At 69.1% G+C, this 55,860-nt stretch carries 53 protein-coding genes and 1 riboswitch (1 of these 54 only partly in view); of the genes, 23 read left to right on the top strand and 30 right to left on the bottom strand.

Annotation, left to right across the window (positions count from 1 at the left end; all coding sequences use genetic code 11):
* Both J1M36_RS08155 and J1M36_RS08150 read right to left on the bottom strand, forming a co-directional pair.
* Positions 1–372, bottom strand: partial view of a TetR/AcrR family transcriptional regulator gene (locus J1M36_RS08155; RefSeq protein WP_241246969.1) — the 5' portion only. The gene continues 606 nt to the left of window position 1, outside the view; only the first 372 of its 978 coding nucleotides appear in the window; its start codon is at positions 370–372; its stop codon lies beyond the left edge, outside the window.
* 51 nt (positions 373–423) lie between these two features.
* Entirely contained in the window at positions 424–2,412 is a 1,989-nt protein-coding gene (locus J1M36_RS08150; protein WP_206479029.1) for a BCCT family transporter, read from the bottom strand.
* A 341-nt stretch (positions 2,413–2,753) separates the two neighbouring features.
* On the opposite strand from J1M36_RS08150, the gene dnaK reads away from it, so the two are divergent.
* From dnaK to J1M36_RS12790, 4 genes are all read left to right on the top strand, one after another.
* Entirely contained in the window at positions 2,754–4,631 is a 1,878-nt protein-coding gene (gene dnaK, locus J1M36_RS08145) for a molecular chaperone DnaK (RefSeq protein WP_085106162.1), read from the top strand.
* A complete protein-coding gene (locus J1M36_RS08140; RefSeq protein ID WP_064846334.1) occupies positions 4,628–5,278 on the top strand; it encodes a nucleotide exchange factor GrpE in 651 nt (216 codons plus the stop codon). The genes dnaK and J1M36_RS08140 overlap by 4 nt, the downstream gene beginning before the upstream one ends.
* Before the next feature lie 82 nt (positions 5,279–5,360).
* On the top strand, positions 5,361–6,401 hold the full coding sequence (locus tag J1M36_RS08135) for a DnaJ C-terminal domain-containing protein (RefSeq protein ID WP_206479028.1): 1,041 nt from the start codon (positions 5,361–5,363) through the stop codon (positions 6,399–6,401).
* Position 6,402: 1 nt separating this feature from the next.
* Complete coding sequence (locus J1M36_RS12790; protein WP_241180606.1) at positions 6,403–6,957, top strand: heat shock protein transcriptional repressor HspR; 555 nt, start codon at positions 6,403–6,405, stop codon at positions 6,955–6,957.
* An 81-nt stretch (positions 6,958–7,038) separates the two neighbouring features.
* Here J1M36_RS12790 and catC read toward each other — a convergent pair whose 3' ends face one another.
* The 3 genes from catC to trmB form a co-directional block, all read right to left on the bottom strand.
* On the bottom strand, positions 7,039–7,350 hold the full coding sequence (gene catC, locus J1M36_RS08125; RefSeq protein ID WP_035964097.1) for a muconolactone Delta-isomerase: 312 nt from the start codon (positions 7,348–7,350) through the stop codon (positions 7,039–7,041).
* A gap of 6 nt (positions 7,351–7,356) precedes the next feature.
* Complete coding sequence (locus J1M36_RS08120; protein ID WP_342358319.1) at positions 7,357–9,249, bottom strand: BCCT family transporter; 1,893 nt, start codon at positions 9,247–9,249, stop codon at positions 7,357–7,359.
* Between the two features lie 190 nt (positions 9,250–9,439).
* On the bottom strand, positions 9,440–10,402 hold the full coding sequence (gene trmB, locus J1M36_RS08115; protein ID WP_241246968.1) for a tRNA (guanosine(46)-N7)-methyltransferase TrmB: 963 nt from the start codon (positions 10,400–10,402) through the stop codon (positions 9,440–9,442).
* Between the two features lie 116 nt (positions 10,403–10,518).
* On the opposite strand from trmB, the gene J1M36_RS08110 reads away from it, so the two are divergent.
* The 4 genes from J1M36_RS08110 to J1M36_RS08095 all read left to right on the top strand — a co-directional run bounded on the left by J1M36_RS08110 (position 10,519) and on the right by J1M36_RS08095 (position 16,071).
* The gene (locus J1M36_RS08110) at positions 10,519–11,766 is read left to right on the top strand and encodes a multidrug effflux MFS transporter (RefSeq protein ID WP_206479026.1); all 1,248 of its coding nucleotides are present in this window, start codon (positions 10,519–10,521) and stop codon (positions 11,764–11,766) included.
* A 261-nt stretch (positions 11,767–12,027) separates the two neighbouring features.
* Entirely contained in the window at positions 12,028–13,503 is a 1,476-nt protein-coding gene (locus tag J1M36_RS08105) for a sodium:alanine symporter family protein (RefSeq protein ID WP_206479025.1), read from the top strand.
* A gap of 181 nt (positions 13,504–13,684) precedes the next feature.
* Positions 13,685–15,145: an amino acid permease gene (locus tag J1M36_RS08100; RefSeq protein ID WP_206479024.1), complete on the top strand. Its 1,461-nt coding sequence runs from the start codon at positions 13,685–13,687 to the stop codon at positions 15,143–15,145.
* Positions 15,146–15,195: 50 nt separating this feature from the next.
* Positions 15,196–16,071 carry a D-hexose-6-phosphate mutarotase gene (locus J1M36_RS08095; RefSeq protein ID WP_206479023.1) on the top strand — a complete coding sequence of 292 codons (876 nt, stop codon included), beginning with the start codon at positions 15,196–15,198 and terminating at the stop codon, positions 16,069–16,071.
* 165 nt (positions 16,072–16,236) lie between these two features.
* On the opposite strand, the gene J1M36_RS08090 is transcribed toward J1M36_RS08095, so the two are convergent.
* A complete protein-coding gene (locus tag J1M36_RS08090; protein WP_206479022.1) occupies positions 16,237–17,811 on the bottom strand; it encodes a sodium:alanine symporter family protein in 1,575 nt (524 codons plus the stop codon).
* A 151-nt stretch (positions 17,812–17,962) separates the two neighbouring features.
* Positions 17,963–18,358 carry a hypothetical protein gene (locus tag J1M36_RS08085; RefSeq protein WP_206479021.1) on the bottom strand — a complete coding sequence of 132 codons (396 nt, stop codon included), beginning with the start codon at positions 18,356–18,358 and terminating at the stop codon, positions 17,963–17,965.
* Between the two features lie 207 nt (positions 18,359–18,565).
* Between J1M36_RS08085 and J1M36_RS08080 the strand changes: the two genes are divergently transcribed.
* The 3 genes from J1M36_RS08080 (at position 18,566) to J1M36_RS08070 (ending at position 21,935) form a co-directional block, all read left to right on the top strand.
* Complete coding sequence (locus J1M36_RS08080; RefSeq protein WP_206479020.1) at positions 18,566–19,330, top strand: type 1 glutamine amidotransferase domain-containing protein; 765 nt, start codon at positions 18,566–18,568, stop codon at positions 19,328–19,330.
* Between the two features lie 94 nt (positions 19,331–19,424).
* Positions 19,425–20,177, top strand: a complete 753-nt coding sequence (locus tag J1M36_RS08075; protein ID WP_064846341.1) for an SDR family NAD(P)-dependent oxidoreductase — start codon at positions 19,425–19,427, stop codon at positions 20,175–20,177.
* 171 nt (positions 20,178–20,348) lie between these two features.
* A complete protein-coding gene (locus J1M36_RS08070; RefSeq protein ID WP_064846342.1) occupies positions 20,349–21,935 on the top strand; it encodes a DEAD/DEAH box helicase in 1,587 nt (528 codons plus the stop codon).
* Positions 21,936–22,104: 169 nt separating this feature from the next.
* Here the strand turns inward: J1M36_RS08070 and J1M36_RS08065 are convergent, their stop codons facing one another.
* Together J1M36_RS08065 and J1M36_RS08060 are read right to left on the bottom strand one after the other, a co-directional pair.
* Positions 22,105–22,755 carry an HAD family phosphatase gene (locus tag J1M36_RS08065; protein ID WP_206479019.1) on the bottom strand — a complete coding sequence of 217 codons (651 nt, stop codon included), beginning with the start codon at positions 22,753–22,755 and terminating at the stop codon, positions 22,105–22,107.
* A gap of 94 nt (positions 22,756–22,849) precedes the next feature.
* The gene (locus J1M36_RS08060; RefSeq protein ID WP_193519004.1) at positions 22,850–23,521 is read right to left on the bottom strand and encodes an HAD family phosphatase; all 672 of its coding nucleotides are present in this window, start codon (positions 23,519–23,521) and stop codon (positions 22,850–22,852) included.
* A 52-nt stretch (positions 23,522–23,573) separates the two neighbouring features.
* Between J1M36_RS08060 and J1M36_RS08055 the strand changes: the two genes are divergently transcribed.
* Genes J1M36_RS08055 through J1M36_RS08045 form a run of 3 tightly spaced genes read left to right on the top strand, consistent with a single transcriptional unit; the run spans position 23,574 to position 25,341 of the window.
* Entirely contained in the window at positions 23,574–24,200 is a 627-nt protein-coding gene (locus J1M36_RS08055; RefSeq protein WP_241246967.1) for a hypothetical protein, read from the top strand.
* Positions 24,197–24,748 (top strand): GNAT family N-acetyltransferase, encoded by a 552-nt coding sequence (locus J1M36_RS08050; protein ID WP_342358311.1) that lies wholly within the window; start codon positions 24,197–24,199, stop codon positions 24,746–24,748. Before J1M36_RS08055 ends, J1M36_RS08050 begins: the two co-directional genes overlap by 4 nt.
* Positions 24,745–25,341, top strand: a complete 597-nt coding sequence (locus tag J1M36_RS08045; protein ID WP_131332327.1) for a DNA-3-methyladenine glycosylase I — start codon at positions 24,745–24,747, stop codon at positions 25,339–25,341. Before J1M36_RS08050 ends, J1M36_RS08045 begins: the two co-directional genes overlap by 4 nt.
* 18 nt (positions 25,342–25,359) lie before the next feature.
* Here the strand turns inward: J1M36_RS08045 and J1M36_RS08040 are convergent, their stop codons facing one another.
* The 4 genes from J1M36_RS08040 to J1M36_RS08025 form a co-directional block, all read right to left on the bottom strand.
* Positions 25,360–25,593: a hypothetical protein gene (locus J1M36_RS08040; RefSeq protein WP_064846347.1), complete on the bottom strand. Its 234-nt coding sequence runs from the start codon at positions 25,591–25,593 to the stop codon at positions 25,360–25,362.
* 150 nt (positions 25,594–25,743) lie between these two features.
* A complete protein-coding gene (locus J1M36_RS08035; protein WP_064846348.1) occupies positions 25,744–26,367 on the bottom strand; it encodes a DUF3618 domain-containing protein in 624 nt (207 codons plus the stop codon).
* On the bottom strand, positions 26,364–26,834 hold the full coding sequence (locus J1M36_RS08030) for a phage holin family protein (RefSeq protein ID WP_064846349.1): 471 nt from the start codon (positions 26,832–26,834) through the stop codon (positions 26,364–26,366). Before J1M36_RS08030 ends, J1M36_RS08035 begins: the two co-directional genes overlap by 4 nt.
* A complete protein-coding gene (locus J1M36_RS08025; RefSeq protein ID WP_206479018.1) occupies positions 26,831–27,625 on the bottom strand; it encodes a hypothetical protein in 795 nt (264 codons plus the stop codon). The genes J1M36_RS08030 and J1M36_RS08025 overlap by 4 nt, the downstream gene beginning before the upstream one ends.
* Before the next feature lie 236 nt (positions 27,626–27,861).
* Between J1M36_RS08025 and clpB the strand changes: the two genes are divergently transcribed.
* Positions 27,862–30,552: an ATP-dependent chaperone ClpB gene (gene clpB, locus J1M36_RS08020; protein WP_193519001.1), complete on the top strand. Its 2,691-nt coding sequence runs from the start codon at positions 27,862–27,864 to the stop codon at positions 30,550–30,552.
* Between the two features lie 51 nt (positions 30,553–30,603).
* Here the strand turns inward: clpB and J1M36_RS08015 are convergent, their stop codons facing one another.
* A complete protein-coding gene (locus J1M36_RS08015; RefSeq protein WP_064846352.1) occupies positions 30,604–32,508 on the bottom strand; it encodes a BCCT family transporter in 1,905 nt (634 codons plus the stop codon).
* 278 nt (positions 32,509–32,786) lie between these two features.
* Between J1M36_RS08015 and J1M36_RS08010 the strand changes: the two genes are divergently transcribed.
* Positions 32,787–32,987 carry a DUF3073 domain-containing protein gene (locus tag J1M36_RS08010; protein WP_064846353.1) on the top strand — a complete coding sequence of 67 codons (201 nt, stop codon included), beginning with the start codon at positions 32,787–32,789 and terminating at the stop codon, positions 32,985–32,987.
* A 120-nt stretch (positions 32,988–33,107) separates the two neighbouring features.
* Here J1M36_RS08010 and purM read toward each other — a convergent pair whose 3' ends face one another.
* The 5 genes from purM to J1M36_RS07985 all read right to left on the bottom strand — a co-directional run bounded on the left by purM (position 33,108) and on the right by J1M36_RS07985 (position 37,647).
* Positions 33,108–34,268, bottom strand: coding sequence for a phosphoribosylformylglycinamidine cyclo-ligase (purM, locus tag J1M36_RS08005; protein WP_206479017.1), 1,161 nt, complete (start codon positions 34,266–34,268; stop codon positions 33,108–33,110).
* Positions 34,265–35,806, bottom strand: coding sequence for an amidophosphoribosyltransferase (gene purF / locus J1M36_RS08000; protein ID WP_206479016.1), 1,542 nt, complete (start codon positions 35,804–35,806; stop codon positions 34,265–34,267). Before purF ends, purM begins: the two co-directional genes overlap by 4 nt.
* 12 nt (positions 35,807–35,818) lie before the next feature.
* A complete protein-coding gene (locus J1M36_RS07995; RefSeq protein WP_098053801.1) occupies positions 35,819–36,160 on the bottom strand; it encodes a hypothetical protein in 342 nt (113 codons plus the stop codon).
* Between the two features lie 71 nt (positions 36,161–36,231).
* Positions 36,232–36,597: a sterol carrier family protein gene (locus J1M36_RS07990; RefSeq protein ID WP_064846357.1), complete on the bottom strand. Its 366-nt coding sequence runs from the start codon at positions 36,595–36,597 to the stop codon at positions 36,232–36,234.
* Positions 36,598–36,645: 48 nt separating this feature from the next.
* A complete protein-coding gene (locus J1M36_RS07985; protein WP_098053735.1) occupies positions 36,646–37,647 on the bottom strand; it encodes an asparaginase in 1,002 nt (333 codons plus the stop codon).
* A gap of 71 nt (positions 37,648–37,718) precedes the next feature.
* On the opposite strand from J1M36_RS07985, the gene purD reads away from it, so the two are divergent.
* Both purD and J1M36_RS07975 read left to right on the top strand, forming a co-directional pair.
* Positions 37,719–39,086, top strand: a complete 1,368-nt coding sequence (purD, locus tag J1M36_RS07980) for a phosphoribosylamine--glycine ligase (protein WP_064846359.1) — start codon at positions 37,719–37,721, stop codon at positions 39,084–39,086.
* Entirely contained in the window at positions 39,083–40,054 is a 972-nt protein-coding gene (locus tag J1M36_RS07975; RefSeq protein WP_064846360.1) for a phosphoribosylaminoimidazolesuccinocarboxamide synthase, read from the top strand. The genes purD and J1M36_RS07975 overlap by 4 nt, the downstream gene beginning before the upstream one ends.
* 96 nt (positions 40,055–40,150) lie before the next feature.
* Here the strand turns inward: J1M36_RS07975 and J1M36_RS12785 are convergent, their stop codons facing one another.
* Genes J1M36_RS12785 through J1M36_RS07960 form a run of 3 tightly spaced genes read right to left on the bottom strand, consistent with a single transcriptional unit; the run spans position 40,151 to position 41,861 of the window.
* Positions 40,151–40,489, bottom strand: a complete 339-nt coding sequence (locus tag J1M36_RS12785) for an MGMT family protein (protein ID WP_342358310.1) — start codon at positions 40,487–40,489, stop codon at positions 40,151–40,153.
* On the bottom strand, positions 40,486–41,616 hold the full coding sequence (locus tag J1M36_RS07965) for a sensor histidine kinase (protein WP_064846362.1): 1,131 nt from the start codon (positions 41,614–41,616) through the stop codon (positions 40,486–40,488). The genes J1M36_RS12785 and J1M36_RS07965 overlap by 4 nt, the downstream gene beginning before the upstream one ends.
* 50 nt (positions 41,617–41,666) lie before the next feature.
* Positions 41,667–41,861 (bottom strand): hypothetical protein, encoded by a 195-nt coding sequence (locus J1M36_RS07960; RefSeq protein WP_064846363.1) that lies wholly within the window; start codon positions 41,859–41,861, stop codon positions 41,667–41,669.
* On the opposite strand from J1M36_RS07960, the gene J1M36_RS07955 reads away from it, so the two are divergent.
* Complete coding sequence (locus J1M36_RS07955) at positions 41,860–42,630, top strand: response regulator transcription factor (RefSeq protein ID WP_312918301.1); 771 nt, start codon at positions 41,860–41,862, stop codon at positions 42,628–42,630. The genes J1M36_RS07960 and J1M36_RS07955 overlap by 2 nt on opposite strands.
* A 483-nt stretch (positions 42,631–43,113) precedes the next feature.
* Here the strand turns inward: J1M36_RS07955 and J1M36_RS07950 are convergent, their stop codons facing one another.
* Together J1M36_RS07950 and J1M36_RS07945 are read right to left on the bottom strand one after the other, a co-directional pair.
* Positions 43,114–43,887, bottom strand: coding sequence for a FadR/GntR family transcriptional regulator (locus J1M36_RS07950; protein ID WP_082943303.1), 774 nt, complete (start codon positions 43,885–43,887; stop codon positions 43,114–43,116).
* Between the two features lie 174 nt (positions 43,888–44,061).
* On the bottom strand, positions 44,062–45,732 hold the full coding sequence (locus tag J1M36_RS07945) for an L-lactate permease (protein ID WP_206479014.1): 1,671 nt from the start codon (positions 45,730–45,732) through the stop codon (positions 44,062–44,064).
* A gap of 308 nt (positions 45,733–46,040) precedes the next feature.
* Here J1M36_RS07945 and J1M36_RS07940 point away from each other — a divergent pair, with 308 nt between their 5' ends.
* The 3 genes from J1M36_RS07940 to J1M36_RS07930 are packed head-to-tail and all read left to right on the top strand — an operon-like array spanning position 46,041 to position 49,509.
* Positions 46,041–46,883, top strand: a complete 843-nt coding sequence (locus J1M36_RS07940; RefSeq protein WP_064846365.1) for a (Fe-S)-binding protein — start codon at positions 46,041–46,043, stop codon at positions 46,881–46,883.
* Positions 46,880–48,868 (top strand): LutB/LldF family L-lactate oxidation iron-sulfur protein, encoded by a 1,989-nt coding sequence (locus J1M36_RS07935; RefSeq protein ID WP_206479013.1) that lies wholly within the window; start codon positions 46,880–46,882, stop codon positions 48,866–48,868. Before J1M36_RS07940 ends, J1M36_RS07935 begins: the two co-directional genes overlap by 4 nt.
* Positions 48,865–49,509, top strand: coding sequence for an LUD domain-containing protein (locus J1M36_RS07930; protein ID WP_206479012.1), 645 nt, complete (start codon positions 48,865–48,867; stop codon positions 49,507–49,509). The genes J1M36_RS07935 and J1M36_RS07930 overlap by 4 nt, the downstream gene beginning before the upstream one ends.
* A 232-nt stretch (positions 49,510–49,741) precedes the next feature.
* Here J1M36_RS07930 and moeB read toward each other — a convergent pair whose 3' ends face one another.
* The 4 genes from moeB to thiO all read right to left on the bottom strand — a co-directional run bounded on the left by moeB (position 49,742) and on the right by thiO (position 53,422).
* Positions 49,742–50,932, bottom strand: a complete 1,191-nt coding sequence (gene moeB, locus J1M36_RS07925) for a molybdopterin-synthase adenylyltransferase MoeB (protein ID WP_206479011.1) — start codon at positions 50,930–50,932, stop codon at positions 49,742–49,744.
* Positions 50,929–51,870, bottom strand: coding sequence for a thiazole synthase (locus J1M36_RS07920; RefSeq protein ID WP_206479010.1), 942 nt, complete (start codon positions 51,868–51,870; stop codon positions 50,929–50,931). The genes moeB and J1M36_RS07920 overlap by 4 nt, the downstream gene beginning before the upstream one ends.
* 2 nt (positions 51,871–51,872) lie before the next feature.
* A complete protein-coding gene (gene thiS / locus J1M36_RS07915; protein WP_206479009.1) occupies positions 51,873–52,139 on the bottom strand; it encodes a sulfur carrier protein ThiS in 267 nt (88 codons plus the stop codon).
* Positions 52,136–53,422: a glycine oxidase ThiO gene (thiO, locus tag J1M36_RS07910; RefSeq protein ID WP_206479008.1), complete on the bottom strand. Its 1,287-nt coding sequence runs from the start codon at positions 53,420–53,422 to the stop codon at positions 52,136–52,138. Before thiO ends, thiS begins: the two co-directional genes overlap by 4 nt.
* Positions 53,412–53,536, bottom strand: a riboswitch (TPP riboswitch). (Overlaps the previous gene by 11 nt.)
* A gap of 120 nt (positions 53,537–53,656) precedes the next feature.
* Between thiO and thiE the strand changes: the two genes are divergently transcribed.
* Positions 53,657–54,319: a thiamine phosphate synthase gene (gene thiE, locus J1M36_RS07905; protein WP_193518992.1), complete on the top strand. Its 663-nt coding sequence runs from the start codon at positions 53,657–53,659 to the stop codon at positions 54,317–54,319.
* 165 nt (positions 54,320–54,484) lie between these two features.
* On the opposite strand, the gene J1M36_RS07900 is transcribed toward thiE, so the two are convergent.
* Together J1M36_RS07900 and J1M36_RS07895 are read right to left on the bottom strand one after the other, a co-directional pair.
* Positions 54,485–54,925 carry a thiol-disulfide oxidoreductase DCC family protein gene (locus J1M36_RS07900; protein ID WP_231885551.1) on the bottom strand — a complete coding sequence of 147 codons (441 nt, stop codon included), beginning with the start codon at positions 54,923–54,925 and terminating at the stop codon, positions 54,485–54,487.
* Complete coding sequence (locus J1M36_RS07895) at positions 54,898–55,749, bottom strand: PhzF family phenazine biosynthesis protein (RefSeq protein WP_206479007.1); 852 nt, start codon at positions 55,747–55,749, stop codon at positions 54,898–54,900. Before J1M36_RS07895 ends, J1M36_RS07900 begins: the two co-directional genes overlap by 28 nt.
* Positions 55,750–55,860: the final 111 nt, after the last annotated feature.

The following is a 55,860-nucleotide window of genomic DNA, read 5'->3' as shown; positions in this document are numbered from 1 at the left end:
GCCGGTGGTGTACCAGTAGAGACTCGCCACGCCGCTGTTGAGCTCGGTCGCGAGCCCGCGCAGGGTCAGGCGCCGCGACCCCTCGCGGTCCAGTACCGCGATCGAGGTGTCCACGATCGTCTCCAGGGACAGAGACGCACGACGCCGCTGGGCCCCCTTCCCGCTCGCCCCGCCCGTGTCGGGGGCGCCGGGCACGTGCTCGCGCGCGGCGCCCCCGGGCCCATCTCCCGATGGGCTCATGGGCCGGGGCCGGGAATCGGGATCCGGATCGGGGGATCGTGGTGGGCCGTCGTTCATGCGCACCAACGTACGCAGCGTGGCCGTGCGGGACCAAACGGTGTCCCGGTACGCGAACGCGGGGTGCGCGTCCAATGACGTGCACCCCGCGTTCGGGAGGGGGCCCGGTTCGGCGGGCCATCGGTGTCACTGGTCGTTGCGGTGCTTCGGCGTGGTCTGTTCCCACGGGGCCTCGCCCTCGGGGGTGCCGTCCGCGATGTCGTCGGCGGCCGAGGAGACCCACGCCGACTTGTACGTGAAGTCGGTCTCGTCCCCGTTCTCGTCCGTCTGGCGGTACCACTCGGTGATCGCCGGATCGTGGGAGTCGAATGTGTTGCCCGCGGCGCGATGACCCTCGGCGTGCTCCACCTGCAGGGCGAAGTTGTCGCCGTGCTCGGCGAGACCCGCGGACACGGCCTTCTCCACGGCGGACACCGCGAAGCGGGTGCGCAGGGTGGCCGGGTCGTTGCGCAGGTCCCGGTAGAGGGCGACCATCATCACGGCCACGATGACCGCGAACGGCAGCGCGGAGACGATCACGAGGTTCTGCATGCCGGCCAGGGCGTCGTCGCCACCCACGAGGAGCATCACGATCGCGATGCCCGCGAGGCACGCACCCCAGAAGATCACGATCCACTTGCTGGGGCTGGGCCGCCCGCGCTGGGTCATGGTGCCCATGACCACGGACGCGGAGTCCGCGCTGGTCACGAAGAAGATGCCGATGACGACCATGGCCAGCACCGAGGTGACGGCCGTGAGCGGGAGCTGGTCGAAGAGTCCGAAGAGCATAGACTCGGCGCCGTTTTCCACGGAGAGTTCCGCCCCGTTCTTCGCGAAGAACATGGCGGAGCCGCCGAAGACAATGAACCACAGGATGCACACTGAGGCCGGGACCACGAGGACCACGGTCACGAACTGGCGGATGGAACGCCCGCGCGAGATCTTGGCGATGAACATGCCCACGAACGGGGACCAGGACAGCCACCACGCCCAGTAGTACACGGTCCAGGTGTTGGAGAACTCGGCGCTGTCAGGACCCCACGCGGCCGACTGTCCGGTCATGAAGAGGTACTCGAAGATATAGGTGGAGAACGTGGAGGGGATCAGCGTGAGCAGGAAGACGGTGGGGCCCACGAAGAACACGAACAGCGCGAGCACGAAGGCCAGCGTCAGGTTGATGTTCGAGAGGTAACGGATACCCCGGGAGACGCCGGACACGGCCGAGATGACGAAGCACACGGACAGCGCGGCGATGATCCCGATCAGGGCGTTGTTGCCCAGCGGGCCGATCCCGCCCAAGATCGTGATGCCCGAACCGATCTGCATGGCGCCCACGCCGAGCGAGGCGGCGGTGCCGAAGAGGGTTGCGAAGATCGCGAAGACGTCGATGAGCTTGCCCAGGGGCCCGTCCACGCGCTTGTGGCCGAGCAACGAAGTGAACACCCGCGAGATCAGGGGTGCGCGCCCGCGGCGGTAGGCGCCGTAGGCCACGGAGACACCGACGACGGCGTAGATCGCCCACGGGTTCAGGGCCCAGTGGAACGCGGACTGCACCAGGGAGTAGACCACCATGGAGTCCTGGCCTGGCTCGGCGACGTGCGAGAAGCCGGGGATGCCGCCCTCGAAGTAGGACATGGGCTCGAACGCCCCGTAGAACATCAGGCCGATGCCCATGCCCGCGGCGAAGAGCATCGCGAGCCACGAGAAGAACGAGTACTCGGGTTCCTCGTCGTCACGGCCGAGCTTGATCCGCCCGGTGCGCGTGAAACCGATGAACAGCATGAACAGCACCGCCGCGGTGGACAACAGGATGAAGAACCACCCCGTGTTGGCCGTGACCCACGCGAGCGCGGTGCTCGACACGCTCGTGAGGCTGTCGGTGCCCAGGATGCCCCACAGGATGAAGCCCACGATCAGCAGGGCGGTGACGATGAAGACGGCCTTGTCGGTGCCGAAGCGCACCTTGCGGTCCTCCACGCCCACACCGGGGACGAGCGCGGGGTGGATGCCGTGCGGGTAGGTGAGCTCGTCGATGATCTGACGGGACCTGCTGCGCGCGGTCGATCCCTGGGTGGCGTGGTCGTGGGGCGGGGTGGTCGATGGTTCTCGGTCCGTGGAATGCGGTGGCGTGCTCAAGACAGTTCTCCTGACTGCGGCGGTGGGTGATCGATGAGCTCGTGTGGTGCGGTGGCGCTCCTGGAGGGGTCGGGGTCAGTGCGGGCCCGGCACGTTTCACTCTGGGCGTACAAACTCATCAGTGTAACGCGGCTAAGTGTCCACCCCCGAATTGCTGTGGAATTCCCGGCAGCTCGGGCGAGACGCGGTGTGCAGATACTTGAGCCGTTGCGACTCAACTTAGGTTGACAGGGGTAGCTCAAGGTGTAAGCTTGAGTCTCGAAAGCTCAAGTCTTAAAGGTTCACGGACCGGCCGCGTCGGCGCCCCTCCGGACCGCATCGGAACAACGAAGGGATAGAACATGTCTCGTGCAGTAGGAATCGACCTCGGTACCACTAACTCCGTGGTATCCGTACTGGAAGGCGGCGAGCCTGTCGTCATTGCGAACGCCGAGGGCAACCGCACCACCCCGTCCGTTGTCGCCTTCTCCAAGGACGGCGAGACCCTCGTGGGCGACGTGGCCAAGCGCCAGGCCGTGACCAACGTGGACCGCACCGTGGCCTCCGTGAAGCGCCACATGGGCACGGACTGGACCACCGAGATCGACGGCAAGAAGTACACCCCGCAGGAGATCTCCGCCCGTACGCTCATGAAGCTCAAGGCGGACGCCGAGTCCTACCTGGGCGACACGGTCACGGACGCCGTGATCACTGTTCCCGCGTACTTCAACGACGCCGAGCGCCAGGCCACCAAGGAGGCCGGTGAGATCGCCGGCATGAACGTGCTGCGCATCGTCAACGAGCCCACCGCCGCGGCCCTGGCATACGGTCTGGAGAAGGGCAAGGAGGACGAGCTCATCCTGGTCTTCGACCTCGGTGGCGGCACGTTCGACGTCTCCCTGCTGGAGGTCGGCAAGGACGAGGACGACTTCTCCACCATCCAGGTCCGCGCCACCGCCGGTGACAACCGCCTCGGTGGCGACGACTGGGACCAGCGCATCGTGGACTGGCTGCTGGAGCAGGTGAAGTCCAAGACCGGTGCGGACCTGTCCAAGGACAAGATCGCCCTGCAGCGCTTGAAGGAGGCGGCCGAGCAGGCCAAGAAGGAACTGTCCTCCGCGACGTCCACGACCATCTCCCTGCAGTACCTGTCCGTGACCCCCGAGGGCCCCGTGCACCTGGACGAGAAGCTCTCCCGTGCCAAGTTCGAGGACCTCACCAAGGACCTGTTGGCCCGCACCGAGAAGCCGTTCAAGGACGTCATCTCCGAGGCCGGGATCAATGTCTCCGACATCGACCACGTGGTGCTCGTGGGTGGTTCCACCCGTATGCCCGCCGTGGTCGAGAAGGTCACCGAGCTCGCGGGTAAGGCCCCCAACAAGGGCGTGAACCCGGACGAGGTCGTGGCCATCGGCGCCGCGATCCAGGCCGGTGTGCTCAAGGGCGACCGCAAGGACGTGCTGCTGATCGACGTGACCCCGCTGTCGCTGGGCATCGAGACCAAGGGCGGCGTGATGACCAAGCTCATCGAGCGCAACACGGCCATCCCCACCAAGCGGTCCGAGACCTTCACCACCGCGGAGGACAACCAGCCGTCCGTGTCCATCCAGGTCTTCCAGGGCGAGCGCGAGTTCACCCGGGACAACAAGAACCTGGGCACGTTCGAGCTCACGGGCATCGCCCCGGCCCCGCGCGGCATGCCGCAGATCGAGGTCACGTTCGACATCGACGCGAACGGCATCGTGCACGTGTCCGCGAAGGACAAGGGCACGGGCAAGGAACAGTCCATGACCATCACGGGCGGTACCTCGCTGTCCAAGGAGGACATCGACCGCATGGTCAAGGACGCCGAGGCGAACGCCGACGCGGACAAGCAGCGCCGTGAAGCCGCCGACCGTCGCAACAACGCGGAACAGCAGGCGTACTCCGTGGAAAAGCTGCTCAATGACGACGAGGGCAAGATCCCCGAGGACGTCAAGACCGAGGTCCAGGCCGACGTCGATGCCGTGAAGTCCGCCCTCGAGGGCGACGACGACGACGCCGTGAAGACCGCGTTCGAGAAGTTGCAGGCCTCCCAGACCAAGATCGGTGAGGCGCTGTACGCCCAGGCCCAGAGCGAGGGTGCCGCCGGTGCCCAGCCGGGTGCCGAGGGCGCTCAGGGTGCGCAGGCCAAGGACGACGACGACATCGTCGACGCCGAGGTCGTGGACGACGAAGACGGTAAGAACGGGAGGAAGTGAGCATGAGCGATTCCGAGAACACCAAGGGTCACGGCGAGTCCGTGCCGGAGGACCCGGATCATTCAGCTCAGGACTCCACCGGCACCGAGCGTTCCGAGGGTGGTGAGGGGCTGACCGTGGACGACATCCTGGACACCCCTCAGTCCCAGGACGCCCAGGCCGGGGACACGCAGGCCGCGGACGCGGCGTCGTCGCAGGACGACGCCGCCCCGGCGGGCGAGTCCGCCGCGCAGAAGCTCGCGGACGAGCGCCTCGAGGACCTGCGTCGGCTGCAGGCGGAGTTCGTGAACTTCAAGAACCGCACCGCGCGGGAGAAGGATCAGCTGCGGGACTTCGTCTCCGGCGAGATGATCACCGCGCTGCTGCCGGTCCTGGACGACGTCGACGCCGCTCGCAAGGCCGGGGACCTCGAGGACGGCCCGTTCGCCGCGATCGCGACCAAGCTCGAGGACGCCCTGGGCAAGAAGGGTCTCACCCGGATCGGGGAGGTGGGGGAGGTCTTCGACCCCACCGTCCACGAGGCCGTGCTGCAGCAACCCACCGACGAGGTGGAACCGGACCACGTGTCCATGGTGCTGCGCTCGGGCTTCCGTGTGGGCGCTCGAGTGGTCCGGGCGGCTCAGGTGGCCGTGGCCACGAAGCCGTAACGCAAGAAATTCCTCGGGGCGGGTCCGCATGACGGGACCCGCCCCGAGTCACACAGGGAAGTACCAGGAGGAAGGAGGCGTCATGGCCAGTCAGGACTGGATCGACAAAGATTTCTACACTGTCCTGGGCGTCTCCAAGGACGCATCCCAGGCGGACATCAAGAAGGCTTACCGCAAGCTGGCCCGCAAGTACCACCCGGACCAGAACCCGGGGGATGCGGCCGCGGAGAAGAAGTTCAAGGACATCACCGAGGCCAATTCGGTGCTGTCGGACCCCGAGGAACGCAAACAGTACGACGCGATCCGGGCCATGGGTTCCGGGGCGCGGTTCACCGCCGGTGGCCCCGGTGGCGCGAGCAACGCTGGCGGCGCCGGGTTCGAGGACCTCTTCGGGGGTCTGTTCAACGGCGGCGGTGGCCGCAGGAGCTACTCCACCTCCGGGGGTGGCGGGTTCGAGGACCTGTTCGCGCAGTTCGGCGGCCAGGGCGGCAATTCGCGGTTCGGCGGGGGCTTCAGTGGCGGCCAGGGCGGATTCGGCGGGGGTCAGGGCGGATTCGGTGGCTACCAGGCACCGCCCGCCAAGGGTGAGGACATCCACACCACGACCACGATCCCGCTGCGTTCCGCGTACAACGGCACCACGGTGAAACTGCGCCGGGGCAACGGCCAGTCCACCACGGTGCGCGTGCCCAAGGGCGTCAAGGATGGGCAGCGATTGAAGATCGCGGGCAAGGGACACTCGGGGCCCGGTGGCCACGGGGACCTGTTCGTGGCCGTCAAGGTCAAGGAGCACCCGTTCTTCACCCGCGAGGGCCAGGACGTGCACGTAGACATCCCGGTGACCGCTGCGGAGGCCGGACTCGGGACCACCGTGCAGGTGCCCACGCTGGACGAGGGCCACGTGACCGTGCGGGTCCCCGCGGGGACGTCGTCCGGGCACCGGATGCGTGTCAAGGGCAAGGGCTTCACGTCCGGGTCCACCACGGGCAACATGATCGTGACGGTGCAGATCCAGTTCCCGGCAGACCTGGACGATGCCGCACGGGAAGCACTGCAGGAATTCGCGCGGGCCACCGAGGACTTCGACCCCCGCGCGAACCTGAGCGAGGAGGCGGCGCTCTGACATGGCCATCGACTTCACCCAGCCAGTGTTCGTGATCTCGGTGGCCGCGGAGCTCGCGGACATGCACCCCCAGACTCTGCGCCAGTACGACCGCATGGGTCTCGTGACCCCGTCCCGGGCCTCCGGGCGGGCCCGCCGGTACTCCCAGCTGGACGTGCAGAAATTGCGTCAGATCCAGGAGCTCTCCCAGGAGGGCGTGTCCCTCGAAGGGATCAAGCGCATCATCCAGCTCGAGAACCAGGTGCAGGCGCTGCAGACCCGGGTCACGGAACTGTCCGAGGAACTCGAACGGGAGCGCCGGGCGCGGCAGGAGCGGGACATGATCTTTACCGCCGGTTCCGCCGGGGATGTGGTGCGCATGGCCCGTGGCACCCGGCGCTCACCCCGCAAGGTGTCCCAGGCGCTCATGCTCTACCGCCCGGCCAAGCCCGAGGCTGCGGCCACCGGCCGGGACGCCATACTGGGCCGGGATGCGGCCCCGGGCCGGGACGCGGCGTCCGTGCGGCGGGATGCGACGTCGTCGTCGACCACGAAGCTGCGCGGCTCGCAGAAGTAGACGACCCGCGAACGGCGAGATCCCCGCGGCTCCTCTCGGGAAGGGCCGCAGGGATCTCGTCATCCGGGGTACCGGGAAGGACTACTCCTGGATCGTGTTGCCGTCGAAGAAGTCGTCCGTGGTGGCGTTGGGGTGCTTGGCCAGCGGGGTCACCTTGACGTTCATGTACGCGAACATGGGGAACCCGGACAGGACGGTCTGCAGCTCGTCGTTGTCCTCGACGTCGTAGATCGAGTAGTTGGCGTATTCGCCCACCACGCGCCAGATGCCCTTCAAGACACCCGTGCGCTGGAGTTCACCGGAGTAGGCCTTCTCGCGGTGCTGGTAATCAGCCTTGGTCTCGTCGGTCATCGATTCCGGGAAGACCACGTCCATGCGGGCCAGGAACAACATGCGGGGCTACTTTCTCTGGGGGTCCGTGGAGGGTGCGTCGGGTTCCACCCTAGGCGCTGCCGCGCGCTCGCCGGGGTGTACGACGTCGTGCGAATCGGTGAACTCGCCCGTCTCGTAGTCGTAGGCCACGGGGTTGCCGTCCTCGTCCGTGCGCCGGTACCACTCGGTGACCTCCGGGGCGCTCGAGTCGAAGTCCGCGCCCGCCGCCCACTTGCTGTCCGGGGCGCGTTCCACCGAGAACGTGAAGTCGTCCCCGTACTCGTCGATGCCGTGGCGTACGGACTTGTCCACGGCCCAGCGCGAGTACTGCTCGCGGATGACCATGGGGTCCCGGCGCAGGTCCTTGTGGAAGGCCACGGCCATGAAGAACATGATCAGCGTGAACGGCAGGGCCGTGACGGTGATCAGGTTCTGCAGACCCGTGAGCGCGTTCTGTCCGCCGATCAACAACATCACCACGGCGATCCCGGCCATGCACAGTCCCCAGAACACGGTGATCCGCCGCTTGGGGGTCGGGTTGCCCCGCTGGGACATCTGGGACGTCACCACGGAGGCGGAGTCCGCGGTGGTGATGAAGAAGATGGCCAGCATGAGCACCACGATTCCCGCCATGATGCCGGCCGCGGGCATGCCGTCCAGGACGGTGAAGAAGATCTCTTCCGGGGCCGGCAGGGTCTGCGCGGTGCCGTCCGGGGCGATCGCGTGGTCCTGCATCTGCTGGTGGATGGCGGTCCCGCCGAGCACCGTGAAGGCCATCACCACGATGGACGAGGGGATGAACAGCACCCCCAGGATGAACTGGCGGATGGTGCGGCCCCGGGAGATCTTGGCCACGAAGACCCCCACGAAGGGTGCCCAGGAGACCCACCAGGCCCAGTAGAACGTGGTCCACGAGGACAGGAACGCCTGCATCTCGGGGCCATCCGACATGGACGCGGACAGCATGGTGGGCAGCTCGGCGAAGTACGTGACGATCACGGAGGGCACGAAGTTGAGCAGGAACGCGGTGGGTCCCAGGACGAAGAAGAACAGTGCCAGGCCCACGGCGAGGACCATGTTGATGTTGGACAACCATCGGATCCCGCGGGCTACGCCCGAGACCGCCGAGGCGATGAACCCCGCGGTGAGCACCGCGATGATGACGACCGCCGCGGCGTTGCCCGAGGGGCCCAGACCCGTGAAGATCTCCACACCGCGCCCGATCTGCAGGGCACCGATGCCCAGGGACGCCGCGGTGCCGAACAGGGTGGCCAGGATCGCCAGGATGTCGATGATCCGGCCGGCCAGGTTGTCGGTGTTGCCGTTGTGGAAGAACGGTGCGAACACGGAACTCATGAGTGGAACGCGTCCGCGCCGGTAGGACGTGTAGGCCACCGCCACGCCCACGAGACCGTAGATGGCCCACGCGTTGAGCCCCCAGTGCAGCGCGGCCTGCGCGGAGGCCTTCTTCATGGCGTCCACCGTGCCGGGGTCCGCGGATCCCGGGCGCGGGGACAGGAAGTAGGTCATGGGCTCGAAAGGGCCGAAGAAGATGATCCCGATCCCGATCCCCGCCGCGAACAGCATGGCCGCCCACGACGCCGTGGAGTACTCGGGCCGGTCCCCGTCCAGGCCCAGCGGGATCCGCCCGTAGCGGGACACCGCGATGTACAGCAGGTAGAGCAACAGCCCGATCGCCAGGACGTTGAATGCCCACCCCATGTTGAGCATCGTCCAGTTCAGCGCCGCACCGGACACGGCCGTGAGTGACGCGGTGTCCACGACACCCCACCCGATGAACGCGACGATCAACCCGCCGGCCACGCCCACCACGATCTTGTCGATCCCGTAGCGCACCTTCTGGTCCTCCACGGACACGCCCGGCACCACGGCCGGGTGGATGTTGTGGGGGTAGTTGATCTCGTCGAGGAACGAGCGCGTGGCGTCCTTGCGGTTCGCCGGTTTGCGGGCACCCCCGCGCGGCGAGGGCTCGGGCTCCGCGTCCGACGGGTGGGGCGGTCGTGTACTGGAGGACACCGGGACTCCTGCGGGTCGGTCGGTCAGGGACCTTCCCACAGTAGGCCCCCGGACCGGTTCGCCCCGGGTCCGGCTAACGACGGCGGTAGGTCAGGTCCCGCGGTATCCGCCCGGCTTCCGTGGCTTTGCGTTCGAAACTCGTGAGGATCCGGCCCTCCCAGCGCGGGGCCCACCCGGCGTCCGGGTGCTCGTCGTCCGCGAGCGGACCCGGATGCACGTTCTCGAAGTCCGCGTCCGCGCCGTCCAGGACCTCGCGCATCACCACCGCGTACTCCTGCCAGTCCGTGGCCAACCGCCACAGTCCACCCGGTTCCAGGACGCGGGCGGCCAGTTCGGCGAAACCGGGGGAGACCAGGCGCCGCTTGTGGTGGCGGGTCTTGTGCCACGGGTCCGGGAAGAAGACCCACAGTTCGTGCACGGAACCGGGTTCCAGCATGTGCTCGAGCACCTCGGGGGCGTTGGCCTGCGCCACGCGCACGTTGGTCACACCGGCCTGGGCGGCCTTCATGAGTAGATCCGCCACACCGGGCTTGTAGACCTCCACGGCCAGGTGGTCCAGCTCCGGGTGGGCCGCCGCATGGGCCACGATGGCCTCGCCCAGGCCCGAGCCCACCTCCACGACGAGCGGCGCCACGCGGCCGAACACGGCCTCCCGGTCCAGGCGGTAGCCGGGATCCACGGACGTGTCGGTCATGACGCGGGGGATGTCCAGGACCCACTCGCCCGCATGCTCGTCCCACGCCTTCTGGCGCTTGGGGGACAACCGGTCACCGCGGCGCACAAACGAGTACGGCTGCCGCGGGAACGCCACGCCCGCGGGGGCACCGCCGGTCGCCGCGGCGGGACCCGTCGGAGCGCCGTCGTTCGTCGGGGTGGCATCGGCATCGGTGTGCTCGGATGACGACGGCGCGGCACCGGCCGCACGGGCCTCGGCGGGCTGTTCGGGGGCTGGGGACGCCTCCGGGGCGCTGCCCGGGGAGTCCGGGAGGGCCGCGTCGTGCGCGGACGTGTCAGGGGTGCGATCGCTGGATTCCATCGTGGATCATCCTAGGCGCGGGGGCGTCGCAGGAAGGGATCGGGTGACCCGCGGCACCTACTATTTGAACAGCCCACCCACCCCTCAGCGCCCAGGCGCGTGCCAGGAGAGCCCGCATGACCCAGAACCCCGCGTCCCCCGAGCCCGGTCGCAGCAGGCTGGGATTGAGCCCGCGCCTGGACTGGATCGTGCTCGTGGGCGCCCTGGGCATCCTCTCCGCCGTGAGCCCGCTGGCCACGGACATGTACCTCGCGTCCATGCCGGAGATGGGCGAGTGGTTCGGCTCCCCGGCCAGCATGATCCAGTTGACCCTCACCGCGTACATGGTGGGCATGGCGCTGGGTCAATTCCTGCTGGGCCCGCTCTCGGACGTGCTGGGGCGGCACAAACTCATGGTCACGGGGAACCTGATCTTCCTGCTCGCGTCCGTGGGGATCATCGTGGCCCCGGACATCCACTGGGTGCTCGCCCTGCGGTGCGTGCAGGGCCTCGCCGGGGCGGCGGGCGTGGTGATCGCCCGGGCCGTGGTCTCGGACATCGCCCACGGCCACCGCGCGGCCCAGCTGTACTCGGTGCTCGCGCTCATCACGTCCCTGGCACCCGTGGTCGCACCGCTCGCGGGCGGTGTGATCGCGACCGTGGCCGACTGGCGCGTGGTGTTCTGGGTGCTCGCGATCTTCGGGGCCGTGATGCTCGCGTGCTCCGTGTTCATCGTGCCGGAGACCCTCCCACCGGGGCAGCGCTCGCGGGGCGGGCTGGGGCGCATCCTGCGCAACGCCGGGCAGATGATCAGTGATCGGCACTTCACGCTCTACGCCCTGAGCTTCGCCTTCGCGTTCGGTGCGCTGTTCTCCTACATCTCCGCGTCCTCGTTCGTGATCCAGAACGTGCTGGGCTTCAGCGCCCTGGTCTACTCCGTGATCTTCGCGATCAACGCGTGCGGTTCGATCACCATGGGAGTGGTCAACACCAAGCTCGTGGGCAGTCGGGACCCCTCCTCCCTGTTGCTCGTGGGGGTCACGGGACTCGCAACCTTCTCCGTGCTCAACATGGTCCTGGTGGTGCTGGGCGTGGTCGGAGCGATCACCCTGGTGCTGTTGTTCCTGGCCCAGTCCTGCATGGGACTCGTCCTGGGCAACGCCGTGGCTATGGCCCAGCGCCAGGCCCAACGGCTGCACCTCTCCGGCACAGGTTCCGCCGTGGTGGGCATGGCCCAGTTCATCCTGGCCGGGCTCGTCACGCCCCTCACGGGCCTCGGCGGGGAGTACACCGCGGTGCCCATGGTGCTGAGCATGGCGGCGTGCGCCGTAATCTCCGTGGGGCTGGTCCTCACGGCGCGCCGGCAGGGGACGCCCGTCGGGTGAACCGCCCGGCGCTGCGACGTCGTCCGTCGGGCGGACGTCCCGGCCGCGTCGTCCGGCGGGTGAATGTCCCGACCCGGCGGTGTCGCCCGTCGGGTGAATGCCCGGACCCGGCGGCGTCGTCCCGCGAGCCGTGCGACATGGCCCCCGCTCCGCGCGCCGACGGGCCCGGAACCGCGCGGGATGTGGTTCACTGTCCGGGACAGTGACATTGTTCACACACCGTCCGTGGCATCCTGCCCCAGTTGAACGAGGGACACCTTCATGCTCGATTCGCTCCAATCCATTCTCGACACGATCGGCGGGTTCGTGTGGGGGCCGTTCCTCCTGATCCCGCTGCTGCTCGGAACGGGCGTCTACCTGACCATCCGGCTGTCCGGACTGCAGATCACCAAGTTGATCCCCGCACTGCGCCTCGCGTTGTTCGAACGCAAGGACAAGGACGCCCCCGGCGGTGACGTCTCCCAGTTCCAGGCATTGACCACGGCGCTCGCCGCGACCGTGGGTACCGGCAACATCGTGGGCGTGGCCACGGCCATCTCGATCGGCGGCCCCGGCGCCCTGTTCTGGATGTGGGTCACGGGCGTGCTGGGCATGGCGTCCAAGTACTCGGAGGCCTTCCTGGGCGTGCGGTTCCGCACCCGAGACGCCAAGGGCGAGATCTCCGGCGGTCCGCAGTACTACCTGTTCCGCGGGATCCCCAACGGTTTCGGCAAGTTCCTCTCCCTGTTCTTCGCGATCGCCGCGGTGCTCGCGTCCTTCGGGATCGGCAACATGACCCAGGGCAACTCCATCTCCGCGAACGTGGAGTCCTCCTTCGGTGTGCCCGTGTGGGTCACGGGCCTCGTGCTCGCGGCGCTGACGCTGCTCGTGCTCGTGGGCGGGATCAAGTCCATCGGTAAGGTCACCGCCGCGCTCGTACCCATCATGATTGTCTTCTACGTCCTGGGCGCGCTCTACATCCTGGCGGTCAACATCGAGTCCGTTCCCGCGGCGTTCGGGAGCATCTTCAGCACGGCCTTCACGGGGCACTCCGCGGTGGGCGGCTTCGCGGGATCCGCGATCATCCTGGCGGTGCAGATGGGTGTGGCCCGCGGCATCTTCTCCAACGAGTCCGGCATGGGGTCCGCGGCCATCGCCGCAGCGGCCGCGCAGACCACCCACCCCGTCCGTCAGGGTCTGGTGTCCATGACCCAGACGTTCATCGACACCATCATCGTGGTGACCTGCACGGGCCTCGTGATCGTGACCACCGGCGTGTGGGACCAGGGCAAGGACTTCGCGGCCACCATGACCGGGGACGCCTTCAGCCATGGGCTGCCCGGCGGGTGGGGCCACCTGATCGTGACCCTGGGCCTGATCCTCTTCGCGTACTCCACGATCCTGGGCTGGGCCTACTACGGCGAGCGCTGCATGGAGCGCCTGTTCGGCCGCAGGTCCGTGATGCCGTACCGCGTGTTCTTCTCGCTGATCGTGTTCGTGGGCTGCAGCGTGCCGTTGGCCATCGTGTGGTCCTTCGCGGACCTCATGAACGGGCTCATGGCGCTGCCCAACCTGCTGGGTCTGCTCATCCTCTCCGGGCTGATCGCCCGCGAGACCAAGCACTACCTGCGCAACGACCCGCAGTTGCGCGCGGACAAGCTGCAGATCGACGGGTTCATGGAGGGCCGCCCCGGGGCCATCGACAGCTACGTCTCCACCGACTCCGGACGCCCGGACCGGGTGCAGCGCGTGCGTTGACCGCCGCTCCGCCCGCTCGCCGAGCTTGTCGGGGCCCTCGGTCCCGACGGCGCTGAACAGCCAGGGCCCGAAACGGCATGTGATCCGCGGATCACCTGTCGTTTCGGGCCTCAGCTGTTCCCGACACCCGGGCGCAGGCCCGCTACACTTGGGCGCCCGCCCGGGAGTACCCTCTGACTCCATGACGAACAGCTCCACCGCGGTGTCGCCACCGCACACGCACTCCGAGCCCAGCAGGGGCCTAAGCAATCGACACATCCAACTGATCGCGATCGGCGGTGCGATCGGCACCGGGTTGTTCATGGGATCGGGGCGCACCATCTCCCTGGCGGGCCCGGCCGTGGTGTTCATCTACGTGGTGATCGGTTTCTTCCTCTTCTTCATGATGCGCGCCATGGGCGAGCTGCTGCTGTCCAATCTGCGCTACAAGACCTTCGCGGACTTCGCCGCCGATCTGATCGGCCCGTGGGCGGGGTTCTTCGTGGGTTGGTCCTACTGGTTCTGCTGGATCGTCACGGCGATCGCCGAGCTCGTGGCCATCACGGGCTACGTCCAGTTCTGGTGGGCGGCCGTCCCGCTGTGGCTGCCCACCGTCCTCGTGGTCCTCATCGTGTTCCTGCTCAACGCCGTGAGCGTGAAGAACTTCGGGGAGATGGAGTTCTGGTTCGCGCTCATCAAGATCGTGGCCATCCTGGCCCTGATCGTGGTGGGTGCGATCATGGCGCTGACCCACTTCGCATCCCCGGACGGGCACACCGCCCAGCTCGCGAACCTGTGGAACGACGGCGGGTGGTTCCCGAACGGCGCCATGGGCGTGGTTGCGGGGTTCCAGATCGCGGTCTTCGCGTTCGTGGGCATCGAGCTCGTGGGCACCACCGCGGCCGAGGCCCGTGATCCCCGCACGACCCTTCCCCGGGCGATCAACTCCGTCCCGGTGCGCATCCTCATCTTCTACGTGGGATCCCTCCTGGCTATCCTGGTGGTCACCCCGTGGCGCTCGATCAACCCCGAGCAGTCCCCGTTCGTGGCCATGTTCGCGCTGGCCGGGCTCGCGGGCGCCGCGTCCGTGGTGAACTTCGTGGTGCTGACCTCCGCGATGTCCTCGTCCAACTCCGGGGTGTTCTCCACGTCCCGGATGATGTTCGGTCTCTCCGCGGAGGGCAGCGCACCCGGGATCTTCAAGGGGCTCAACCGCGTGGGCGTACCCGTGCGGGCCCTGTACCTCACGGCGGGCATCCTGCTGCTGACCATCCCCGTGCTCTACGCGGGGGACTCGATCATCGAGGCGTTCACGCTGATCACGTCCGTGGCGTCCCTCTTGTTCGTGTTCGTGTGGTCCATGATCCTGATCTCCTACATCCGCTACCGCATGAAGTTCCCCGAGCGCCACGCCACCTCCGAGTACAAGATGCCCGGCGGCGTGGTGATGTGCGCTGTGGTGCTCGCGTTCTTCGTGTTCGTGGCGTGGGCGCTGAGCACGGATCCCCAGACCGCCACGGGGCTGGTCGCGGTGGCCGCGTGGCTCGTGGTGCTGGGAATCTCGTGGGCCTTCGTACGCCGCACGGAGTCCCACCGGCAGACCTTCGAGTGGTTCAAGCAGGAGATGGCCCGCCCCGTGGAGCCTGAACACCCGTCCCGATAGAACACACCTGGCCCCCTGTTCAGCACGCACCCCATGCTTAAGCTGGGGACATGACTCGACTGCCGGAACCCCTGTCCCTGTCCTGCGCCGACGGCTCGGGATCCGTCCTAAGCTACGGCGCGCACGTGGTGTCGTGGGCACCGGAGGATCACGAGCCCGTGCTGTGGGTCTCTTCCCGTTCCTACAACGAGACGGGCAGAGCGGTCCGCGGCGGTGTCCCCATCTGCTTCCCGTGGTTCGGGCCCGGGCGCACGGGGGACATGGACCCCGCGCACGGGTTCGCGCGGATCACCGAGTGGCAGCTCGCCGAGCAGGGGGAGGACACCGAGGGTCACGCCTACGCCGAGTTCACCCTCACGCCCGCGGACGTGGCCGAGCACCTGCGCGAGACGTTCCCCCACGAGTTCGAGGCCCGGTTCCGGGTCACCGTGGGCGCCCGCTTGCGTATGGCGCTCACCGTGACGAACACCGGCACCGGGACCTTCGACTTCGAGGAGGCGTTGCACAGCTACCTCCACGTGGGCGATTCCCGGCGCGTGAGCGTGACCGGCCTCGACGGTGTCTCCTACTACGACAAGGTGGCCAAGGAGCAGCGGCGCCAGAGCGGGGAACTCACGATCACGGGCGAGACCGACGCCGTGTTCGCCCATCGCGGCGAGGTGCGGGTTTCCGACCCCGAGCTCGGTCGCACCCTCGTGATCACCAAGGAGGGCTCGGACAGCACCGTGGTGTGGAACCCCTGGGCGGACAAGTCCGTGGCCATGGCGGACTTCGCGGACGACGAGTGGCAGCAGATGCTGTGCGTGGAAGCGGGCAACGTGATGGGCTCCCCGGTCCGGCTCGCCGCCGGCGAGTCACACACCCTCGTGCAGAGCATCGAGGTGCAGGAGCTCACGGCGCAGGATCCCGCCGCCCACGACGCCTGAGCAGGCACCCGTCGCCCACGACACCCTGAGCGCGCTCTCGCCACGCGACGTCGCTGGCGCCCGGCGAGAGCGCCGGGGAGACCGCCGCTCGGCCCGTCCCGCACCCCGCGGGGAACGCCCCGGTGTGGGAATGCCCCGGGGCGAAAGCCCCGGGGTGCGGGACCGTCAGTCGCGCTCGGCGGACGACGCCGCGGCGTCGCCCCCCGGTGCCGCACCGGTAGCGGCCCCGGCGCGCGGGGACTCGGCGGGCGGGACCACGGGCAGCGTACCTGTCTCCGACAGCGCCGGGTTGGCCGAAGAGAGGTCCACCGTGTGGTGGATCTGGGCGTCCAGGGCACCGGGGTGGGTGCCCATGAACGCGTCGATCTGATCGGTCGTGGCGTTGAACTTGGGATCGTTCTTCAGATACAGGTTGGTCTCCCGGACCACCAGGCCGGAGAGGATGATCAGCCCGATCAGGTTGGGGATGGCCATGAGCCCGTTCATGATGTCCGAGAAGGACCACACGAGCGTGAGCGGGGCGAGGGCGCCCAGACCGGCCGCGAGGGAGAAGACCACGCGGTACACGATGGCCGCTCGGGCACCCGCGAGGCGTTCCACGTTGCGCTCGCCGTAATACGCCCACCCCAGGACGGTGGAGTAACCCAGCAGCACCAGGCAGATGGTGACCACGATCCCGCCCCACGAACCGGGCAGGCCCGTGGAGAACGCCACGGAGGTCATGGTCGCGGTGTCCGCGCCGTTCCACACTCCGGTCGTGAGGATCACGAAACCGGTGATGGAGATGACCACCAGGGTGTCCACGAAGGTCTGGGTCATGGACACGAGACCCTGACGCACGGGGTGGCTCGTCTGCGCCACGGACGCGGCGATCGAGGCGGTGCCCATGCCGGACTCGTTGGAGAACAGGGAGCGGGCGGCACCCATCTGGATGGCCATGAGCACCGTGGAGCCCACGAAACCGCCGGCGGCACCCATGGGGGTGAACGCGCCGGTGAAGATGAGGCGCAGCGCCTCGGGGATTCCCTGGTAGTTCACGCCGATGATGTACAGCCCCGAACCGATGTAGAGCACGATCATGAGCGGGACCATGTATGTGGTGACCTTGGCGATCGACTGGATCCCGCCCAGCAGAGCGAGCCCGGTGCCCACGGCCAGGACCACGGCGGTGATCACGGGGGAGACGTTGAAGGTGTGTTCCAGGTTGGACGCGATCGCGTTGCCCTGGGTCATGTTGCCGATCCCGAACGTGGCCACTACGCAGCACACCGCGAACATCACGGACAGGAAGCGGCCGAACTTGTTGGGGATGCCGCGGGCCAGGTACACCTGCGGTCCGCCGGTGAGCTGACCGGCGGTGTCCCGGGTGCGGAAGCGCACGCCCAGGAAGCACTCCGCGTACTTGGACGCCATGCCGAACAGCGCGGTGATCCACATCCAGAACAGGGCGCCGGGGCCGCCAATGGACATGGCCGCTGCCACACCCACGATGTTGCCCGTCCCCACCGTGGCGGCCAGCGCCGTGGACATCGCTGCGAAGGAGGAGATGTCGCCCTTCTCCCCGGTGGCCCGGGAACGGCGCCCGAATCCCAGGCTCATGGCCTTGGTGAAGAGTCGGAACTGGATGCCGCGCAAGCGGAACGTCAGGAAGATCCCCGTTCCCAGCAGCAGGGGGATCAGGAGCCACGGTCCCCAGATCAGGTCACGAACGAAGTCCAGATTGTGTTGGAGGGTTTCCATGGGGGTACGGAGCTTTCCGTGAGCAACGGTGCGAATTGCTGACTAACGTAGCAGCTCGGCGCGCGTCCCGGGGGCGCGGTCCCGGCAGGGAAGACGACGACGCCGCAGTGGCGGACCACTGCGGCGTCGTCGGGAAAGCGTGGTGCTTGCGTTACTTCTGCAGCACGAGGGCCGTGCCGATGGCGGCCAGGAACGCGTCCTTGGACAGCGTCAGGCCCTGCTCGGACGGGCGGATTCCATCCTCCTGGGTCATGTCCGAGTTGCGGAAGTACATGCTCAGCAGCCCGGCGCTGAAGGCGAGCAGACCCGCGCCGGCCAGGCGCTTGGACACGAACGGGGTCAGCAGGGCGGTGCCCAGGGCCAGTTCGGTGCCGGCGATGAACTTGGTGAAGGTCTGGGAGTCCCAGTCCGCGAACTGGGGGACACCGGTGGAGGCGAACTGCTTGAGGCCCTCGGCGGACTCGGCGTCCATGCCGAGCTTGCCGTAGCCGGACTGGAGCAGGAACGCGCCGGGGACACCGCGCAGGATGGCGTTGGAAATGCGCATGACTGGGCCTTTCGTCGGGAGGTGCGGTGGGGGCGGAGCAGGGCCCTGGGTACCCACCGGGGATCGCTGTTCATCCTAACAGCGGGCCTTTTCACGGCGGCGGGGTGGGTGCAACATGCCGACAGTGAACGCACGGACGCCGCCCACGGTGCGATGTCTACTGTGGTGCCACGTCGCGCGCACCGCGCGCCCTCGGAAAGGAGAACCATGGACATCGAGACCATGAAGAAGATCCTCCTGGTGCTGACCAGCCAGGACACCCTGGGAGACACGGGGGAGGCCACCGGTTACAACGTAGCCGAGGCGTCCCACCCGTGGAAGGTCTTCCGGGACGCCGGCTATTTCGTGGACTTCGCCTCGATCGCCGGGGGTCAGCCCCCGCGTGACGAGGTCCAGGAGGACGACCCCGTCCAAGTGGAGTTCACGCAGGATGAGACCGTCAAGGCGTCCCTCTACAACACGCCGCGGGTCTCCGTGGTGGACCCCTCCCAGTACGACGCCGTCTACCTCGTGGGCGGGCACGGCACCATGTGGGACTTCACCGGGGACGCGGACCTGCAGAAGCTCATCGCGTCCGTCTACGACTCCGGTGGCGTGGTGGGCGCGGTGTGCCACGGCCCCGCCGGCCTCGTGGACGTGGAGCTCGGCACGGGCGTGGCGTTGCTGTCCGGGCGCAAGGTGGCCGCATTCACCAATGCGGAGGAGAAAGTCGTGGGCAAGCAGGACGTGGTGCCGTACCTGCTCCAGGACAAGCTCGAGGAACAGGGCGCCACGGTCAAGCTCGCCGACAACTGGGAGGAGAACGTCCAGGTGGACGAGCGCCTCGTCACGGGGCAGAACCCCCAGTCCGCCGCGGGTGTGGCCAAGGAGATGACCAAGCTGCTCACCGAGGTCGTGCGCGAACAGAAGGCGGAGGAGGAAGAGGCCGCCCAGAAGCTGCGTGCGGAGCGGGACGCGGAGGACGACGAGTGACGGCGTCCTGACTCATTGCCGCACGCCCTGGTGGTCGGCGGCGACACGGGTGAGACTGGAAGCGGTCCCCATGGATTCGACGCCAGGAGTTGTCATGCCAGAGTTCACGTCCCGTGTCGCGCTGGTCACCGGCGCCGCCTCCGGTATCGGTGAGGCCATTGCCAAACACCTGGCCCGGCAGGGCGCCAAGGTGGTGGTCACGGACATCGATGCCACCGGGATCGACGACGTGGTCCAGGCCATCATGGCGGACGGCGGGGACGCCGCCGGGATCCACCAGGACGTCTCCAAGCGCGAGGACGCCGTGGCCGCCGTCGACTTCGCGGTGCAGACCTACGGCGGACTGCACTACGCCGTGAACAATGCTGGCGTGGGCGGGCAGATGGAGGCCCTCGGGGAGACCGATATCGAGGCGTGGGAGCGCACGCTCGCGATCGATCTCACCGGCGTGGCCTACGGGATGCACGCCCAGCTGCCCGTGATCGAACAGCACGGGGGAGGGGCCATCGTGAACATCGGCTCCATCCATTCCACCGTGGCCACTGCCGTGGGCAACAGCGCGTACACCGCGGCCAAGCACGGTCTGGTGGGTCTCACCAAGCAGACGGGCGTGGACTACGCCCGACGCGGCGTACGCGTGAACGCGGTGGGTCCCGCCTACATCGACACCCCGCTGCTCAAGAACCTGCCCCCGCAGACGCTGTCGGAACTGATCGACAAGCACCCCATGGGGCGGCTGGGCACCTCGCAGGAAGTGGCTCAGCTGACCACGTTCCTGCTCTCGGACGGCGCGTCCTTCATCACCGGGGGCTACTTCCTGGTGGATGGCGGGTACACGGCGGTCTGAGTAGCGGCGACACCCGCGGGTCACGGGTGTTCCGGCACGCGTGTAGAATGGTCAGGTTCCCCCGTACACATTGCGGGGTAGAGGCGCGCCGGTCCGAGGCGCGCAGTTCGCGCCCCAACATGGCGCGTGCGCGCGGAATCGTTTCGCGCGGACCAACCTGAAAGACGTTCTTTGTCTCATTCCTTTGAAGACCTCGGTGTATCCGAGGCGCTTTCCGCTGACCTCGCCCGCGTGGGCATCACGGAAGCTTTCCCCATCCAAGAGAAAACCCTCCCCGATTCACTGTCCGGGCGTGACGTGCTCGGCCGCGGCCGCACCGGCTCGGGCAAGACGGTCGCGTTCGCGCTGCCGCTCGTGTCCCGGCTCGCGGGACTCGCCCCCGGTTCGTCCCGCGTGGCCCGCCGGGCGAACCGCCCCACCGGCCTGGTGCTGGCTCCCACGCGTGAGCTCGCGACCCAGATCGATCGCACGGTGGCGCCCCTGGCCAAGGCCGCGGGGCTGAACACCACCGTGATCTTCGGCGGTGTCTCCCAGAAGCACCAGGAGAAGGCGCTCGCGGGCGGTGTGGACATCGTCGTGGCCTGCCCGGGCCGGCTCGAGGACCTCATCAAGCAAGGTCTGCTCACGCTCGACGACGTCCGCGTGACCGTCCTGGACGAGGCCGACCACATGGCCGACATGGGCTTCCTGCCCGTGGTCACCCGGATCCTGTCCCGCACCCCCAAGGGCTCCCAGCGGTTGCTGTTCTCCGCAACCCTGGACAACGGCGTGGACATCCTGGTCAAGAAGTTCCTCAAGGACCCGGTGCTGCACTCGGCGGACAACGCCCAGGCCGCGGTGACCACCATGGACCACCACGTCCTGGTCACCGACAGCGATCACAAGCAAGCGCTGATCGAGACCCTCGCGTCGGGCACCGGTCGGCGGATGATGTTCACCCGCACCAAGTATCGCGCCAAGAAGATGGCCAAGAAGCTCAGCCAGGCCGGGATCCCCGCGGTGGACCTGCAGGGTAACCTGTCCCAGGGCGCGCGGGACCGCAATCTCGCCGCGTTCTCCGCGGGTGACGTGCGGGTCCTCGTGGCCACGGACGTGGCCGCGCGCGGTGTCCACGTGGACGACGTCGAACTCGTCGTACACATCGACCCGCCCGCCGAGCACAAGTCCTACCTGCACCGTTCCGGCCGCACGGCGCGGGCCGGCGCCTCCGGGTCCGTGATCACGATCGCGACCACCGAGGAGCGCTCGGACGTCAACAAGCTCATGAAGAAGGCCGGTGTCACGCCCCGGGTGGACCAGGTCGCACCCGGTTCCGAGGTCGTGAAGGACCTCGTGGGCGAGCGCGCCGAGCGCGTTGCGCCGGGTGCCACCCCGGCCGGCGCGACCGGTGGCTCGCCTTCCGCTTCCCGTTCCGGCGGGGGTGCCTCCGGGTCCCGCCGCGGTGGCCGTGGCGGTTCGGGCCGGGGCCGCGGTCGCGGTTCCGCTCAGGCCGCCGGACGCGGCAACGGTGCTCGTTCCGGCGACGCCGGTGCCGGGCGCGGTCCCTCGAACGGGCGTTCGCAGGCTCGCTCCAGTGAACGACGCCGCGGTGGCAGCGTCGATGGCGCGGCCTCCGGTAGCGCACGCCCCGGCGCGTCCCGCTCCGCCCGCGGCGGTTCCGCCCAGCGCGGCCACGGGGCGGACCGGGTTCCGGACCGCGCCACGGCGGCGGCGCAGCGGCGTCGTGAGAACAACCGGGCGGGTCAGCCCACTCGCTGATCGCTCGGCGAGGGTCGCCGCGAGCGCTGTCCCACCTCGACCCCGGGGTGGAACGGTGCTCGCGGAACTGCGCTTCCCAGTGGAGAACTCCCGGTCTGATGAGTCATCGGACCGGGAGTTCTCTATTGCTGGTTCGGGCCGGGGCGGTTCCGGCATCATGCCCGCGGGCCTACTCCGGAGGAGTGAGCGAGCGCAGGAAGTCCAGGGTGATGTCCTCGTGCGCGTTGACGAACACCCGGTGCGGGCCGTCGGGGACGGGCTTGTCACCCGGGACGACCACCACGGTCATGCCCGCGGCAACCGCACTGCGCACCCCCGGTTCCGAGTCCTCGATGGCCACGCAATTCCGCGGGGCGACTCCGAGCAGTTCGGCACCCGTGAGGTACGGTTCGGGATCCGGCTTGGGACGGGTCACATCGTCCTGGGAGACGATCCGGGTGAGCACGTCCGGGGCGCCAGCAGCGGTGGTCCCCGCGACCGAGCTCAGCGCGTTCGTGACGATCGCCGCCGGGATACCGGCCTCGCTCAGTTCGCTCAACAGCGAGCGCATGCCGGGCAGGAAGGGTACGCGGTCGTCCATGCTGTCGATCACGTGCTCGGCGAGTTGCTGCGTGATGTCCTCGACGGAATCGGTGGCCCCGCGTTCCACGAACTTGCGGGCCGCATCCGGCACGGTCCCCCCGAGGGTCGCGTGATCGTCCTCCACGGTCCAGCTCTGGTCGTACCGCTGCGCGACCTTGCGCTTGGCGGCCGCCCATTGGGGCTCCGTGTCCACGAGGGTGCCGTCGTGGTCGAAAAGCACAGCCAGGGGGTAGGTCATGGCCACCTTTCGGAAGCATCGGGGGTGGGATATGGGACCCCAGTTTACCGGCGAACCCCGGGGCCGGAGGCGGCGTCGTCGGGATGCCGCCGCGCTATGCAGGAGCCAGACCGCGCAGGAAGTCCAGGGTGAGCGCCGCGTGATCGGCCACGTGCACGATGCCGGGTCCGGGCAGGACCTGCTGCACCCCCGGGACCACGACCGTGGTGATCCCCGCGGCCACGCCGGACGCCGCGCCGGAGGGCGAATCCTCCACGACTACGCAGGCCCCGGGCGCCACGCCCAGACGCCTGGCGGCCTCAAGGTACGCGTCCGGATCCGGTTTGGGCCTGACACCCTGGGCCACCTCCTGGTCCCCGATGATCACCCGGAACAGGTTGTCCGGGGCCAGGGACGCGCTGTAGCGGGCCACCTCGGAGGTAGCGTTCGTGACGATCGCCGCGGGGATCCCGGCACGGTCCAGGTCCTCCAGGAGAGGTACGACCCCGGGAATGAACGTGGGCGGGTTCTCCTCCAACACCGCCTGCAGCACCCCGTAGAACTCGCGGTAGACCTCGTCCAGCGACCCCGGTACGCCCAGCGCGCTCAACCGCTCCACGGTGGTCGCGAGCGGCCTGCCCAGGGTGTCCTGGGTGTCCCGCTCGGTCCACTCACCCCCGTGCGCGACCACGATCCGCTGCTTGCCCAGTTCCCACAGCGGTTCGGTGTCCACCAGGGTGCCGTCATGGTCGAAGAGGACGGCCTGCGGGAAGTCGTGGGTACTCATGACCCCACGGTACCTGCCCGCCCCGACACGGACCGCGCCCTACGATGGACGTATGAGTGCTTCCGATCCCGCGTCCGCCCATCACAGACCGGGATCCGCGCTGTCCGGCGCCTTCCCGGTAATCATGATCGCGGTGGCCGCGGCCTTGGCCCTGTGGGTCGGCTTCGGCCGGGGCGTCGCGGGTCTGCTCGGCTCCCTCACCCCGGTCTACGCGGCGGCGATCGGGCTGCCCATCCTGCTGTTACACGTCATCGCGGCGGCGCTGTTCCGTCGGGACGCACTCAGCTACCCGTCCCACGCCATGAGCCGGCGGGGCATGCTCACCGCGGTGGCCTCATGGGTGATCACGCTGTGCTTCGGGTTCTTCCTCCCGGATTCCACCGCCCACGGTATGCAGTCCCTGTTCACCCATGCGGTCGGCGCTGAGTACGTGGAGTTGGGTTACGGGTTTGTCAACATCTTTGGCGTGCTGTCCGTGGCGCTCGCGGTCGCCCTGGTGCTGCTCGCGCTCACGGATCTGCGCGTCACGGCGCGCCGGCTGCGCGGTGAGCCCCTCACGGAGGACGAGCGCCTGGACCGCCTTGAGGCGCACCCTCGCGGTCTCGACGCTGCCTCTGACGCCGCCGGTGCCGGGCCCGCGCCGGCGAGCGCGACGTCGTCGTCCCGGGAACGACTGTGACGGTGCCGCTGCGCACGCCGCGACTCATGCTGCGTGCCTACCGCGCGGACGACGCCGCGTTCGTGCGTGACCTGTATGCGCGCGCCGAGGTGCAGCGCTACATCGGGGACGGCACGCAGCGCGTGAGCTCGGACGGGCAGGCCCGGGAGAAGATCCGGGGCTGGGACCAGGGCTACGCGCACGAGCCGGTGCTCGGTGTGTGGGCCATCGTCGACCTGGTCGACGCCCTCGCGGGGACCCTGCTGCTCAAGCCCATCCCCGATTCCGGCACGAACACCGCGACCGACGTGGAGGTCGGGTGGCACCTGCACCCGCGCGCGTGGGGACGCGGATACGCCACGGAGGCGGCCCGTGCCGTGCTGGCCCACGCCTTCGAGCACGGTCAGGACCGGGTGGTCGCCGTGACGCACCCAGCCAACCGGGCGTCGCAGGCCGTGTGTCGTCGCCTGGGCATGACCCACCGCGGTCTCAGCCGAGCGTACTACGATGCCGAGTGCGCACTCTTCGAGCTCCGGGCACCCACCGCGCACGAAGGGGAGGCAGCATGAGTGATCCCGATCTCGTGATCGGTGCGGACGGTCTCGCCCGGCCCAGATGGGCGGCCTCGGACCCGCTGCTCAGGGAGTACTACGACCACGAGTGGGGCGTGCCGGTGCGGGACGAGAACGGGCTGTTCGAGCGCGTGACGCTCGAGGCGTTCCAATCCGGGCTGTCATGGCGCACGGTGCTCGCGAAACGGCCGGCGTTCCGGGAGGTCTTTCACGGCTTCGACCCGGAGGCCGTGGCGGCCATGGACGAACGGGACGTCGAGCGGCTCCTGGGGGACGCGCGGATCATCCGCAACCGGCGCAAGATCGAGGCGACCGTGACGAACGCGCGAGCCACCGTGGCTCTGCGCGAGGACGGCGGTCTGGCGGACCTCGTGTGGTCCTTCATGCCGAGCAGCACCCCGCATCCCGATCGCTTCGCGGACGTCCCGACCACCTCGGATGAGAGCAGGGCCCTGTCCCGCGAACTGAAACGGCGCGGGTTCGTGTTCGTGGGTCCCACGACCATGTACGCACTCATGGAAGCGATCGGGATGGTGGACACCCACTTGGTGGGCAGTCACCGCCGCGGGACCTCCGGGGTCTGGACGTGAGACCGGGTGCCGCGGGCGCTAGCGATCACGACGGCGCAGATAGCTGCGGCCGTCTGAATCCCTGACCATCTCGTAGTCGTCCTGGAGGTTGCGGTACCAGTCCTGGGCCTCGGGGGTCATCTCGGTGTTGCCCCGCAGGTTCATGGAGCTGCGGTTGGCCGGTCCCACGAAGCGCATCACCACCTTGTTGAAACGCTGCAGCCGACTCGGCTTGCGCGGGGTGGTCTCATCGGACGGTGAATCGGTGTCCACGGCGGGTTCCTTTGGAGACTGCGGGTGGGGAGAGAACTCTGGGGAGCGCACGCGCGTCCCACCTCCATTATGCCCGACGCAGGGGTGAGAAAGGCCCTAGGGCCCCTGACCGTTCCCGGTCAGGGGCCCTAGGGTGCGATTACGAGCGGATCAGGCCCGCTGCGTGTCGTCCTTGACGTTTTTGGCGTGCTCCTGCGCGGAGCCCTTGAGCTGGCCGGCTTCCTGCTGACCCTGCTCCTTGACCTCCTGGGCGCCGGACTGCGCGGTCTGCTTGACCGACTCCGCAGCCTCCTTGGCCGGTTTTTTCAGGTCGTCCGCGATCTCCTGCGCGGTTTCCTTGGTGGAATCCATGGCGCTCTGCAGGTGCGGCTGGACGCGGTCGGCGGCCTCGGCCACGAGCTCCTGCTCCTTCTGGCTCGAGGGCAGCAGGGAACCGATCAACCAACCGGCACCGAGGGCGATCAGGCCCGCGGCCATGGGGTTGCCACGGGTCTTGGCCCGGGCGGCCGCCGGGGCGTTGCTGATGGCCTCGCCGGCCTGGTCCATGCGGTGGGAGGCCTCGTCACGAAGGTCGCGGCCTGTATCCCGGGCGTCCTCTGCGGAGCCCATGATGGACTCACGGACGTCCTGGATCTTGTGGCGGGCCTTGCTCTTCTGACGGTCGACCACCTTTTCCGGGGTCACCTTCTCCGCCACGGCGTCCACGTCCGCATTCAGGCGTGCACGGGTGGCTTCGATATCGGCGCGGATCTGATCAGGGTTCTGCTGGCTCATCGGGTCTCCTTGGAAGGCTTCACGGTATCCGGAATTTCGCTGACGGTTTCGCGGGTTCGGGGCAGCGGGTCCTTGGTGGCCTGGGCCATCTTGCGCTTGCCGCGGTCCAGGTTCTTCTTGCCCACCGCGGCGAGGATCGCGGCGATGATCGCCCAGATGACCGCCACGATCACGGCCGACCAGCCAAGACCCACCAGGTTGCCCAGGGCCCACATGAGGGCCAGGGATAGGAACAGGAGCACGAAGTGGCCGGCCACACCGGCGCCTCCCAACAGCCCCGCGCCCTTACCTGTGACCTTTACGGAGTCCGTGGCCTTCTGGATCGCCATGTTCGCCTCGGCCTTGGCCAGCGCGATCTCCTGCTGGATCAGGGTGGTCAGGTTGGTGCTCAGAGACTTGAACATCTCACCGAGCGACTCGTGCTCCGCCCGCTCTTCGGGTTCCGACGGGGGAATGGGGTGACTCATCGACGCTCACTGCCTTGTCCGGGGTAGGTGGTGCCGGGGACCTGGGTGTCGCCCTGACCGGGGTACGTGGTGCCGGGAACCTGCGCGTCGCGCTGATCCGGGTAGACCGTGCCGGGAACCCGGTCAGTGTAGGTGCGGGTGCCCTCGCCACGGGTGTCGTTGCGGTACGCGTACGTGTCACCCGTGCTGGGGGTGCCGTACGCGGGTGCCTGGGTGCGGGCGACGGTGTCGTGGTGGTCGTTGCCGATCTCGTCGCTGTCCTTGGCGCTGCGCGTGGCGCGCCCGGCGAGCAGACCGATGCCGGCCGCGATGGCCAGGAAGGTCCCGGGACGGCGGGCAGCGAAACGGCGTACGTCACCGAGCAGCTGCTGCGGGTCCTTGTTCTCCAGCGAGGACGCGAGGGAGTTCACGGTGCCCGAGGCGTTGCCGAGCAGGCCACTGACGTACTCGGTCTCCGGCTTCTTGCCCTGGGAGATGGCGTCCACCTCATCGCTCACGGAGCGGACGGTCGATGCGAGGCGCTCCTGCTGCTGGCCCACGTAGCCCTGTAGGTCTTCCTTGAGGCGGCCCCACAGGTCGTGCGCCTGGCCCATGGCCTCGTCCTTGGCGGCGACGGCCTGCTCCTTGGCGGTCTCTTTCACGCGGCGGCCGGATCCAGCCGCCTCGTTCTTGAGCTGCTGCGCCTCGACCTTGCCGGATTCCGCGGCGACGTCCTTCTTGGACGGGACCTCGGTGGAACCCTGGGAGTGGGTCTGTTGACCAGCTCGACGCTGATCGTTGTTGTTGCTCATAGTGGCACCTTTCCTACAGCATGTGGTGGATTTAATAAGGCTACATATTATCGGGGGATTGGTATAGAGCATTCGATAATCTATTTCCACCCGGTTAGGCCGAAAACTCGAAATGGAAAATGAATTGACAAATCATTTCGCGCTGAGCGGAATATCGGGCTTCCCGTATCAAGTTGAGCGTAGTAGACTCAAGTTAACTGAAATCAACGTCATCACTACTGTCGGAAGGAGCCGCCGTGGACACCAAGTTCACGACCAAGTCTCAAGAAGCCCTGAGCGCTGCAGCGTCGAATGCCGCGACCGCGGGCAACCCCAATATCGAGCCCGCCCACGTCCTCAAGGCGCTCATGGACCAGCGCGACGGCGTGGCCGTCGCTGTCCTACAGGCCACCGGTGCCAACGCGGACGCCGTGTCCATCAAGGCGAGCAACATCATCCACGAGATGCCCAGCGCATCCGGGACCTCCACGGCCCAGCCCCAGCTGAGCCGCACCGCGCTGCAGGCACTGCAGGCCGCGGAGAACTACGCGCGTGACCTCAAGGACGAGTACGTCTCCACCGAGCACCTGCTCTACGGTCTGGCCGCGGGACGCGACAAGACCGCCGAGGCGCTGCAGGCGGCGGGCGTGACCACGGAGGCGCTCGCACAGGCCATCCCGCAGGTGCGCGGTGACCGCCGGGTCACCAGCCCGGACCCGGAGGGGACCTTCCAGTCCCTCGAGAAGTTCGGCACGGACCTCACGGCGATCGCCCGCGAGGGGAAGCTCGATCCCGTGATCGGGCGTGACTCGGAGATCCGCCGCGTGGTCCAGGTGCTCTCGCGCCGGACCAAGAACAACCCCGTGCTGATCGGTGAGCCCGGTGTGGGTAAGACCGCCGTGGTCGAGGGCCTCGCCCAGCGCATGGTGGCCGGGGACGTACCCGAGTCGCTGCGCGGCAAGACCCTGATCTCCCTGGACCTGGGGTCCATGGTGGCCGGCGCCAAGTACCGCGGGGAGTTCGAGGAACGCCTCAAGGCCGTCCTGGACGAGATCAAGAAGTCCGAGGGTCAGATCGTCACGTTCATCGACGAGATCCACACGGTCGTGGGCGCGGGTGCGTCCGAGGGGTCCATGGACGCGGGCAACATGCTCAAGCCCATGCTGGCCCGCGGTGAGCTGCGCCTGATCGGTGCCACCACGCTGGACGAGTACCGCGAGAACATCGAGAAGGACGCCGCCCTGGAGCGCCGGTTCCAGCAGGTCTACGTGGGGGAGCCCTCGGTCGAGGACACCGTGGCGATCCTGCGCGGATTGAAGGAGCGTTACGAGGCGCACCACAAGGTGCAGATCGCGGACTCGGCCCTCGTTGCCGCCGCTCAACTGTCCCAGCGTTACATCCCCAGCCGTCAGCTCCCGGACAAGGCCATCGACCTGATTGACGAGGCCGCGTCCCGGTTGCGCATGGAGATCGATTCCGCCCCGGAGGAGATCGACGAGCTGCGCCGCTCCGTGGACCGCTTGACCATGGAGGAACTGGCCCTGGACGGGGAGACAGACCCCGCGTCCGTCGAACGTCTGGCCGCTCTGCGCCAGGACAAGGCGGACAAGGAGGCCGAGCTGGATGCCCTCAACGCGCGGTGGGAGGCCGAGAAGGCCGGACTCAACCGCGTGGGTGACCTCAAGGCGCAGATCGACGACCTGCGCTCGCAGGCCGAACGCGCCCAGCGCAACGGTGACCTGGGGGAGGCCTCCCGCTTGCTGTACGGCGAGATCCCGGCTCTGCAGAAGGACCTGGACGCCGCACAGGCGCAGGAGGAGGCCGGGGCCCGGCATGACACCATGGTCTCGGAGGAGGTTACCGCGGACGACATCGCCGAGGTGATCTCCGCGTGGACCGGTATCCCCGCGGGCAAGATGCTGCAGGGCGAGTCCGACAAGCTGCTGCACATGGAGCAGCTGCTGGGCAAGCGCCTGATCGGGCAGAAGCCGGCCGTGAGTGCGGTCGCGGACGCCGTACGGCGTTCCCGCGCGGGGATCTCGGACCCGGACCGCCCCATCGGCTCGTTCCTGTTCCTGGGTCCCACGGGCGTGGGCAAGACCGAGCTGGCCAAGTCCCTCGCGGACTTCCAGTTCGACGACGAGCGCGCCCTGATCCGCATCGACATGTCCGAGTACTCGGAGAAGCACTCCGTCTCACGCCTGGTCGGTGCCCCTCCGGGGTACGTGGGCTACGACGAGGGTGGGCAGCTGACCGAGGCCGTGCGGCGTCGTCCGTACTCGGTGGTGCTGCTCGACGAGGTCGAGAAGGCCCATCCCGAGGTCTTCGACATCCTGCTGCAGGTCCTGGACGACGGTCGCCTGACCGACGGGCAGGGCCGCACGGTGGACTTCCGCAACGTGATCCTGATCCTGACCTCGAACATGGGCAGCCAGTTCCTGGTGGATCCCACCATGGACGAGGAGGCCAAGAAGAACGCCGTGATGGGCGTGGTCAACGCCTCGTTCAAGCCGGAGTTCCTCAACCGGTTGGACGACATCATCATGTTCGACCCGCTGAGCACCGAGGACCTGGCCAAGATCGTGGACATCCAGGTGGCCCAGCTCGCGCACCGTCTCGAGCAGCGGCGCCTGTCCTTGGAGGTCACGCCCGGGGCTAGCGAGTGGCTGGGTATCACGGGCTACGACCCCGCCTACGGTGCCCGCCCGCTGCGTCGGCTCGTGCAGCGCGAGATCGGTGACCGCTTGGCGCGCGGGCTGCTCTCCGGCGCCATCACGGACGGGGACACCGTGCTCGTGGACGTCAACCCGGACGTCGCCCAGGACGGCCTGACTGTCACGGCTTCGCACGGCGACGACCCGCAGGACGACGACGCCGCGCACGCCCACGACGCCCCGGCGCGGGACAGCGGCGACGACGTCGTGGACGCGGAGATCGTCGACGAGTGACACCCCGGCTACCGCGGATGCGTTCGCGGTGACCGAGACCGCCCGAGGAGCCTAGTGCTGCTCGGGCGGTCGTCCGTTCCGGGGCGACCGCTCATCCACGGTGGGCCTCTCGCCCGCGGCCGGCTGATCGGCCACGGCCGGCCGCGCGTCCACGTAGGTGTCCTGACGGTAGTCGTACTCCACGGGCTGACCGTTCTCGTCGGTGCGCTGGTACCACGAACTCATGCGCTCCCCCGTGGAGTCCACGTCGTGACCGGCCGCGGCGGGGCCCTCCTGGTGGCGGACCTCCAGGGCGAAGTCGTCCCCGTGCTCGTCCATGCCCTGGCGTACCGCGTTGTCGAGCGCCGTGCGCGCGTAGTGGTGGCGCAGACTCATGGGATCGGTGGAGAGGTCCCGCAGGAACGCCGGGATCAGGGCCAGCAGGATCACCGCGAACGGCAGCGCCGCCACGGTCACGAGGTCCTGCAGACCCTGCAGGGCGTTCGCCCCGCCCACCGCGAGCATCACGGAGGACACCCCGGCCAGGGCCACACCCCAGAAGATGATGATCTTCCGGTCCGGTTCGGGCTTGCCCTGCTGGGACATGGACGCCATCACGAGCGTCGCGGAGTCCGCGGACGTAATGAAGAAGACGGCCAGCAGCACGATGATCGCAATGGGCGTGATCTGCGCGAACGGCAGGGCGTCCAGGACGCGGAAGAGCATGTCCTCGGGGGACGCGGCACCCGCGATGTCCACGCCGTCGCGCTGCAACCAGATGGCGGTGCCGCCGAAGACCGAGAACGCGAGCACACAGATCACGGTGGGTGCCAGCAGTACCACGCTCACATACTGGCGCAGGGTGCGCCCGCGGGAGATGCGGGCCACGAACACGCCCACGAACGGCGCCCACGAAACCCACCACGCCCAGTAGAACAGGGTCCATGAGCGCATGAATTCCTCGGCCTCCCTGCCCCAGGACGCGGAGAGGGACAGCATCTGGAACATCTCACCGAAGTACGTGCCCACGACCGAGGGGATGAAGTTCAGCAGGAACACGGTGGGGCCCGCCACGAACAGGAAGAACGCGACCACGGCCGCGAGCACCATGTTGAAGTTCGAGAGCCTGCGGATCCCCTTGGCCACGCCGGAGACCGCGGAGATCAGGAACACGCACGTGAGCACCGCGATGATCGCGATCAGCACCGCGTTGCCCACCTCACCGAGACCGGTGATGATCTGCAGACCGCGGCCGATCTGCAGCGTGCCCAATCCCAGGGAGGCGGAGGTCGCGAAGAGGATGCCCACGATCGCGAACATGTCGATGAGCCGCCCGCCTACGCTCAGGTGCGCGCGCTGGCCGAAGATCGCGGACATCAGCAGGGGCCGCCCACGGCGATAGCCCGCGTAGCCCACGGCCGCCCCCACGAGCGCGTAGATGGCCCACGCCTGCAGTCCCCAGTGGAAGATGGTCTGTGCGAGTGCGGAATGCATCGCGTGGTAGCTCTGCGCCGCGGCGCGTCCCGGGGGAGGGGTCATGTAGTACGTGACGGGTTCGTAGACACCGAAGAAGATGAGCCCCACGCCCATCCCCGCCGCGAAGAGCATGGCGATCCACGACCCCATGGAGTAGGCCGGTTCCTCGCCGTCCTTGCCCAGAGGGATCCGGCCGTAGCGTGAGAACCCCACGAAGAGCAGGAACAACAGCATCACGGCGGCCAACAAGGTGAAGACCCATCCGCCGTAGGTCACCACCGCGTCCAGCGCACCTTTGGACACCGTGGTGAGCGATTCGGTGGAGACCGCACCCCACACCACGAACCCCACGATCAGTGCTCCGGCGACCCCGAACGTGATCTTGTCCGTGCGGTAGCGCACCCGCTGCTCCTCCACCGAGACCCCGGGCACCAGGCCCGGGTGGGTGTCATGGGGATACGGACTCTCGGAGGGCGGGACCCTCCGCGGGGATGAACTCATGGCAAACCTGCTCTGGTGCGGGGAATGTGCGGACTGCGCCGCCGGGGCCGTTTCACTGTACCGGCCGGATTCGCCCCGCGAGTTTCCTCGAACCACGCCGTGAGGGCCCGGGATTCGCCCGGGATTCGCCCGGGGTGGACGCACGGCGTGCGGGTGCGCGAGAAGCGTACAAAACATGTACCCTGGACACACGAAAAACTGACAAGACACTCCGGGGCCGTACTGTGTGCTCAACACGGTACCGCCGATCGGACACGAGACGCAGAGGGGGTCACGCCATGGGGCGCGGCCGTCAAAAGGCGAAGGCGACACGACAGGCGCGGGAGATGAAGTACTTCAGCCCGCAGACCGACTATTCGGCGTTGCAGCGGGAGTTGCGCAGCAGCAAACCGTCCTCCCGAGCCATGGATCACGAGGAACGTCCCGAGGATGAGGACGACTACTCGACCTACGCGGAGAAGTACTCGGACTACGACTGATCCGCTCGCCGCGCCACCGCGGCGGCGTCGTCATCGTGACCAGCAGAGCAAGGAACCGCCCACACGAGCGTGTGGGCGGTTCCTTGCGTGTCCGTCGCGTGGCGGGCGCTCGGTGCACGTTCAGCGGGCGTAGTCACCCGTCATGAGCACGCCGCCGCCAGCCACGCCCTTGGCGCCCTGCACCCAGTCACTGCCGTGGCGGGAGGCGTCCGGGTCCACGGGACCCACGCGGCCCATGATCCAGGACGGCAGCCCGCGTTCGGTGAGGTGGGCCGCGGCGGCGTCGGCCACGGCGGGGTCCACGATCGCGACCATGCCCACGCCCAGGTTGAGCGTGCGCTCAAGGTCCGCCAGGGGCACCTGACCGAGCTGCGCCACGAGCTGGAACACGGGCGGCAGGGACCACGTGGAGCGCTCCACCGTGGCCTGCAGGTCCGCGGGCAGAACACGCGCCAGGTTGGCCGCGAGACCACCGCCGGTCACGTGGGAGAAGCCGCGCACGCCGTGGCCCGTGGTGCCGTCCGGACCGTTCACGGGGAACGCCCGCGCGAGGTCCAGGACGTCCGCCGCGTAGACGCGCGTGGGTTCGAGCAGTTCCTCGCCCAGGGTCCGGCCCAGTTCGCTGACCTGGCGGTCCAGCTGCCAACCGGCCACGTTGATGACCCGGCGCACCAGGGAGTACCCGTTGGAGTGCAGCCCGGAGGACGCCATGCCGATCACGACGTCCCCGTCACGCACGCGCTGCGGGCCGAGCAGTTCGTCCGCCTCGATCACGCCGGTGGCCGCACCGGCGACGTCGTACTCGTCCACGCCCAGCAGCCCGGGGTGCTCGGCGGTCTCTCCGCCCACGAGGGCGGTGCCCGCGGCCTCGCACGCCGCGGCGATGCCCCGCACGATGTCCGCGATGCGTTCCGGGACCACCTTGCCGGTCGCGATGTAGTCGGTCATGAACAGCGGCTTGGCGCCCACGACCACGATGTCGTCCACGACCATGCCCACGAGGTCCCACCCGATGGTGTCGTGGACGTCCAGGGACTGGGCGATCGCGACCTTGGTGCCCACGCCGTCCGTGGACGTGGCCAGGTAGGGCTTGCGGTAGCCGGTGAGCTCGGAGACGTCGAAGAGCCCGGCGAAGCCGCCCACGCCGCCCACCACGCCGGACGTGTGGGTCGCCTTCACGGCGGACTTCATGAGTTCGACGGCGCGGTCCCCGGCCTCGACGTCCACCCCCGCGCTCGCGTAGGTGACGGCTTCCGTGCCGTGGGCTCGGGACTGGCTCATGCGGTGGTCTCCTCGTGGGCGGTGTCGGTGCGCGGTGCTGGGTCCACGAGGTCCTCGGAAGGTTCCGCGTGGGCCCCGGGGGATTCCAGCACGGACTTGCCGAGCCGGTCCGCCTTGGGCAGGGCCGTGGGGTAATCACCCGAGAAGCACGCGGTGCACAGGGTGGAACGGGGGCGGGCGGTGGCCTCGATCATCCCCTCCTCGGAGATGTACCCCAGGGAATCGGCGCCCAGGGAGGCGCGGACGTCCTCCACGGCGAGCCCGTTGGCGATCAGCTCCGCGGGGGACGCGAAGTCGATGCCGTAGAAGCACGGCCACTTGATGGGCGGGGAGGAGATCCGCACGTGGATCTCCGCCGCCCCCGCTTCACGCAGCATGCGCACGAGGGCCCGCTGGGTGTTGCCGCGCACGATCGAGTCGTCCACGACCACCAGGCGCTTGCCCGCCACGATCGAACGCAGGGGGTTGAGCTTGAGCCGGATCCCGAGCTGACGGATGGTGTCCGAGGGCTCGATGAACGTGCGGCCCACGTAGGAGTTCTTCACGAGCCCGTGTCCGAACGGGATGCCCGAGGCCTCCGCGTATCCGATCGCGGCGGGGGTCCCGGACTCGGGGGTGGGCATCACGAGGTCCGCGTTCACGGCGTGCTCGCGCGCGAGTTGTCGGCCCATCTCCACGCGGGACTCGTACACGGAGCGCCCGGCGATCGTGGTGTCGGGGCGGGCCAGGTACACGTACTCGAACACGCACCCCGCGGGCTTCGCCTCCGCGAAACGGCGCGAACGCAGGCCGTTCTCGTCGATCGCGATGAACTCACCGGGTTCCACCTCGCGCACGAAGGAGGCGCCCACGATGTCCAGCGCAGCGGTCTCGGAGGCCACGACCCAGCCGCGTTCCAGTCGGCCCAGCACGAGGGGACGCACGCCCAGGGGATCGCGCGCGGCGTAGAGTGTGGCCTCGTCCATGAACGTGAGACAGAAGGACCCCACCAGTCGGGGCAGCAGCATCATGGCCGCCTCCTCGAGCGAGTTTAGGGGGTGCTCCGCGAGCAGCGCGGTGATCAACGCGGTGTCCGTGGTGTTGCCCCGGGCGATCTCACCGCGGGACGGGAACCCGGACTTGTCGAGCAGCAGGTCGTAGAGCTCGGCGGAATTGGTCAGGTTGCCGTTGTGCGCGAGCGCGAGCGTGCCGTGCGGGGTGGCACCCAGGGTGGGCTGGGCATTGGCCCAGTGGGACGCACCCGTGGTGGAGTAGCGCGCATGTCCCACGGCCAGGTACCCCTTGAGGGTGTTGAGCGTGGTCTCGTCGAAGACCTGGGACACGAGCCCCATGTCCTTGTAGACCGAGATCCGTTCCCCGTCGGACGTCGCGATGCCCGCGGACTCCTGCCCGCGGTGCTGCAGCGCGTACAGGCCGTAGTACGTCAGTTTGGCGACGTCCTCGCCCGGGGCCCACACGCCGAACACGCCGCACGCGTCCTGGGGGCCTTTTTCTCCGGGCAAGAGGTCGTGAGAGAGTTTTCCGTCAGCTCGAACCACGCAGACAGTGTCTCATGTGCCGGGGCGCTCGTCCGCCCCGTGAAGATCCTGGACCTCCGCGGTCACGTGCCGGGAGCGTTTGAGGGAGATCCGGTCCAGGACGAGTGCCACCACGGCGCCCACGGTCGCACCCACGATCAGGAACGTCATGAGGAAGAACCCGATGATGGCCCCGCGGGTGTAGGCGAGCGATCCGGGGCCCAGCGCCCCCACGAGCAGTCCCGCGATGGCCCCGACGGCCGCGCCCGTGATGAGGAACGCGATCATGTTGGGGGCGCGGCGCACCGTCATCCGTTCGGTGGCGGAACCGGGCTGCGGGGCGGGCGCGGGCGTCTCGGGATCGGCGGAACTCATGGTTTCCAGGTTATCGCGCATCCGGGCGTGCGCGGGCCACGCGATGTCGTCGGTGGGGCGTGGGTGGTGCCTCAGCCGAACAGCGGGAGCCACGCGCTGAGGTCGGTGCGCGTCCCGGACGCCGCGACGCTGCCCTCGCGGACGCTGTCGGTCCACCGTGCGCGTCCGGTCGCGAGCGCGAGCCACGTGGTGGCGTCGGTCTCCACCACGTTGGGTGGGGTGCCGCGCGTGTGGCGCGGACCGGGGACGCACTGGGTCACGCCGAAGGGCGGCACGCGCACCTCCACGGAATTGCCCTCCGCGCGACTCGCGAGTTCCTCGAGGCAGTAGCGCACCGCGGTGGCCGTGGTGCGGCGGTCGGCCTCGTCAGGGGATCGGCGCCAGCGCGCGAGCGCGAGGCTGCCGTCCGCCGGGTCGACCTTGCGTCGGATCGTCATGGCCCACCTCTGGGATCGTGGATCTCGGATTGAGGATCGGGGGGCCGGTCAGCCCAGGAGTTCCCGCAGCGGCTCGGCGAGCTCGATGGCACCCACGGGCCGCCCAGCCCCGGTGATCGGGTGCGTGACGCGTTCGAGGACGCGATCGGCGTCGGCCCGGGAAACGGCACCCGCGTGCGCGAGCAGCGTGAGGCCCACGAGTGAGTTGGCGCGCGAGGAACCGTCCAGCATCTTGATGGCCACGGACCACCCGGAACGGGTGCCCAACCCCAGCACGCCCTCCGCGCCGAGCTTGGTGATCACGTCCAGCTCCTCCATGATCACGGTGTTCGAACGCCCCGGGCCCTGGACGTACTCGGGGTAGTCGAGCATGGACGTGGCCACGGTCGCGGCGCGGGCGTCAGCCTGGACGTTGCGTGCGGCGCGCCCCAGCGTGGAGTACATGCGGGCGAGGCCGGTGAGGGTGATCGCCGTGAGCGGTGCACCGCAGCCGTCCACGCCCACGTGCTGGGCGCGCTCGCCGGAGAACTCCTCGATGGTCTCGATCACGAGCTGCTGCAGCGGGTGCTCGGGATTCAGGTAGGAGTCGATGGGCCACCCGTTGGTCACGCACGCGAGCAGGAACGCCGCGTGCTTGCCCGAACAGTTCATGCACATGCGGTTGCGGCCGCGTTCGGTGCGGATCAACCACGCGCGCGTGTCCTCGTCCTGGGGCCAGTCCGGCGGGCACTGCAGCGCCTCGGGGTCCAGCTCGGCCGCCTTGAGGATCGAGTTGACCGCGTCCAGGTGGTCGAACGTGGCGGTGTGCGACGCCGCCGCGATCGCCACCTGCTCGCCGCGCAGCGGGGCCCCGGCCTTCATCGCGGCGATCGCTTGGAACGGCTTGAGGGTCGAGCGCGGGAAGATCGCCTCGTCCGGAGCGCCCACGGAGAACGCCACGGATCCGTCAGGTGCCAGCACCACGGCGGATCCGCTGTGCCGGGACTCCACGAAGCCGCTGCGTTGCACCACGGCGAGTTCCACGGCCTGGTCCGAGCTGAAGGTCTGCATACCTTCCAGTATGGCAGCGTGGCCCGCGCAATCGTTGCCCGGGCGGGGGCTGTGGCCGATACGCTGAGCGCGTGAAGGTTTTGGTGGTGGGCCCAGGGGGCCGCGAACACGCGATGATCACGTCCCTGCTACGGGACCCGCACGTCAGCGAGGTGCACAGCGCACCCGGTAACCAGGGGATCGCCCAGGACGTCCCGGTACATCCCCTCAACGCGCAGGACCCGGAGGCCGTGGTCGCGCTGGCTCGGGAGTTGGACGCGGACCTCGTGGTCGTGGGACCGGAGGCACCGCTCGTCGCCGGTGTCGCGGACGCCCTCACTCGTGCGGGCATCCCCGTGTTCGGTCCGTCCGCACAGGCCGCGCGGATCGAGGGCTCCAAGGCGTTCGCCAAGGAGATCATGGCGGCGGCGGGTGTCCCCACCGCGCGATCGGTGGCCACGACGGATCTCGCGGACGTGCGGGCGGCCTTCGAGCGTTTCGGTGCGCCCTACGTGGTTAAGGACGACGGGTTGGCCGCGGGCAAGGGCGTGGTGGTCACGCCGGACCGGGACCGTGCCGAGGCCCACGCGCGCGAATGCCTGGACGCGGGCGGTGCCGTGGTCGTCGAGGAGTTCCTGGACGGCCCGGAAGTGTCCCTGTTCGTGCTCAGCGACGGCGAGAACGTGGTCCCACTGCAACCGGCCCAGGACTTCAAGCGCGTCCGCGACGGTGACCAGGGCCCCAACACGGGTGGCATGGGCGCCTACACGCCGCTCGAGTGGCTGCCCGAGGGGTTCACTGACGAGGTCGTGCGCCGCGTGGCCCGCCCCGTGATCGACGAACTGCGACGCCGCGGCACCCCCTTCGTGGGGGTGCTCTACTGCGGTCTCGCCGTGACCGAGCGCGGCATCCAGGTCATCGAGTTCAACGCGCGCTTCGGCGATCCCGAGACCCAGTCCGTCCTGGCGGTGCTCGAAACCCCGCTGGGCGAACTGCTGCTCGACGCCGCGCAGGGCCGGTTGTCCGAGCGCGAGGAGCTCCAGTGGGCCTCCGGCGCGTCCGTGACCATCGTGCTCGCGGCCCACAACTACCCGGGCGCCCCGCGCAAGGGGGACGTGATCACGGGGCTGGCCGAGGCCGCCCAGGACCCGGACACGTGGGTCATCCACGCCGGCACAGACCGCAACGCCGCCGGGGAGATCGTCTCGGCGGGCGGGCGTGTGCTCGCCGTCGTCTCCCGCGGGGCGGACCTGCGGGAAGCGCGCGAGCGTGGCTATCGTGGGATGGAGCGCATCACCCTTCCCGGATCGCACTACCGCACCGACATCGCACTGGCCGCGTCCGAGGGACGGATCACGGTCCCCGGGGGCCAACCGGGTCCCGGCACCACGGACGCCCCGGGCGGGACGCCGGGTCGCACCGGGGCGCCCACCGCGACCACAGCAGAGGAGCAGGCATGAGCGAGCACGGCATACCCCTCGAGATCCCGGGCTGGAAGCACGTCTACTCCGGCAAGGTCCGGGAACTCTACGTCCCGGACGAGTCCCGCCTCAGCGCCACGGGTGTGGCGATCCACGACGACGCCGAGTACCGCGCCGGTGCCGTGCTCGTGGTCGCGAGCGACCGGATCTCCGCGTTCGACCAGGTGCTGCCCACCACCATCCCGGACAAGGGCGTCATCCTCACCCAGTTGTCCCTGTGGTGGTTCCAGCAGTTGGACGGGATCGCGAACCACATCCTGACCACGGACGTTCACGAGTCCGTGCGCGGGCGCGCGGTCGTGTGCAAGAACCTGTCTATGTTTCCCGTGGAGAACATCGTGCGCGGGTATCTCACCGGCTCCGGGCTCAAGGACTACCGCGCCACCGGGTCGGTGTGCGGGATCGAGCTGCCGGAGGGCCTCGAGGACGGCGACCGGCTGGAGCAGCCCATCTTCACCCCCACGGGCAAGGCCGAACTGGGGGAGCACGACGAGCCCATCACATATCAGGAAATGGCGAACGTGGTGGGCAATTCCGTGGCGGACCGGTTGCGGGAGCTGTCCCTGAAGATTTACTCGAGCGCCGAGCGGATCGCCCGGGAGCGGGGGATCATCGTGGCGGACACCAAGGTGGAGTTCGGCCTGGACTCCTACCGCGGGGCCATCACCCTGGGGGACGAGGTGCTCACCCCGGACTCCTCACGGTTCTGGGACCTGGAGACCTACAAGCCGGGCCGCCCGCAACCGTCCTTCGACAAACAGTACGTGCGGGACTGGTTGCGCTCGGACGCCTCCGGGTGGGACGGCCAGGGCCCCGTGCCCGAGCTGCCCGAGGAGGTCGTGGCCAAGACGCGCGAGCGCTACGTGGAGGCGTACGAGCGGCTCACCGGTCGGGTGTTCGACGCCCGCGGCCCGTTCTTCGAGGTCGCCGGCCCGCCCGAGTACTGATCCGGCCGAGTACGGATCCTGCCCGGCGCTAGGCTGGCGGCAGCGCGGGTCCTACTTTGTCGAGACTGACGCGTCGGCGCGCTCACGCGCCGGTGCTCACCGGCCGTCCCAGCGCCCGGTGCGCATATCCACGTGGACCCAATGGGCGTCGGTCTCGCGCAGGGGCGTGCCCTCGCGTTCGTAGTGTTCCCGCGCAGTGATCTGCAGGTGGTCGGGCAGCGTGCCGTCCGCGCGCACCACACGCCACCACGGGACGTCCGTCCCGGCCAGGCCCATGGCCATGATCCGCGCCGCGAGCCGCGGGGTGCTCAACCACGCGAGTTCCGCCACGTCCCCGTAGCTGAGCACCGCGCCCGGTGGGATCGCGACGACGACGCCGCGCACGGCCTCGACCGCGTCCGTCCCGGTCCTCGGGGCGTCCGGGGTGTCACTCACGCGACCGGGATCCGCACGTCCAGGTGCCACACGGCATTGCGCGGACCGTACTCCACCTGACCGTTGAGCAGGGCGACCCGTTCCTGGATGCCGCGCAGCCCGAACGCGGAGGTCAGTTCCCTGCGCCCGGAGTCGGTGCCGGCACCCCGGCGGATCTGGTTCTCGGCGTGGACGTGCACGGCGCCGTCCCGGACGAACACCCGCAGGGCGCACCGGGAACCCGTGGGCGCGTACTTGATCATGTTGGTCGAGGCCTCCTGCAGCACCCGGGCCGCGGTGCCGCGGATGGACGTGGGGATCTCGTCCAGGCCGTCACCCAGTTCGAGCTCCGGCACGAGTGCGGCGCGTTCGAGGCTCGCCGCGAGTGCCCGGGCCACGCCGTACAGGGACCCCGTGGTGAGCCCGGAACTGCTGTCCCGCTCGTCCGGGGCGCCGGGGGAGTCCCGCAGGATGTGCAGCAGCGTGCGCAGCTCATGCAGCCCGGAGCGGGCGGCGGAGTCCATCATGTCGATCGTGCGGTGCAGTTCCCTGGGGTCCTGCTGCCGGTGGGACCCCGCAGCCTGCATGGTCACGAGGGTCAGTTCGTGCGCGACCACGTCGTGCAGGTCCCGGGCCAGGGCGAGCCGTTCCTGCTCCCGCAGCCGCTGGTGGGTGACCTCTAGAACCGCGAGGCGGCGGGTGTTGAGCCGGTACTGGGTCACGAAGAACCGCACGGCCGCACCGATCAGCGCGGACACACCCAGGGGGATGCCCACGGTCCACACGAAATCGGAATTGCGCAGCACCCCCGCGGACACGACTATCCACGTGGCGGTGACCGCGAGGTGGGCCAGCGCGGTCCCGCGGGAGAGCATCGCGAGCACCGCGACCATCACGACGCACCCGCACAACAGGGCCAGGGCGTAGTCGTGCAAGACCGTGGCCAACACGTACGACAGCGTGATGGCCACGGCGCTCGCGAGGGGCGACCATGCGAGCAGCGCCACGGCCCCGTAGCTCAGGACCAGGAAACTGCTCGAGAGCACGGCGGGTGCCGGGGGCATGAACGACCACGGCATGGACCGCAGGTCGTCGAGCAGTGCCACCGCGGCGAAGAGCACCACGACGACACGCAGCCAGCTCGGCATACCGCCGGATCGAGGGGCGGGGTCCACCCCGATAGCAGTACCCCCCGGGATCACCGGTTGGGGCAGAGAACGGGCCAGTAGTGGCAGATCACGTTCGTGGGGCCGCGCGGGACCGTGGGGGACGCGGCGTGCGCCGGCGCCGCGCTGAGGATGAGGGCTCCGCTCAGCAGGGCCGCGGTGGCGGTGCGCACCCAGCGTGTGCGAGTCGAAGTGGTGGTGGTCACGGGGGACGAGTGCTCAGTCATGCGCTCAGTTTATGATCAGGCCATGGATTTGTGCAGGCTTCTCTTGGTGGACGATCATCCGCTCATGCGTGACGCCCTCGCGAACCTGTTCCGCGCGGAGCCGGGTTTTGAGGTCGCGGGGGAGGCCTCGGACGGCGCGGAGGCCGTGGCCACGTGCCTGGAACTGCGCCCTGACGTGGTGCTCATGGACATCCGTATGCCGGGGATGGACGGGATCGAGGCCACCGGGGAGATCGTGCAGCGTTGCCCGGAGACCAAGGTGCTCGCGCTGACCACGTTCTCGACCCTCGAGTACGTGGTCCCCGCTCTGCGCGCGGGGGCCTCCGGGTACCTCGTCAAGGACGCCCGGCACGACGAGATCGTCTCCGCCGTGAGCCTGATCCGCGAGGACGAACTCGCGCTGTCCCCGTCCGTGGCCAGCTCGCTGGCCAACAACGTGCTGGGGGACGTCCCGGTGCCCTCCGTGCGCCGCGGTCACCTGCGCGCGGCGGCGGCCGGCGCCGTCGAACCCGCACCCCGGGGACCCCACCCGGACGCGCCCAAGCTCTCGCCGCGCGAACTCGAAACGCTCGAGTGGATCGCCAAGGGGCTCAACAACAATGAGATCGCCGAGCGCATGTCCGTCTCGCACGGCAGTGTGAAGGCCTACGTGTCCCATCTGTGCGAGAAACTCGCGGTGCGGGATCGGGTCCAGGTGCTGATCTCGGGCATCCAGTGGGGCCTCGTGCATCCCGAGCTGGACGACGAGCGGTACCCCCGCCTGACCTGATTCCCAGGTTACCTTCAGGTTCACGCTCGAAGACTGGCCGAATGGCCATGGTGGCGCGGGTCCCCGGTACGGCACAGTTAGTGGTGGACATCGGAAGAGATGTCCACCGCTCCACGGGGGTCGAGCGAGTGTACGGCGTACGGCCCCGAGTAGGAGCGGACCGCTGAACTCGCGACGGGGGTCCTCGTACCCCTTTGTGACAGAGCTCCGCGAGGCCTGGATCACCTCGCGTGCAGTTCCGAGGTCCTCCGTCGCGTCAGCGGGCCAGGGCGGATGCAAGCCTGACCCCGGCGCCTCCCGGCCAGGAGGCGCCGGGGTTTTTCCTTTGTCAGGGGAGTGCCGGGGAGTTTACGACGTGCGGGTCAACGGCGCCCCTTCATCGATCCGACGCCCGGGCCGGTCGTGGCCGGTCTCGGGACCGTTCGCTGCCGGGCCGTTCAGTCCCGTTCGGCTCGGTTTCTACCCGGCTCAGTCCCGTTCAGCTCAGTCCTGCCGGGCCCGGTCCTGTTCGGCGCGGTCGTGGTTGGCTCGGTCCTGGTCGGCCGTGCCGGTCGCGTCCGGCACGAAGCCGTAGAACCACATGATGTGCTCGCGCAGCAGGCGCGCGGTCAGGGCGCCGTCGCGTTCGGTGGTCGCGCGCAGGATCGCGCGATGCTGTTGCTGCAGGTGCGCGCGGATCTCCGGCCAGCCCGTGACCTTCGCGACCGTCTCCTGGACGTACCCGATCGTGGCTTCGCGCAGGGACGCCATGATCGTCTCGAGCACCACATTCCCGCTCAGGGATGCGAGGCGCACGTGGAACTGCGCGTCCAGCGCGTGGAACTCGGCGTCGCTCACCTCGGGGTCGTCCATGCGGTCGAGCAGTTCGCCGGCCTGCGCAAGGATCTCGTTCCGGTGCGGACCGGTCGACGACGCCGCCTCAAGACTCGCGTGGCTCTCCAGCAGCACGCGTGTGCCCACCACGTCCGCGACCGGCAAGGAACGGGTGGCAATGTGCATCCGCAGGGCCCAGCCGAGCGCCGCGGAGGGGTCCGAGATAACGGAGGCCCCGGACTGCGGGCCCGAGCCCGTGGCCGTCCGTACGAGCCCCATGGCCGCGAGGATCCGCACGGCCTCCCGTACCGACGCCCGGGAGATGCCGAAGTCCTCGGCGAGCGCGCGTTCGGCGGGGAGCTTGTCGCCCACGTGCAGCCCGCCCGTGCGCAACTGGTGTTCGAGCCAGTCCAGCACAAGGGTGTAGGCGGGGGTGGTGCTCATTGATTCCTCTCGGGGCGGGTCCGTGGTCCGTTGCGGCGAGGTGCCGCCGGACCGGGCTCCTCACTGTGCCCACAGGGTTGCGGGTGCCATGGCGTGCTGAGCCCCATGGTGCTCGGCGTCCCCGGGGTGCCCGCAGCTCCGCGGCGCCCGGACGGTCTGGTATCTCAGGAGTGCTCAGGCGGCGGGCAGCATCCATGCGAGCACGTTGGACTGCAGGAACACCAGGCAGCACAGCGCCAGCAGCATGCCCAGGGACCACGGGACCACGGAGCGGAAGATCTGAGACTCCTTGCCCTGCATGCCCACCGCTGAGGACGCGATGGCCAGTGACTGCGGCGAGATCATCTTGCCCACCACACCGCCGGACGTATTCGCGGCGGTCATCAGGTGCGGGTCCAGCCCAGACCCCAGGGCCGCGGTCTTCTGCAGGTTGGCGAACAGTGCGTTGGCGGACGTGTCCGAACCGGTGACCGCGGTGCCCACCCAGCCCAGCACGGGGGAGAAGAACGCGAACGCCGCGCCAAGACCGGCCACGAACGTGCCGATCGCCAGGGTCTGGCCGGAGAAGTTCATCACGTAGGCCAGTGCCAGCACGGACATGATGGTCAGGGCGGAGAAACGCATCTTCCAGAAGCTGCGTCCGATTTCGGCAAGGGCATCCGCGATCGAGAGTCGGAACATCCCGTGGTGGTTGAACAGGGCATAGATCACGGCCACCAGCAGGCCGGTGATGAGCAGCAGCGTGCCGGGGCTGGAGAGCCACTGGAAAGAGTAGACCGTGCCCGAGATGGCTTCGCCCTTGGCATTGAGCAGGTGCCCGTTCAGACCGGGCCATGGGATCTTGACGTCCGTGGACGCCAGCGCCTTGGGCACATTGACCCCGGCGGTCCAGAGCTTGGCGACGCCGAAGACGGCCACCACCAGCAGGTAGGGCAGCACTGCCATCCACACGCGCCCGGCCGTGAGCACCGCAGCATCCTCCGGGCGGGAGACGCCCAGGTCCGCGCGCACGGCCTCGGCGCCCTTGGGACGCCAGAAGCGCATGAGGATCACCACACCGGCGAGCCCGGCGAGGGACGCCACCACGTCGGTGAGCTCGTACGAGAAGTGCGTGGCGCACCACCACTGGGCGATCGCGAAGCTGCCGCCCACCACGAGGGCGGCGGGCCAGGCCTGCTTGAGACCGCGGGCGCCGTCGACGATCAGCAGCAGGAAGAAGGGGACCACGAACGCGAAGAACGGGGCCTGGTGACCCACCACGGCACCGATGTGGGCCGGGTCGAGGTCCGTGAGTGTGCCCGCGGTGGTGATGGGGATCGCGATCGCGCCGAAGGCCACGGGGGCGGTGTTGGCGATCAGCACCAGCGTGGCCGTCTTGAGAGGCTTGAGCCCAAGGGCCAGGATCATCGTGGCGGTGATCGCCACGGGGGCGCCGAAGCCTGCGAGAGCCTCGAGCAGACCGCCGAAGCAGAACGCGATGAGCATGGCCTGGATGCGCAGGTCACCGCCCCCGATGGTGTCGAAGATGGTGCGCAGGTCCTCGAAACGCCCGGAGAGCACGGTCACCTGGTAGAACCACAGGGCCATGACCACGATCCACACGATCGGGAACAGTCCGTAGACGGCGCCCTGGGTGGCGGTCAGTGCGGCGAGGTGCGCTGGCATGCCGAAGCCCAGGGTGGCCACCAGCAGGGCCACGGCGAGGGACGTGAGACCCGCTACGTAGGCGCTGGTCTTGAAGGCCAGCAGCATCACGAAGAAGGTCAGCAGGGGCAGGCAGCCGACCAGGGCGGACAGCCCGACGCTGCCTCCCACGGCGTCGGTCGCGGCGGTAAAGGTATTCACGCGTTCTCCAAGGGGTGGGGCCGGATCGGAACCGTGGTTCCCGGATCGAGAGTGTGGTCTCGGCGGGGCGGTGTGCACCACGTCCGGGCAAGTCGTACGATGAGTGGTCAGACCACATTGGTCCTACCGCACAGCGTACATGATGCAGGTCACATGGTGAACACCTCGCGCCCCGCCGTGGGGAGCCCGCGCGCGGCCTTTCATGCCTGTCCCATGCCACGCCGTACGTTGTTGTGACCGGGCTCACGGGCGTAGCCTGGTATGACCGCAGAGTATGGACCGGGGCAGACGGTTAGGAGACCACACACATGAAAATCGCGCTCTTCGCCACATGCATTGTGGATGCCATGTATCCCAAGGTGGCGCTGGCCACCGTGCGGATCCTCGAGCGGCTGGGACACGAGGTCGTGTTTCCCCAGGGGCAGGGCTGCTGTTCCCAGATGCACGTCAACAGCGGGTACTTCCAGGACGCTGTGCCGGTGATCCGCAACCACGTGCGCGCGTTCACCAGCGCGGACTACGACGTCGCCGTGGCCCCCTCCGGCTCCTGTGTGGCCTCCCTGGGGCACCAGCAGCCGATGGTTGCGCGCCAGTGCGGCGAGGACGCCCTGGCCGAGGATGCCGCCATGGTGGCCAAGAACACCTACGAGCTCTCCGAGCTGCTCGTGGACGTGCTGGGCGTGACGGACGCCGCCGAGCAGCTCGGCTCCTGGTTCCCGCACCCGGTGACCTACCACCCCTCGTGCCACGGCATGCGCCTGCTGGGACTCGGGGATCGCCAGAAGGACCTCGTGCGCTCCGTAGCGGACATCGAGTTCCATGAGCTACCCGACGCCGAGGAGTGCTGCGGCTTCGGCGGCACGTTCTCCTTCAAGAATCCGGACGTCTCCGGTGCCATGGCGGACGCCAAGCTCAACAACATCCGCAGCTCGGGCGCCTCGCTGTGCACCGGCGGGGATGCCTCGTGCCTGCTGCACCTGGGCGGAGCCGCGTCCAAGCGGAACGTGGACGTCCAGACCGTCCACTTCGCGGAAATCCTCGCCTCAACCCGGGCCAACCCGCTGCAGGTAGAGGGCCCCGTTGAACTGTCCATCTCCCAACCCGGCCGTCGCACGGCGAGCCCGGTCACCACTGCAGGAGCAACTCGATGAGCGTCACGTCCCTCGGCATGCCCGCCGTGCGTCCCGTGCACGGGCAGGGCAACCTGCACGCGCAGGTCGCCTTCCCCAAGGCCGCCAAGAAGGAGCTGCAGAACAAGCAGATGCGCGCCAACATCCGGCACGCCACCCACACCATCCGCGCCAAGCGCGCTGGCGTGGTGGGGGAAGTCCCTGACTGGAGCGAGCTGCGCGACGCCGGCTCCGCCATCAAGGAGACCGTGATGGCGGAGCTGCCCGAGCTGCTCGAGCTGTTCGAGGCGAACGTGACGGCGCGCGGCGGCGTCGTCCACTGGGCCCGGGACGCGGACGAGGCGAACGCCATCGTGACCCGTCTGGTCCAGGAGCAGGACACCACGGACGTGATCAAGGTGAAGTCCATGGCCACCCAGGAGATCGGGCTGGACGAGCACCTCTCCGAGCACGGGATCACCGCCACGGAGACGGACCTCGCCGAGCTCATCGTGCAGCTGGGGCGGGACAAGCCCTCCCACATCCTGGTGCCCGCGATCCACAAGAACCGCGAGGAGATCCGCGAGATCTTCAGCCGCGAGATGCCCGGCGTCACCGAGGAGCTCACGAGCGAGCCCCGAGTGCTCGCGGAGGCCGCGCGGCAGCACCTGCGGGAGAAGTTCCTCACCTCCAAGGTGGCCATCAGCGGCGCGAACTTCGGCATCGCGGAGACTGGCACCCTGTCCGTGGTGGAGTCCGAGGGCAACGGGCGCATGTGCCTGACCCTGCCCGAGACCCTGATCACCGTGATGGGCATCGAGAAACTGTTGCCCACCTACCAGGACCTCGAGGTGTTCTTCCAGCTCTTGCCGCGCTCCTCCACTGGCGAACGCATGAACCCGTACACCTCCCTGTGGACCGGCGTGACGCCCGGGGACGGCCCCAAGAACTTCCACGTGGTGCTCCTGGACAACGGGCGCTCCGCGGTGCTCGCGGACCCGCAGGGTCGCTCCGCACTGCACTGCATCCGGTGTTCCGCGTGCCTGAACGTGTGCCCCGTGTACGAGCACGCGGGCGGGCACTCCTACGGCTCCACCTACCCCGGTCCCATCGGGGCGATCCTCTCGCCGCAGCTCACGGGCATCACGTCCGAGAAGAATGCCTCCCTGCCGTACGCGTCCTCCCTGTGCGGGGCGTGCTACCAGGTGTGTCCCGTGAAGATCAACATCCCCGAGATCCTCGTGCATCTGCGGGACGAGGACATCCGCGCCCAGCACGGGAAACGCCCGGACCACGCCCACCCTGCACCGGTCTCCAAGGACCCCGCGGTGGGCGGGGACGACAACTGGCGCGAGGAGAAGTCCCTGACCGCGGACGAGGGCCGGGGTGGGCAGGACACTGCCCCCCAGAAGGGCACCCTCCAGGAGCTCGGTTCTCGGGCGCGTCGCGCAGGACGCCGCATCCGAGGAGCCGTGCCTTCCCGCGGTGTGCCCACGCAGATGGACGCCATGATGAAGGGCGCTTCCTTCGTGATGTCCTCTGGTCAGCGGATGTCCTTGGCGGAGCGCGGGCTACCCATGGGCCGTGTCATCGCCGGCCGCGACCGCGCCATCGGTTGGCTGCCCGGCATGGTGGGCGGCTGGACCGCCGAGCGCGACATCCCCGAGCCCCCCAAGGAGTCCTTCCGCAACTGGTGGAAGAAGCACGAGGGGGAGACCGGGGAACGACTCGAGCGCGACGGCGTCACTGCAGCGCCGGGAACCGAGCGCACCGGTGCGGGGCTTGCGGAGGACCACCCGGCGTCGTCCGTCGAGGTGGCAACCCCCCAGGGCTCGCACGGCGAGTCCAAGGCAGCCCGGACCGAGGAGACCGCGGCCGGCACCGGCCAGGACGCCGCCACCCCGGGTGCCGGCGCGGATGCCGTGGCCGGGGCGTACAGTGCTGCCACGGGCGACCCCCACGAGGACAACATCGCACCCCGCAACGGCCACGCAGGCCGCGGGAACCAGGACGGAGAGCCGGCATGAGCGCCGACGCCAAGACCGAAATCCTCGAGCGGCTCAACGGTGCGCTCGCGGACCACCCGCGGGCACCCCGCGTGCCCCACGACTACCGGCACACCTCGGACCTCGGGCGGGACGAGATCATCGACATGCTCGAGGACCGGTTGCTGGATTACAAGGCCAACGTCTACAGGGAGACCGCGCAGACCGTGGCGCAGCGCGTCGCCACCCAGCTTGGGACCTCCGCGCGCTACGTGATCCCCGAGGGCCTCGACACCGCGTGGTTGCCTGAGGAGACCGCCGCGCGCCGGGCCATCGTGGACCCCAATGACGGTCGCAAGGCCTCCGCGCTGACCGTGCGGGACCTCAACCAGGTGGACGCCGTGGTGACCTCCTCCACGGTCTCGTGCGCGCAGACGGGCACCATCTTCCTGTCCGGGCGCCCGGACGAGGGTCGGCGCGCCATCACCCTGGTGCCGGACCACCACATCTGCATCGTGCCGCTGGACTCCGTGGTGGAGCTCATCCCGGAGGCCATGGCCCGCGTGGAGCCCACTGCGCCCACCACCATGATCTCGGGGCCCTCGGCCACCTCGGACATCGAGCTCGAACGCGTGGAGGGTGTCCACGGTCCGCGCACGCTGGACGTGATCCTGCTGGGTTGAGGCCGCGCGGTCCTGTCCCGCATACTTCGAGAAAGGTCCCCGTCGCCCGCGTTACCGCGGTGACGGGGACCTTCGCGTTCACACGTTGCTCACCAGCAGCGATCGCTCACGAGGAGCTGCCGCGCGCTACAAGCGATCAGTCAGTCCAACGGCTATCCACCACGAACCGCTGGACCTCATGGTGACACACGCGCGGAAACCGCTCCTTGAGGAGGAGCTGTGATCGAACGGGTCAGTAGCGCGGCAGCGCCGGGTCCACCCGGTCGATCCACGCGAGCACCCCGCCGTCCAGGTGCTTCACGGTGTCCTCCCGCAGGGCGTAGTCCCTGCGCAGTGCCGCGAGGGCCTGGGCGGAACGGGCACCGGCCTTGCAGTGCAGGATCACGGTGCCCTCCGCCTCATCCGGAAGAGCCGTGACACCCCGGTCCAGGACGTCCTGCAGCGGCACGTGCACGGATCCGGGGATGGCCACGAGATTGCGCTCCCAGTCCTCGCGCACGTCCACGAGCGTGAAGGACGTCTCCCCGAGGGACCGGGCGGTCAGTAGCTCGGCCAGCTCCGGGGCGGTGACGGTCTCGTGGGGGGCGGGAGCGGCGTCGTCGTCGGAGGGCAGACCGCACGCGAGCGCCACCCGCGAGAGATCCGTGACGGGTGGGCGGTGCGGGTCCGGCAGGACCGTGAGCTCGCGCCACGTCTGGGCCAGGGCGTCGTGGATGAGGACCCTGCCGAGCAGGGGACGGCCAATGCCCGTGATGAGTTTGAGCGCCTCGGTGACCATGACCGAGCCGATCGTGGCCGGGAGCATGCCCAGCACACCGCCCTCGGCGCACGAGGGGACCTGGCCCGGCGCGGGCGCTTCCGGGAACAGGTCGCGGTACACGGGGCCGTGACCGGACCAGAACACGGAGACCTGGCCGTCGAAACGCAGGATGGAGCCCCACACCACGGGGATGCCGGTGAGTTCGGCGGCGTCCGAGACCAGGAAGCGTGTGCCGAAGTTGTCCGCGCCGTCCATGATCAGGTCGTAGCCGGAGAAGATCTCCAGGGCGTTGTCGGTGCTCAGCCGCTCGGGATGGCGGTGCACGGTGACCAGGGGGTTGAGCCGGGCCACGGCATCCGCGGCGGAATCGACTTTGGGCCGGCCGATGTCGGCCATCCCATGGACCACCTGGCGTTGCAGGTTGGACACGGATACGACGTCGTCGTCGACCACGCCGATGGTCCCCACCCCGGCGGCCGCGAGGTACTGCAGCGCGGGAGCGCCGAGCCCGCCCGCGCCGATCACCAGGACGCGTGCGTTCTTGAGCCGACGCTGCCCCGTCTCGCCCAGTTGCGGCAACGTGAGGTGGCGTGAATAGCGTTCGAGTTCCTCGCGACTCAGATCGGAGGCGGGGGCCACGAGGGGTGGTAGCGGGGTGCTCATGAAACCTGCGATTCCAGCTGTGGGGTGGTGGATGAAGGCGCGGGCCAGTCCCCGCGGGGCGCGTCGGCGGTGTCGATGCGCCCGGCCATGGGCGAGGACGCCACGGCGTGCGTGCGCCGCGCGATCCGCCCCGCGCCGCGGGCCAGGTGCCCCGCGAGCACGGCGTGCTTCATGGCACTCGCCATGGCCACGGGATCCTGCGCGCGGGTCACGGCGGACGCGAGCAGGACGGCGTCGCACCCGAGTTCCATGGCCAGGGCCGCCTCGGACGCCGTGCCGATCCCGGCATCCAGCACCACGGGCACGGACGCGCGGGACGCGATGAGTTCGATGTTGTGCGGGTTGAGGATCCCCAGACCCGTGCCGATGGGAGCACCGAGGGGCATCACGGCCACGGCCCCGGCGTCCTCGAGCCGCAGCGCGAGCACGGGGTCGTCGGACGTGTACGCGAAGACCTTGAAACCGCGCCGAGCGAGTTTCTCGGTCGCGTCCAGCAGCTCCACACCGTCCGGGAGCAGGGTGTCCTCGTCCGCGATGATTTCGAGCTTGACCCAGTCCGTCTCCAGCGCCTCGCGCCCCAGTTCAGCGGTCAGCAGGGCGTCCCGCGCGGTGTAGCACCCCGCGGTGTTGGGCAGCACCCGGATGTCGTTGCGGCGCAGCAGCCCGTACAGGCTGTCCTGCGGTGTCCCGGTCGACGACGCCGCTGCGCCACCTCCCGCGCGACCGCTCGCCCGGTTCGCCGTGCCGGATGCTTGCGCACCCGCTGACGAGGCGGGGCCGGGCGCGAAGCGGCGCAGGGCCACCGTGGTCAGTTCCGTCCCGGAGGCCAGCAGGGCCCGTTCGAGCATTGCGAAATCGGTGAGGCCCCCGGTGCCCATGATCAGCCGGGACGAGAGCTCCACCCCAGCCACGGTCAGGGGGGTTCCGTGCGTGGTCATGTTCAGCCTCCCTGCACCGCGGTGACGATCTCCACGGATTGACCCGCTTCCACGGGGGTCGTGGCCCACAGGGAGCGGGGGATCACGGCGTCGTCCACCGCCACGGCAATCCCCAGGGGATGGCCGTCCGCGGCGGTGCCCTCGGGTGTGATCTCGCGGCCCGTGAGGTCGACGACGGCGCTCGCGACCGTCAACCCCGGGGTCACCGCCACGGGGGAGCCGTTCACGATGGCCGTGGAGGAATTGTCTGTGGTCTCGGGCGCGATCATTCGAGTCCTCCATGCATCTGGGGATAGCTCTCGGGTGTGGTGAACGGGGCCTCGGGGGCGGGGTTCGAGTGCCGGGCCGGGTCGGTGTCGGCGAGGAACGCGGCGTCGGACCCGTGGTCCGCGAGCGGGTCCAGGACGCCGGTCACGAGCTCCGCCGCGAGCCGGGACGCCACGGGGGTCAGCAGGATGCCGTGACGGAAGTGACCCGTGCTGATCACGAGCCCGGCCACCGAGGTCTTCCCCACGTACGGCAGGTCGTCGGAGGTTCCCGGGCGGGCGCGGGCCATCATCTCCAGGACGTCGCAGTCGTCGATCGCGGGGACCACGGTGCGCGCGTCCCGCAGCAGTTGGTGCACGCCACCGGCGAGCACGGATTCGCGCCCGTCCTCGCGGCTCGTGGCGCCCAGCACCAGGGTGCGGTCCTCGCGGGGGACCATGTACACGGGTCGACCCAGGACCTGGGCGCGCACCGTGCGCGTGAGCAAATGCGATTCCCCGGGGGCCAGGGCGGTCTCGGGAACCCGCAACCGCAGGATGTCCCCGAACACCGGGCGCAATCTGAGGTCGAGTCCCTCGGGCAGCCCGCCCATGGTGTTGGCGGTCAGCCCGGTGGCCACGACCACGGCGTCCGCGGGGATCATCTCACCGGAGTCCACCTGCACGCCCGTGGCCTGCCGGGGTTCCCTGCGGGAGGTCAGCACGGTGTCCACGCGGGAGGTCAGCCACTGCGCCGGTCCGGCGTCGGGGACATCCCCGATGGTGGTCAGCTGCGGGCAGTTCAGGGTCTCCACCAGGGCGGCCGCGAGCATCCGGGGGTCCACCTGGCGGTCGGAGACGATCCGTACCGCACCGCTCAACCGCGGCGCAAGAGCCGGTTCCAGGTGCCGGGCCTCCCGCGTGGAGATCTCCTGCACGTCCATCCCGGAGGCGATCTGGTGTGAGGCGAGGTCGGAGAGGGATTGGGCGTCCGCGGCATCGGCGGCCACCACGAGCGTCTCCTCGGTGCGGTAGCCCGTGGGCAGGCCCGTGGCCGCGGTGACGCGCTCCACGAAGTCCGGGTACTCCGCGGCGGAGGCCCGCATGAGGGGGTAGAGGCGTTCCTGGCCGTATTGGGTCTCGGCGATCGGTGCGAGCATGCCCGCGGCCGCGCGGGTGGCGCCCCACGCCGGGCGGGGATCGACGACGGTCACGGCGGCCCCGCGGCGTCGTAGTTCGAAGGCCGTGGCCAGGCCCACGAGACCAGCTCCGGCCACGACCACGTGGTCACCGAGGTGCTCGGGCATTGTTCCTCCCTCCGGCGGCATGATCCGCATCAGGTGATCCGGTCGGCGGCTCACGCCCTCTCAGCCCGCTGCGGTGGTTGTTGCCAACGTGTGCGGACTCCCGTGGAGTTCGTCGAACGGCGACGAACGGCCCTGCCAGTCTAATCACCCCTAGCTGTGGAACGCAGGGGGACTTCGCGGCGGGCTGATCGGGCGAGGTGTCCGCGGGCGCGCGGTTCGTGCCACGATGGCCGCATGGGACACACGAGCCAGACGGGTACCGGGCGCCGCGCCGCCCTCGAGAACGCGCGACTGTACGTGTGCGTCACGGCGCGCCACGAGCGCGGTGACCTGCGCGAATTTCTGCACGCCGCGTACGAGGGCGGGGTGGACATCATCCAGTTGCGGGACAAATCCCTCGAGGCCGCCGCGGAGATCGAGGCCATCGAGGTACTTGCCGACGTCGCCCGTGAGCACGGCGCACTCTTCGCCGTCAACGATCGTGCGGACGTCGCGCTGCTCACCGGCGCGGACGTGTTCCACGTGGGCCAGGGCGATCTCACCACCGCGCAGGCTCGGCGGGTCCTGGGGGACGACGTGGTGATCGGGCGGTCCTGTCACTCCCCGGCCCAGGTGGACGCCGCCGTGGCCGACGCCGGGCTCGACTACTTCTGCACAGGGCCCGTGTGGGAGACCCCCACCAAGCCGGGTCGCGCGGCCGTGGGGCTCGAGCTGCCGCGCTACGCCGCTCAGCAGGCGGGGGACAAGCCCTTCTTCGCGATCGGTGGGGTCGACACCGCGCGGTTGCCGTCCGTGCTCGACACGGGTGCCTCGCGCATCGTGGTCGTGCGGGCCGTGACCGATGCGGAGGACGTCACCGCGGCGGCGCGGGCGCTGCGGGACACGCTGCCCGGGTGAGCCCCGATCTTTGAACGCGGTGGAGCGGCGGCGCCGCGGTGGGATGGCACCGCTCGGGTGGCGACGTGTTCGGTGGGGTGGTGCGCGTCGGGGCGGAGTCATGGCGCCGCAGTGTCTTGCCGTCGCGCGGGTGGCACGGCTCGCTCGGTACGCGGAGCGGAACCGTTACGGGGTCCCGCACCGCCCGGGGTGCTGCTGGCACCACGGGGTGACACCGGGGAACTTCCCCCGGTGATCGGCCACCCACCGGTACACGCGGTCCTGGACCCACCGCACGGGCGGTAATCGGTAGAACGGCTCGAACACCCGGATGCCCAGGGCGGTGTCCAGGGTCACGGCCACCGCGTGCGCCCCCGAGGATCGCTCACCGGAACGGGATAGGACGGCCCACACCGACGCGTTGCCCTCCGCATTCGTCAGTCCGAACCGCTCCAGTACGCCGGGGACCTGGTAGGCGTGCAGGGCGATCCGGTCATGGCGGTCCAGTGTCCGGGCCCATCCCACGCAGCGCGTGCAGAACCCGCAGTTGCCGTCGAAGACCAGGTGCAGGGACGCGCCCTGCTCGGTGCCCCGGGGGTTCACAGCAGCACCGTCCCGTCGATGCACGCGGTGCAGTGTCCGCCCACGAACACGTGGTCCCCGTCCGACGTCACGGTCACGAGGCCGCTGCGTCCCATGAGGGTGCCCTGTCGGGCGATGTAGTTCGCGGGCGCCCGGTCCGTACGGATGAGCCACTGGGCCAGGCTCGCGTTGAGGCTTCCCGTGACGGGGTCCTCGTACCCGCCGGTGCCACCCACGAAGGCGCGGACCTCGAACTGGTGCGGGCTGCTCTGCGGGTGGGGACCCACCACGCCGATCTTGGCGCCGTGGAGAGCGGGAAGGTCGGGCTCGATCGCCAGGACGTCCTCGGCGCCAGCCAGAAGCAGCGCGGCCCAGCCGGGGCCGTTGTCAACCCACTGATGGGCGACGACCTGCTCGTCCCGCAGGCCCAGGGCCGCGGTTACGCCCCCGAGCAATTCCGGGCCCAGGTCTCCCGTGCGGTCGGTGGGTGGGGCCTCGAAGGTCAGTGCGCCGTCGTCGGACGGGCGGATCCGCACGAGGCCCGCGGCGCATTGCTGGACGATGACGTCCTTGGCACGCGCGGTGTTGCCCGCGGTGAGCCATGCGTGGGCCGAGCCCAGGGTGGGGTGACCGGCGAACGGCAGTTCACGGTCCGGGGTCCAGATGCGCAGCCGGTAGTCGGCGTCCGGGTCCGTGGGTGGGAGCACGAACGTGGTCTCGGACAGGTTGGTCCAGCGCGCGAAGCGGGCCATGGCGTCGTCGGTGAGATCGGTGCCATCCAGGATGACCGCCACCGGGTTGCCCAGATAGGGCTCCCGGGAGAAGACGTCGACCTGGGTGAACGGGCGCGGACGAGGTATTGGGCTCATGGGGTGATTCCATCACGATGCGCCGACGGGGTGTCATCTCGCGCCCGGGCCTCACACGGCGCGGCCAGAGACAACATGTCCGGCGCACACGCGTGCCGGACGGGCGTCCGG

It is taken from the genome of Kocuria sp. KRD140 (genome assembly GCF_017168375.1).
Lineage (GTDB): Bacteria > Actinomycetota > Actinomycetes > Actinomycetales > Micrococcaceae > Kocuria > Kocuria marina.
Note: the sequence above shows the minus strand (reverse complement) of the source record. Positions and strands in the feature narration are given on the sequence as shown.

Bases quoted from the DNA above. Each gene is read 5' to 3' on its own strand.
- J1M36_RS08025 (WP_206479018.1), bottom strand. From the start codon at position 27,625: ATGAGCAACAACAACGATCAGCGTCGAGCTGGTCAACAGACCCACTCC.
- J1M36_RS08035 (WP_064846348.1), bottom strand. From the start codon at position 26,367: ATGAGCCAGCAGAACCCTGATCAGATCCGCGCCGATATCGAAGCCACC.
- J1M36_RS08055 (WP_241246967.1), top strand. From the start codon at position 23,574: ATGAGTGCTTCCGATCCCGCGTCCGCCCATCACAGACCGGGATCCGCG.
- J1M36_RS08110 (WP_206479026.1), top strand. From the start codon at position 10,519: ATGACCCAGAACCCCGCGTCCCCCGAGCCCGGTCGCAGCAGGCTGGGA.
- J1M36_RS08100 (WP_206479024.1), top strand. From the start codon at position 13,685: ATGACGAACAGCTCCACCGCGGTGTCGCCACCGCACACGCACTCCGAG.
- dnaK (WP_085106162.1), top strand. From the start codon at position 2,754: ATGTCTCGTGCAGTAGGAATCGACCTCGGTACCACTAACTCCGTGGTA.
- J1M36_RS08090 (WP_206479022.1), bottom strand. From the start codon at position 17,811: ATGGAAACCCTCCAACACAATCTGGACTTCGTTCGTGACCTGATCTGG.
- J1M36_RS07990 (WP_064846357.1), bottom strand. From the start codon at position 36,597: ATGACGATCCGACGCAAGGTCGACCCGGCGGACGGCAGCCTCGCGCTC.
- J1M36_RS07955 (WP_312918301.1), top strand. From the start codon at position 41,860: ATGCGCTCAGTTTATGATCAGGCCATGGATTTGTGCAGGCTTCTCTTG.
- J1M36_RS08085 (WP_206479021.1), bottom strand. From the start codon at position 18,358: ATGCGCATTTCCAACGCCATCCTGCGCGGTGTCCCCGGCGCGTTCCTG.
- J1M36_RS07965 (WP_064846362.1), bottom strand. From the start codon at position 41,616: ATGCCGAGCTGGCTGCGTGTCGTCGTGGTGCTCTTCGCCGCGGTGGCA.
- J1M36_RS08010 (WP_064846353.1), top strand. From the start codon at position 32,787: ATGGGGCGCGGCCGTCAAAAGGCGAAGGCGACACGACAGGCGCGGGAG.
- J1M36_RS08105 (WP_206479025.1), top strand. From the start codon at position 12,028: ATGCTCGATTCGCTCCAATCCATTCTCGACACGATCGGCGGGTTCGTG.
- J1M36_RS07960 (WP_064846363.1), bottom strand. From the start codon at position 41,861: ATGACTGAGCACTCGTCCCCCGTGACCACCACCACTTCGACTCGCACA.
- J1M36_RS08015 (WP_064846352.1), bottom strand. From the start codon at position 32,508: ATGAGTTCATCCCCGCGGAGGGTCCCGCCCTCCGAGAGTCCGTATCCC.
- thiO (WP_206479008.1), bottom strand. From the start codon at position 53,422: ATGCCCGAGCACCTCGGTGACCACGTGGTCGTGGCCGGAGCTGGTCTC.
- moeB (WP_206479011.1), bottom strand. From the start codon at position 50,932: ATGAGCACCCCGCTACCACCCCTCGTGGCCCCCGCCTCCGATCTGAGT.
- J1M36_RS07895 (WP_206479007.1), bottom strand. From the start codon at position 55,749: ATGAGCCCAATACCTCGTCCGCGCCCGTTCACCCAGGTCGACGTCTTC.
- J1M36_RS08135 (WP_206479028.1), top strand. From the start codon at position 5,361: ATGGCCAGTCAGGACTGGATCGACAAAGATTTCTACACTGTCCTGGGC.
- purM (WP_206479017.1), bottom strand. From the start codon at position 34,268: ATGAGCCAGTCCCGAGCCCACGGCACGGAAGCCGTCACCTACGCGAGC.
- J1M36_RS08045 (WP_131332327.1), top strand. From the start codon at position 24,745: ATGAGTGATCCCGATCTCGTGATCGGTGCGGACGGTCTCGCCCGGCCC.
- thiE (WP_193518992.1), top strand. From the start codon at position 53,657: ATGGGACACACGAGCCAGACGGGTACCGGGCGCCGCGCCGCCCTCGAG.
- thiS (WP_206479009.1), bottom strand. From the start codon at position 52,139: ATGATCGCGCCCGAGACCACAGACAATTCCTCCACGGCCATCGTGAAC.
- J1M36_RS07995 (WP_098053801.1), bottom strand. From the start codon at position 36,160: ATGAGTTCCGCCGATCCCGAGACGCCCGCGCCCGCCCCGCAGCCCGGT.
- J1M36_RS07935 (WP_206479013.1), top strand. From the start codon at position 46,880: ATGAGCGTCACGTCCCTCGGCATGCCCGCCGTGCGTCCCGTGCACGGG.
- J1M36_RS08075 (WP_064846341.1), top strand. From the start codon at position 19,425: ATGCCAGAGTTCACGTCCCGTGTCGCGCTGGTCACCGGCGCCGCCTCC.
- trmB (WP_241246968.1), bottom strand. From the start codon at position 10,402: ATGGAATCCAGCGATCGCACCCCTGACACGTCCGCGCACGACGCGGCC.
- J1M36_RS07930 (WP_206479012.1), top strand. From the start codon at position 48,865: ATGAGCGCCGACGCCAAGACCGAAATCCTCGAGCGGCTCAACGGTGCG.
- J1M36_RS08080 (WP_206479020.1), top strand. From the start codon at position 18,566: ATGGACATCGAGACCATGAAGAAGATCCTCCTGGTGCTGACCAGCCAG.
- J1M36_RS12790 (WP_241180606.1), top strand. From the start codon at position 6,403: ATGGCCATCGACTTCACCCAGCCAGTGTTCGTGATCTCGGTGGCCGCG.
- J1M36_RS08030 (WP_064846349.1), bottom strand. From the start codon at position 26,834: ATGAGTCACCCCATTCCCCCGTCGGAACCCGAAGAGCGGGCGGAGCAC.
- J1M36_RS07985 (WP_098053735.1), bottom strand. From the start codon at position 37,647: ATGCAGACCTTCAGCTCGGACCAGGCCGTGGAACTCGCCGTGGTGCAA.
- catC (WP_035964097.1), bottom strand. From the start codon at position 7,350: ATGTTGTTCCTGGCCCGCATGGACGTGGTCTTCCCGGAATCGATGACC.
- J1M36_RS08060 (WP_193519004.1), bottom strand. From the start codon at position 23,521: ATGAGTACCCACGACTTCCCGCAGGCCGTCCTCTTCGACCATGACGGC.
- J1M36_RS07975 (WP_064846360.1), top strand. From the start codon at position 39,083: ATGAGCGAGCACGGCATACCCCTCGAGATCCCGGGCTGGAAGCACGTC.
- J1M36_RS08065 (WP_206479019.1), bottom strand. From the start codon at position 22,755: ATGACCTACCCCCTGGCTGTGCTTTTCGACCACGACGGCACCCTCGTG.
- J1M36_RS07920 (WP_206479010.1), bottom strand. From the start codon at position 51,870: ATGACCACGCACGGAACCCCCCTGACCGTGGCTGGGGTGGAGCTCTCG.
- J1M36_RS08095 (WP_206479023.1), top strand. From the start codon at position 15,196: ATGACTCGACTGCCGGAACCCCTGTCCCTGTCCTGCGCCGACGGCTCG.
- J1M36_RS07940 (WP_064846365.1), top strand. From the start codon at position 46,041: ATGAAAATCGCGCTCTTCGCCACATGCATTGTGGATGCCATGTATCCC.
- J1M36_RS07950 (WP_082943303.1), bottom strand. From the start codon at position 43,887: ATGAGCACCACCCCCGCCTACACCCTTGTGCTGGACTGGCTCGAACAC.